The 57671-nt window shown below is 67.1% G+C and carries 46 protein-coding genes and 1 riboswitch (1 of these 47 running past the window's edge); of the genes, 14 read left to right on the top strand and 32 right to left on the bottom strand.

All coding sequences use genetic code 11. From position 1 onward, the window contains the following. Nucleotides 1-105: 105 nt before the first annotated feature. Together AC07M7_RS19500 and polA are read right to left on the bottom strand one after the other, a co-directional pair. On the bottom strand, nt 106-585 hold the full coding sequence (locus tag AC07M7_RS19500) for a DUF421 domain-containing protein (RefSeq protein WP_495208089.1): 480 nt from the start codon (nt 583-585) through the stop codon (nt 106-108). 328 nt (nt 586-913) lie between these two features. Then, a complete protein-coding gene (polA, locus tag AC07M7_RS19505; RefSeq protein ID WP_495208090.1) occupies nt 914-3688 on the bottom strand; it encodes a DNA polymerase I in 2775 nt (924 codons plus the stop codon). A gap of 98 nt (nt 3689-3786) precedes the next feature. Here polA and AC07M7_RS19510 point away from each other — a divergent pair, with 98 nt between their 5' ends. Then, complete coding sequence (locus AC07M7_RS19510; RefSeq protein ID WP_046983456.1) at nt 3787-4071, top strand: DUF2782 domain-containing protein; 285 nt, start codon at nt 3787-3789, stop codon at nt 4069-4071. Nucleotides 4072-4207: 136 nt separating this feature from the next. Here the strand turns inward: AC07M7_RS19510 and AC07M7_RS19515 are convergent, their stop codons facing one another. Beyond that, nucleotides 4208-4654 carry a universal stress protein gene (locus AC07M7_RS19515; RefSeq protein WP_005411629.1) on the bottom strand — a complete coding sequence of 149 codons (447 nt, stop codon included), beginning with the start codon at nt 4652-4654 and terminating at the stop codon, nt 4208-4210. 185 nt (nt 4655-4839) lie between these two features. Between AC07M7_RS19515 and AC07M7_RS19520 the strand changes: the two genes are divergently transcribed. After that, nucleotides 4840-4986 (top strand): hypothetical protein, encoded by a 147-nt coding sequence (locus AC07M7_RS19520; RefSeq protein WP_253078564.1) that lies wholly within the window; start codon nt 4840-4842, stop codon nt 4984-4986. Nucleotides 4987-5113: 127 nt separating this feature from the next. Here the strand turns inward: AC07M7_RS19520 and AC07M7_RS19525 are convergent, their stop codons facing one another. The 9 genes from AC07M7_RS19525 to AC07M7_RS19565 all read right to left on the bottom strand — a co-directional run bounded on the left by AC07M7_RS19525 (nt 5114) and on the right by AC07M7_RS19565 (nt 13759). Next, complete coding sequence (locus AC07M7_RS19525; protein WP_046983455.1) at nt 5114-5668, bottom strand: hypothetical protein; 555 nt, start codon at nt 5666-5668, stop codon at nt 5114-5116. Between the two features lie 107 nt (nt 5669-5775). Beyond that, entirely contained in the window at nt 5776-6102 is a 327-nt protein-coding gene (locus AC07M7_RS19530) for a low molecular weight protein tyrosine phosphatase family protein (RefSeq protein WP_046983454.1), read from the bottom strand. A 136-nt stretch (nt 6103-6238) separates the two neighbouring features. Next, nucleotides 6239-8431: a DNA helicase II gene (gene uvrD, locus AC07M7_RS19535; protein ID WP_006402493.1), complete on the bottom strand. Its 2193-nt coding sequence runs from the start codon at nt 8429-8431 to the stop codon at nt 6239-6241. A gap of 9 nt (nt 8432-8440) precedes the next feature. After that, a complete protein-coding gene (locus AC07M7_RS19540) occupies nt 8441-9862 on the bottom strand; it encodes an FAD/NAD(P)-binding protein (RefSeq protein WP_495208091.1) in 1422 nt (473 codons plus the stop codon). Between the two features lie 45 nt (nt 9863-9907). Beyond that, on the bottom strand, nt 9908-11326 hold the full coding sequence (gene cls, locus AC07M7_RS19545) for a cardiolipin synthase (protein WP_430766699.1): 1419 nt from the start codon (nt 11324-11326) through the stop codon (nt 9908-9910). A gap of 190 nt (nt 11327-11516) precedes the next feature. Beyond that, a complete protein-coding gene (gene rpmG, locus AC07M7_RS19550; RefSeq protein WP_170272460.1) occupies nt 11517-11684 on the bottom strand; it encodes a 50S ribosomal protein L33 in 168 nt (55 codons plus the stop codon). Between the two features lie 10 nt (nt 11685-11694). Then, nucleotides 11695-11931, bottom strand: coding sequence for a 50S ribosomal protein L28 (rpmB, locus tag AC07M7_RS19555; RefSeq protein ID WP_005411638.1), 237 nt, complete (start codon nt 11929-11931; stop codon nt 11695-11697). A 259-nt stretch (nt 11932-12190) separates the two neighbouring features. Next, nucleotides 12191-12700 carry a DNA polymerase III subunit epsilon gene (dnaQ, locus tag AC07M7_RS19560; RefSeq protein WP_495208092.1) on the bottom strand — a complete coding sequence of 170 codons (510 nt, stop codon included), beginning with the start codon at nt 12698-12700 and terminating at the stop codon, nt 12191-12193. Between the two features lie 165 nt (nt 12701-12865). Next, nucleotides 12866-13759, bottom strand: coding sequence for a LysR family transcriptional regulator (locus tag AC07M7_RS19565; RefSeq protein WP_495208093.1), 894 nt, complete (start codon nt 13757-13759; stop codon nt 12866-12868). Nucleotides 13760-13867: 108 nt separating this feature from the next. Here AC07M7_RS19565 and AC07M7_RS19570 point away from each other — a divergent pair, with 108 nt between their 5' ends. The 5 genes from AC07M7_RS19570 (at nt 13868) to AC07M7_RS19590 (ending at nt 20638) form a co-directional block, all read left to right on the top strand. Next, nucleotides 13868-14266, top strand: a complete 399-nt coding sequence (locus AC07M7_RS19570; RefSeq protein ID WP_495208094.1) for a RidA family protein — start codon at nt 13868-13870, stop codon at nt 14264-14266. 304 nt (nt 14267-14570) lie between these two features. Next, entirely contained in the window at nt 14571-14906 is a 336-nt protein-coding gene (locus tag AC07M7_RS19575; RefSeq protein WP_495208095.1) for a hypothetical protein, read from the top strand. Between the two features lie 56 nt (nt 14907-14962). Beyond that, nucleotides 14963-16216: a TolC family protein gene (locus AC07M7_RS19580; protein WP_337302391.1), complete on the top strand. Its 1254-nt coding sequence runs from the start codon at nt 14963-14965 to the stop codon at nt 16214-16216. Beyond that, the gene (locus AC07M7_RS19585; protein ID WP_495208096.1) at nt 16213-17418 is read left to right on the top strand and encodes an efflux RND transporter periplasmic adaptor subunit; all 1206 of its coding nucleotides are present in this window, start codon (nt 16213-16215) and stop codon (nt 17416-17418) included. Before AC07M7_RS19580 ends, AC07M7_RS19585 begins: the two co-directional genes overlap by 4 nt. 10 nt (nt 17419-17428) lie before the next feature. Next, the gene (locus AC07M7_RS19590; protein ID WP_495208097.1) at nt 17429-20638 is read left to right on the top strand and encodes an efflux RND transporter permease subunit; all 3210 of its coding nucleotides are present in this window, start codon (nt 17429-17431) and stop codon (nt 20636-20638) included. 102 nt (nt 20639-20740) lie between these two features. Here AC07M7_RS19590 and AC07M7_RS19595 read toward each other — a convergent pair whose 3' ends face one another. From AC07M7_RS19595 to AC07M7_RS19635, 9 genes are all read right to left on the bottom strand, one after another. Continuing rightward, the gene (locus tag AC07M7_RS19595) at nt 20741-22513 is read right to left on the bottom strand and encodes a DUF885 domain-containing protein (RefSeq protein ID WP_495208098.1); all 1773 of its coding nucleotides are present in this window, start codon (nt 22511-22513) and stop codon (nt 20741-20743) included. A 158-nt stretch (nt 22514-22671) separates the two neighbouring features. Next, entirely contained in the window at nt 22672-23019 is a 348-nt protein-coding gene (locus tag AC07M7_RS19600) for a lipid-A-disaccharide synthase N-terminal domain-containing protein (protein WP_032973852.1), read from the bottom strand. Continuing rightward, complete coding sequence (locus AC07M7_RS19605) at nt 23019-23741, bottom strand: glycosyltransferase family 2 protein (protein ID WP_495208099.1); 723 nt, start codon at nt 23739-23741, stop codon at nt 23019-23021. The genes AC07M7_RS19600 and AC07M7_RS19605 overlap by 1 nt, the downstream gene beginning before the upstream one ends. A gap of 89 nt (nt 23742-23830) precedes the next feature. Continuing rightward, nucleotides 23831-24796 carry an NAD-dependent epimerase/dehydratase family protein gene (locus tag AC07M7_RS19610; protein ID WP_495208100.1) on the bottom strand — a complete coding sequence of 322 codons (966 nt, stop codon included), beginning with the start codon at nt 24794-24796 and terminating at the stop codon, nt 23831-23833. Between the two features lie 46 nt (nt 24797-24842). Continuing rightward, entirely contained in the window at nt 24843-25574 is a 732-nt protein-coding gene (locus tag AC07M7_RS19615; RefSeq protein WP_046983443.1) for a suppressor of fused domain protein, read from the bottom strand. Nucleotides 25575-25705: 131 nt separating this feature from the next. Beyond that, entirely contained in the window at nt 25706-26629 is a 924-nt protein-coding gene (locus AC07M7_RS19620; protein WP_046983442.1) for a ParB/RepB/Spo0J family partition protein, read from the bottom strand. Next, complete coding sequence (locus AC07M7_RS19625) at nt 26629-27426, bottom strand: ParA family protein (protein ID WP_046983441.1); 798 nt, start codon at nt 27424-27426, stop codon at nt 26629-26631. The genes AC07M7_RS19620 and AC07M7_RS19625 overlap by 1 nt, the downstream gene beginning before the upstream one ends. A gap of 112 nt (nt 27427-27538) precedes the next feature. Further along, a complete protein-coding gene (rsmG, locus tag AC07M7_RS19630; protein ID WP_012512505.1) occupies nt 27539-28177 on the bottom strand; it encodes a 16S rRNA (guanine(527)-N(7))-methyltransferase RsmG in 639 nt (212 codons plus the stop codon). 39 nt (nt 28178-28216) lie between these two features. Beyond that, nucleotides 28217-28816: a 4'-phosphopantetheinyl transferase family protein gene (locus AC07M7_RS19635; protein ID WP_046983440.1), complete on the bottom strand. Its 600-nt coding sequence runs from the start codon at nt 28814-28816 to the stop codon at nt 28217-28219. 84 nt (nt 28817-28900) lie between these two features. Between AC07M7_RS19635 and AC07M7_RS19640 the strand changes: the two genes are divergently transcribed. Beyond that, on the top strand, nt 28901-29152 hold the full coding sequence (locus tag AC07M7_RS19640) for a GlsB/YeaQ/YmgE family stress response membrane protein (protein ID WP_012512507.1): 252 nt from the start codon (nt 28901-28903) through the stop codon (nt 29150-29152). Between the two features lie 72 nt (nt 29153-29224). Here the strand turns inward: AC07M7_RS19640 and xth are convergent, their stop codons facing one another. From xth to AC07M7_RS19660, 4 genes are all read right to left on the bottom strand, one after another. Then, nucleotides 29225-29992 carry an exodeoxyribonuclease III gene (xth, locus tag AC07M7_RS19645; RefSeq protein WP_253078555.1) on the bottom strand — a complete coding sequence of 256 codons (768 nt, stop codon included), beginning with the start codon at nt 29990-29992 and terminating at the stop codon, nt 29225-29227. A 268-nt stretch (nt 29993-30260) separates the two neighbouring features. Then, the gene (locus AC07M7_RS19650) at nt 30261-31670 is read right to left on the bottom strand and encodes a coniferyl aldehyde dehydrogenase (protein ID WP_495208101.1); all 1410 of its coding nucleotides are present in this window, start codon (nt 31668-31670) and stop codon (nt 30261-30263) included. A 154-nt stretch (nt 31671-31824) separates the two neighbouring features. Continuing rightward, on the bottom strand, nt 31825-33486 hold the full coding sequence (locus AC07M7_RS19655) for an MFS transporter (protein ID WP_253078553.1): 1662 nt from the start codon (nt 33484-33486) through the stop codon (nt 31825-31827). A 98-nt stretch (nt 33487-33584) separates the two neighbouring features. After that, complete coding sequence (locus AC07M7_RS19660; protein WP_495208102.1) at nt 33585-35012, bottom strand: DcaP family trimeric outer membrane transporter; 1428 nt, start codon at nt 35010-35012, stop codon at nt 33585-33587. Between the two features lie 245 nt (nt 35013-35257). On the opposite strand from AC07M7_RS19660, the gene acs reads away from it, so the two are divergent. The 3 genes from acs (at nt 35258) to AC07M7_RS19675 (ending at nt 38924) form a co-directional block, all read left to right on the top strand. Continuing rightward, complete coding sequence (acs, locus tag AC07M7_RS19665) at nt 35258-37201, top strand: acetate--CoA ligase (protein ID WP_495208103.1); 1944 nt, start codon at nt 35258-35260, stop codon at nt 37199-37201. Nucleotides 37202-37281: 80 nt separating this feature from the next. Next, nucleotides 37282-37947, top strand: coding sequence for a response regulator transcription factor (locus tag AC07M7_RS19670; RefSeq protein ID WP_046982592.1), 666 nt, complete (start codon nt 37282-37284; stop codon nt 37945-37947). Nucleotides 37948-38170: 223 nt separating this feature from the next. Then, a riboswitch (yybP-ykoY riboswitch) is annotated at nt 38171-38260 on the top strand. A gap of 88 nt (nt 38261-38348) precedes the next feature. Then, nucleotides 38349-38924, top strand: a complete 576-nt coding sequence (locus AC07M7_RS19675) for a manganese efflux pump MntP (RefSeq protein WP_046982591.1) — start codon at nt 38349-38351, stop codon at nt 38922-38924. A 156-nt stretch (nt 38925-39080) separates the two neighbouring features. On the opposite strand, the gene AC07M7_RS19680 is transcribed toward AC07M7_RS19675, so the two are convergent. The 6 genes from AC07M7_RS19680 to glyQ all read right to left on the bottom strand — a co-directional run bounded on the left by AC07M7_RS19680 (nt 39081) and on the right by glyQ (nt 53946). Further along, nucleotides 39081-42527, bottom strand: a complete 3447-nt coding sequence (locus AC07M7_RS19680) for a hybrid sensor histidine kinase/response regulator (RefSeq protein WP_046982590.1) — start codon at nt 42525-42527, stop codon at nt 39081-39083. A gap of 135 nt (nt 42528-42662) precedes the next feature. After that, nucleotides 42663-44810: a S46 family peptidase gene (locus AC07M7_RS19685; RefSeq protein ID WP_337302395.1), complete on the bottom strand. Its 2148-nt coding sequence runs from the start codon at nt 44808-44810 to the stop codon at nt 42663-42665. A 170-nt stretch (nt 44811-44980) separates the two neighbouring features. Beyond that, a complete protein-coding gene (locus AC07M7_RS19690; RefSeq protein WP_495208104.1) occupies nt 44981-48838 on the bottom strand; it encodes a translocation/assembly module TamB domain-containing protein in 3858 nt (1285 codons plus the stop codon). Beyond that, the gene (locus AC07M7_RS19695) at nt 48835-50631 is read right to left on the bottom strand and encodes an autotransporter assembly complex protein TamA (protein ID WP_136639445.1); all 1797 of its coding nucleotides are present in this window, start codon (nt 50629-50631) and stop codon (nt 48835-48837) included. Before AC07M7_RS19695 ends, AC07M7_RS19690 begins: the two co-directional genes overlap by 4 nt. Before the next feature lie 256 nt (nt 50632-50887). Next, nucleotides 50888-52963: a glycine--tRNA ligase subunit beta gene (gene glyS / locus AC07M7_RS19700; RefSeq protein ID WP_136639437.1), complete on the bottom strand. Its 2076-nt coding sequence runs from the start codon at nt 52961-52963 to the stop codon at nt 50888-50890. Between the two features lie 71 nt (nt 52964-53034). Beyond that, nucleotides 53035-53946, bottom strand: a complete 912-nt coding sequence (glyQ, locus tag AC07M7_RS19705; protein WP_006403404.1) for a glycine--tRNA ligase subunit alpha — start codon at nt 53944-53946, stop codon at nt 53035-53037. Nucleotides 53947-54029: 83 nt separating this feature from the next. On the opposite strand from glyQ, the gene AC07M7_RS19710 reads away from it, so the two are divergent. Genes AC07M7_RS19710 through AC07M7_RS19720 form a run of 3 tightly spaced genes read left to right on the top strand, consistent with a single transcriptional unit; the run spans nt 54030 to nt 57546 of the window. Further along, the gene (locus AC07M7_RS19710) at nt 54030-55865 is read left to right on the top strand and encodes a GspE/PulE family protein (protein ID WP_482998102.1); all 1836 of its coding nucleotides are present in this window, start codon (nt 54030-54032) and stop codon (nt 55863-55865) included. Continuing rightward, the gene (locus AC07M7_RS19715; protein ID WP_046982584.1) at nt 55837-56583 is read left to right on the top strand and encodes a glutamine amidotransferase; all 747 of its coding nucleotides are present in this window, start codon (nt 55837-55839) and stop codon (nt 56581-56583) included. The genes AC07M7_RS19710 and AC07M7_RS19715 overlap by 29 nt, the downstream gene beginning before the upstream one ends. Nucleotides 56584-56634: 51 nt before the next feature. Then, on the top strand, nt 56635-57546 hold the full coding sequence (locus AC07M7_RS19720; protein WP_046982583.1) for a BPSS1780 family membrane protein: 912 nt from the start codon (nt 56635-56637) through the stop codon (nt 57544-57546). 90 nt (nt 57547-57636) lie between these two features. Here the strand turns inward: AC07M7_RS19720 and tatC are convergent, their stop codons facing one another. Beyond that, a protein-coding gene (gene tatC / locus AC07M7_RS19725; RefSeq protein ID WP_006403544.1) for a twin-arginine translocase subunit TatC crosses the window boundary here: on the bottom strand, nt 57637-57671 show its final stretch. Its footprint extends 715 nt past the window's final position; the window shows 35 of its 750 coding nt (coding positions 716-750); its start codon lies beyond the right edge, outside the window; its stop codon occupies nt 57637-57639.

Below are 57671 nucleotides of genomic sequence, written 5' to 3' on the forward strand. Positions count from 1 at the left end.
TGGCTTTGGTCGCGGTGATGCGCAAGATGCTGGTGATCCTCAACGCCCGCAAAAGGGATGCGGAGGCCCAGATGGCCTCCGCCTGACAAGACAGTTGCTACAGGGTCAGGTGCTCTTCCTGGGGATGATGGTGATGTGCCCGTTGATCTCCAGCAGGGCCAGCTCCACATCCTCCACGCCCAGGCAGCCCTGCTGGCGCATGGCGGCCTCGAAATCGGCACGGGTGACCTGCTCACGGCGCAGAACGGCTTCGAACAGATGCCCATCGCGTGCGATCACCACCGGTTCTCCTTCAACCAGGCGCTCGATCCGCCGGCTGCGGGTACTCACCCAGCCTACGCCGCAGTTGAGCAGGATCAGGGTCGCCGCCAGCAGCAGGCCGCCGCCCAGCGAGGTATCGGTACCCAGCAGCGCGTTCTGCACCGCGTTGCCCAGCAGCACCACCAGCAGTACGTCGAACGGGGTGATCTGCCCCAGCGGGCGCTTGCCGCTGAGCCGGACCATGCCCAGCACCACGACATAGACCACCACCGCGCGCAGGATGAACTCCCACCACGGCATGGCCAGTGCGAACAGGTCGGGCATTGTCTTCCCCTGCGGAGCGGTGGCCCAGCGTGGCGCAGGCCACGGCATCTGGCAACGGCACAAATAAAAAGCCCCGCTGACCAGGGGGAGGTCAACGGGGCCGGGGAACGGGCACTTGGGGAGGAGTCCCCGTTCCGAGATCTGCTCCAGGGGATGGGAGAGATCCACAACAGGCGTTGCGCCTGTCGAGAGTTATAGAAGCACTCCGAACACTAACGGTTCGTGAAGGGGCCCAATTTAATGAACCTCCATCAGGGCAACATTCATGATCGAGTCAGAAACCTCTGACCAATGAACGAATTCACGTCGTTTTCGGCCTGAAACACCCTCAGTGCGCTTCGTCCCAGTTGTTGCCGATGCCGGTATCGACCACCAGCGGCACCCGCAGTTTGGCCGCTTGCGACATGCGCTCGACCACCTGCAAACGCAACTCTTCAACGAAACTGCTTTCGGTTTCGAACACCAGTTCATCGTGCACCTGCAGGATCATCCTTGCCGGCGCGCCGCTGTCACGCAGCCACTGGTCCACGTCCACCATCGCGCGCTTGATGATGTCGGCGGCGGTGCCCTGCATCGGTGCGTTGATCGCGGCACGCTCGGCACCGGCGCGCAGGCCCTGGTTACGTGCATGAATGTCGTTCAGGTACAGGCGGCGGCCAAACAGGGTCTCCACATAGCCCTGGTCCCGGGCCTGCTGCCGCATCCGCTCCATGAAGTCTCGCACGCCCGGGTAGCGGCTGAAGTACAGCGCCACGTAATCCTGCGCCTGGCCACGGTCGATGCCCAGGTTGCGGGCCAGGCCGAAGGCGCTCATGCCGTACATCAGGCCGAAGTTGATCGCCTTGGCAGCGCGGCGCTCGTTCGGGGTCACTTCCTCCAGCGTACGCCCGAACACCTCGGCAGCGGTGGCACGGTGCACGTCGGCGCCCTGCTCGAAGGCACGCACCAGGCCCGGGTCCTCGGACAGGTGAGCCATGATCCGCAACTCGATCTGCGAGTAGTCGGCCGCCAGCAGCTGGAAGCCCTCCGGAGCGATGAATGCGCGTCGGATACGGCGGCCATCCTCGGTGCGGATCGGGATGTTCTGCAGGTTCGGGTCCGATGAGGACAGGCGGCCGGTAGCGGCACCGGACTGGTGGTAGCTGGTATGCACGCGGCCGGTATCCGGGTTGACCATCTCCGGCAGCTTGTCGGTGTAGGTGCTGCGCAGCTTGGCCAGCCCGCGATACTCCAGGATCACCCGCGGCAGCTCGTGCTGGTCGGCAATCGCCTCCAGTGCCTCTTCGTTGGTGCTGGGCTGGCCCTTCGGGGTCTTCACCACCGCCGGAAGCTTCAGCTCATCGAACAGCACCGCCTGCAACTGCTTGGGCGAATCCAGGTTGAAGCTGCGCCCGGCCAGTTCGGTGGCCTTCTGCTGCGCGGCCAGCATGCGCGAGGACAGGTCCTGGCTCTGCCGGCGCAGCTCGACGGTATCGATCCGCACGCCATTGGCTTCGATGCTCGTCAGCACCGGCACCAGCGGCATCTCGATGTCGCGGTACACGCTGTCCAGCGCCGGCTCGGCCAGCAACTGCGGTTGCAGCGCGCGGTGCAGGCGCAGGGTGATGTCGGCGTCCTCGGCCGCATAGCGGCTGGCTTCGTCGATGCCCACCTGCGAGAATGGAATCTGCTTGGCGCCCTTGCCGGCCACGTCCTCGAACTTGATGGTGTTGTAGCCCAGATAACGCAGGGCCAGCGAATCCATGTCGTGGCGGGTGGCGGTGGAATTGAGCACGAAGCTCTCGAGCATGGTGTCGTCGTGGTAGCCCTGCACGTCCACGCCGTGGCGGCGCAGCACATGCAGGTCGTACTTGCCGTGCTGGCCCAGCTTCTTCCTCGCCGGGTCCTGCAGCACCGGGCGCAGCGCATCCAGCACCTGCTGCATCGGCAGCTGGGCCGGCGCACCCGGGTAATCGTGGCCGACCGGAATGTAGGCGGCCTTGCCCGGCTCGACCGCCAGGCTGATACCCACCAGGCGCGCACGCATCGCGTCCAGCGCATCGGTTTCGGTATCGAAACTGATCAGGTCCGCCTGCTGCAGGCGCTCGACCCAGGCCTGCAGCTGCTCGGCGGTCAGCACGGTCTCGTATTCACCCGGCGCTGCCAGGGCCGGATCCAGCGTGCCGGCGGCCGGTGCCTCGGCGCTGCCACGGGCGAACCCGGCGGCGGTGCCACGCAGGCTCGGCGTTGCTTCGCTGGCGGCCGTCGGCGCCGGCAGCGGCGCACCCAGCTCCTTCAGCGCCTGGGTGAAGCCATAGCGCGCATACAGCTCGGTCAGCTCCGGCACGTCCTGCTCGCGCAGGGCAAGCGTGGTCGGGCGGGCGTCCAGCTCGACGTCGGTGCGGATGGTCACCAGTTCGCGGTTCAGCGGCAGGCGCTCCAGCGCCGCGCGCAGGTTCTCGCCGATCTTGCCCTTCATGGTCGGCGCGGCCGCCATCACCCCATCCAGGTGCTGGTACTCGGCCAGCCACTTGGCGGCGGTCTTCGGCCCGCACTTCTCCACGCCCGGCACGTTGTCGACGGTGTCGCCCATCAACGCCAGCAGATCGACGATCTGGTCGGCGCGCACGCCGAACTTCTCCATCACCGCGGCATCGGAATCCATGCGGCTGCCGGTCATGGTGTTGACCAGTTCGATGCCTGGCCGCACCAGCTGGGCGAAGTCCTTGTCGCCGGTGGAAATGGTCACCTTCAGGTCCTGCGCCACGCCCTGCAGGGCCAGCGTGCCGATCACATCGTCGGCTTCCACGCCGGGGATGCGCAGGATGCTGATGCCCAGCGCTTCAACGATGCGGCACATCGGTTCAACCTGGCTGCGCAGCTCGTCGGGCATCGGCGGGCGGTTGGCCTTGTACTGCTCGTACAGGTCATCGCGGAAGGTCTTGCCGGGCGCATCGACCACGAACGCCACGTAGGCCGGGCGCTCCTTCAGCGTCGAGCGCAGCATGTTGACCACGCCGAACAGCGCGCCGGTGGGTTCGCCCTGTGCATTGGACAGGGGCGGCAGCGCGTGGAACGCGCGGTACAGGTAACTGGACCCGTCGATCAGGACTAATCTGCTCATGGGTCGATTCTACGCGCCCGTGCCTGCACTGCGACGACACGGCACAGCCCCGGCGATGGGGCATAATCAAGGCTCTTTCCAGGCAAAGGCCCCCGCCGATGAAGACCCTGATGCTGGCTTCCGTGCTCCTGCTTGCTGGCTGCGCCAGCATGGGTGGTGCCGGCGCTCCCCCGGTGGACGTCAAGGGCGCGGACATTTCCAAGCGCACCATGGACAACGGCGACACCATCGAGGAATACCGCGTGTCCGGCCAGCTGCGCATGGTCAAGGTGACCCCGTCGCGCGGCGCACCGTTCTACATGTACGACAAGAACGGCGATGGCCGTTTCGACAACGACAAGGACGGCGTGTCGCCGGTGTACTGGAAGCTGTACAGCTGGTGATGTGGCCGGGGGGGTCAGAGCCCTTTCCTGCGGAAAGGGATCCGACCCCAACAAGGCAATCGCCACGGCCCACAAAAGATGACGCCGGCGCGCATCCTGCGGCCGGCGTCGGGTCCCCTCCCCGGGAACGCTTGTATCAGCGGATGACCAGCACCGGCAGCGTGCTGCGTGCCAGCACTTCGGCGGTCTGGCTGCCCAGCAGCACACGGGTCACGCCACGGCGGCCATGCGAGGTCATCACGATCAGGTCGCTGTTGCGCTCACCCGCCGTCTCGATGATGCCGTCAGCCGCGTAGCGGTCCAATACGTGCACCGGGTTGGCGGTGATGCCCTGCTCGGCCGCCTTGGCCAGCGCCGGCTGCAGCACCTTCTGTGCGCCTTCCTCGCGGTCGGCCTTGTACTCGGGGCTGTTCATGTAGCCCACGCTCCAGCCCATGGCGTCGTACATACCGACGGCCCACGGCTCGGAAACGGTCACGATATCGACCTCGGCATTGAGGTCCTTGGCCAGCTCCAGGCCCTTGGCCAGGCCCTTGTCGGCCAGCTCGGATCCGTCGGTGGCAATCAGGATGCGCTTGTACATGGTGGGGCTCCGTAACGATCTGCCAGATGGGAACAACACCATTGCACACCGGATGTGCAGGCCGCGCCTTGAGCAGGATCAATCCGGCGCCGCGCAGCGGCCTGTGCGCACCGCCGGCTTGCGTACCCGGACACTGCAGCGCAAGCTTGGTGTGCGGCGCACCGCCGCGCCCAAGGACGTCCGACATGCAGGACAACAAGCCGCCCGTCTGGAGTTCACAGAAATCCATCCTGGTCGCCGTGATCGTCGCCTTGGCGGTGCTTTTCGGCGGCTACCAGGTCGGCAAGGATATGGCCTTGCGTGACAATGCCCGCCAAGCAGCGGGCAAATAACACGCCCCTCTTCTGTAGAGCCGAGCATGGGCTATGCCGGTCGTCCTGACCGTTACCCCACGGGCCGTCGCAGGAGACGTTGGCAGCGGCTCCTGCCGCTACCTTCGGCTCTACATCAAGCCTGCCCTCAGGCGATCTGCACCACGCGCGCGTTCTGGCACAACGGATAACTGCCGACGAATTCAGCGATCGCATCACGCATCGCCTCGAACGATTCGCCGTACATGTACAGCGCGGTCTCCGTCGGGCCCTGCCACCAGCTGCAGATCTCGCCGAGGCCATCGATGCGCTCGGACAGCTGCTCAAACACGTGGTTGGAATCGCACTGCTCGTAGACCTCGTCCGGCAGGGTCAGGCCATCCAGGTAAATGCCCAGGCCCTCGGTCACGCCGAAGCTGCGATCAGCCTCACCCGCACCCTGCAGCTGCGAGCCCTTCGGCGCGCCCAGCTGCTCCAGCAGGTCGATCAGCTTCGGCACGCCCGCAGCGTCCACCAGCGCCACTTCGATGTCGCCGTATTCGACCTCGCCCTCGTCGGACATCGCGGTGCCACCGCCAGTGATCCCGCCGACCTCGGCCGCCTGCAGCAGCGCGTCAAGCGGATCTTCGAACAGCTCATGGCGATGCTCGGGCTGCAGCTTGGCGTTCAACTTCACGGTGACGTGCAGCGTGGGTTCGGTCATCGGGGCGTTCCTGGAAGAAGTGCCGCCTATTGTAGAGCCGAGCCCATGCCCGGCTGCTCTTTCCCACCAGAAGCAGCCGAGCATTGGCTCGGCTCCACAACAGCCCGTCAACGCAGGAACGGCGCCACCTTGCGCTTGAGCAACTCCACCAGCACCGGGTCCATGTAGTCGTAGTCATCCGGGATATCCAGGCAGATCACCCGCTTGCCCTTCAGCCCTGCCTTATAGCGGCTGGACAGCCGATTGCGGTGGGTCTTCTCCATCACGAACACCAGGTCGGCCCACTGCAGCAGCTCGGGGCTGAGCACTTCCTCGGCGTCGGCCAGCAGCCCGGCCGAGGCTGTTTCGATGCCCGGCCAATCGGCAAACACCTGCTCGGCCGTCGGGCTGCGCAGGCGGTTCTGACTGCAGAGGAAGAGCACGTTGCGGGTCATGAGCGCAGCGTATCGGGGTCGGATCCCTTTTCCAACGGAGGCCGCGATTGCTGTAGAGCCGAGCCCATGCTCGGCTGGGTTTTCCCGCAATGGCGTCAGAGCCCTCCCCGCGGGAGGGATCCGACCCCGGCAGTGATCAGATCACCGTCAGGTTGGCGTAGGCCATCACCAGCCACTTGCTGCCGGCGTCGGCGAACTCGACCTGCACGCGGGCGTGGGCGCCGTTGCCTTCATAGTCGGTCACCATGCCTTCGCCGAACTTGGGATGGGTGACCAACGCGCCGAGCTTCAGCGGCGGCGCCTCGATCGAGGCATGGCCCATTACCCGGCTCGCGCCCATCGAGGCCGGCCGCGAGACCTGCACCTTCGGGCGCACTTCGTGCAGCAGCTCGCGCGGGATCTCGCGCAGGAAGCGCGACGGCAGGCTGTAGTTGTCCTGGCCGTGGATGCGGCGCGACTCGGCGTAGCTCAGCACCAGCTTCTGGCGCGCGCGGGTGATGCCCACGTAGGCCAGGCGGCGCTCTTCTTCCAGCCGCCCGCTTTCCTCCAGCGAACGTGCGCTGGGGAACAGGCCTTCTTCCAGGCCGGCCAGGAACACCAGCGGGAATTCCAGGCCCTTGGCCGAGTGCAGGGTCATCAGCTGCACGCCTTCCTCGCCGGCCTGCGCCTGGCCCTCACCGGCCTCCAGCGCGGCATAGGCCAGGAACGCGACCAGCTCGTCCATGTCCTCGCCCACTTCCTCGATGTCGTCGGCACGGCGCACGAAGCGCGAGGCCACCGACACCAGTTCGTCGAGGTTGTCGGTGCGCGATTCCGAATCCAGCGCGTTGCGGCTTTCCTTGCTCCAGTGCTCGCGCAGCTGCGAGCGGGCCAGCACGTGGTCCACGCGCTCGGCCAAGGTCATGTGCAGGGTCTGCGCCTGCAGCTCGTTGACCAGCACCAGGAAGCCGGCCAGCGCGTTGCGCGCGCGTGCGGCCAGCGCGCTGCCCTGGGTGACCAGCATGGTCGCTTCCCACAGCGAGATACCCTGCGCGCGCGCCTCGCGGCGCACTTCGTCCAGCGTACGGTCGCCGATGCCACGGGTGGGCGTGTTGACCGCGCGTTCGAAGGCGGCGTCATCGTTGCGGTTGGACAGCAGGCGCAGGTAGGCCAGCGCGTCCTTGATTTCGGCACGCTCGAAGAAGCGCATGCCGCCATACACGCGGTACGGCACCTGCTCGCTCAGCAGTGCTTCTTCCAGCGCGCGCGACTGCGCGTTGCTGCGGTAGAGCACGGCCACTTCGGTGTAGCTGCCACCATCGCGCACCCACTGGCGGGCACGCTCGACGATGTAGCGCGCTTCGTCCATCTCGTTGTACGCCGCGTACAGGTCGATCGGCTCGCCGTCGCCGCTGTCGGTCCACAGTTCCTTGCCGATGCGGTCCGGGTTGTGCGCGATCACCGCGTTGGCGGCGCCTAGGATGTTGGCGGTGGAGCGGTAGTTCTGTTCCAGGCGGATGGTCTGCGCGCCTGGGAAATCGCGCAGGAAGCCCTGCACGTTCTCGACCTTGGCACCGCGCCAGCCGTAGATGGCCTGGTCATCGTCGCCGACCACGAACACGTGGCCGGAATCGCCGGCCAGCACGCGCACGAAGGCGTACTGGATGGCGTTGGTGTCCTGGAACTCGTCCACCAGGATCTCGCGGAAGCGCGCGCGGTAGTGCGACAGCAACGCCGGGTTGTCACGCAGCAGTTCGTGCGCGCGCAGCAGTAGTTCGGCGAAGTCGACCAGGCCGGCGCGGTCGCAACGCGCCTGGTACTCGATGTAGGCCTGACGCATGGTTTCCAGCCACGCATCGTGCGGTTCCGGCTGGATGTGCTGTGGGCGGCGGCCTTCGTCCTTCTGCGCGTTGATCCACCACGCGATCTGCTTGGCCGGGTACTTGCCGTCATCCAGTTCCAGCGCCTGCACCACGCGCTTGACCAGCCGCAGCTGGTCGTCCGAATCCATCACCTGGAAGCCTTCCGGCAGCTTCGCGTCCTGCCAGTGCAGGCGCAGCAGGCGGTTGGCCAGGCCGTGGAAGGTGCCGATCCACATGCCGCGGCTGCCGTTGGGCAACTGTGCGTCGATGCGGTGGCGCATTTCGCCGGCCGCCTTGTTGGTGAAGGTCACCGCGAAGATGCCGTGGGTCGGCACGCCATCGACTTCATGCAGCCAGGCGATGCGGTGGGTAAGTACGCGGGTCTTGCCGGAACCGGCACCGGCCAGCACCAGGTGGTGGCCGGGGGGAGCGGAGACGGCTTCGCGCTGGGCCGGGTTCAGGCCATCAAGCAGGTGGGAGACATCCATGCCCCCATTTTACGGCATCGCCGTCGCGGCTCCTGCGACCACCTGGGTTGCAAGTGCGTGTGCCTGCTGACGCAGTTCAGGCACCGCCAGGCTTTCCCACAGGCTGCCGATGCGCAGGCTGCCGAGCACGCCCAGCCGTGCCTGCGGCTGGCCACCGGCGGCACGCAGGCGGTCGCCCGGGACCGTGCTGTCCAGGCCCAGCCCATGCGGTCCGGGGCGTGCCAGTCCATCGGCCTGCAGCTGCTGCAGCAACGGATTGCGCAGTGCGCTGGCGCGGGTCTCCACGCCGGTGGCGTTGATCACCCCGCTGATCGTCCACTGTTGTTCATTGCCCGAGGCATCGCGGCCGGACAGCTGCAGCGCATCGCCGTCGCGCCAGACGCGTTGCAGGCGGGACCGGTGGATACGCAGCTGGCCGCTGTCCTGTAGCGCCTGCAGCTGCGCATCCACTTCTTCGGCGATGCGGTGGCGATGCACGTCCCAATAGCGCACCACATGGCGCAGGAAGCGACGCTGGTCGGCCTCATCGAGGCTGCACCACAGCGCCTGCCCGTGCGGACGGATGCGGTCCATCACGCCCTGCCACGGCAGACCGTCGGTCTGTGCCTGGCGTGCGAACCCGCGCAACGCGCGCATGCGCTGGCGCAGGTTCATCGGCAGCAGTAAAGCCGGATCAAACGTGGGCAGACCCCCGTGCGCATGCGGCAACGGCAGCAGGCCATGGCGCGAGATCACATGCAGCGGACCAGTGTGGCCGGCAGCGACCAGCGCCAGCACGGTGTCGGCCATGCTCAGGCCGGACCCGACAATGGCGACAGTCTGCTCGCCGGCCAGGGTGCGTACGCCGTCGTAGTCCCAGGCCTCGATCACGTCATCGGCGGGCAACGCCTCGGCACCGGCCACCGGCAGCGGGCGCATGCTGTTGCCGAGGGCCAGTACCGCCTGCGCGGCGTGCAGCGCAGCGCCATCACCCAGCTGCAGCCGGTAACCATGGTCATCCGGCTGCAGGCCCAGCACCGGCTGCGCGATCACCTGCAGCTGCGCGGGGCTGGCTGCGGCAGCTTCCTGCAGCCGCTGCTGCAGGTAGGCGGCAAAGAAGTGGCGGCACACATAGCGCTCGCCCAGCACCTCGCGCGCCTCGCCCGGGTAGGCGTTGGCAGCCATCAGGTAATCGAGGAAATCACCGGGCTGGTCGGCAAATGCACTCATCTTCGCCGCCGGCACGTTCAGCAGATGCTCCGGCCATGGCGTGGCATAGGCGATGCCCTGGGCCAGCTGCGAGGCCGGTTCGATAATGGCCAGCGCCAGCGGCGCGTGGGCCTGGCGCAATACCTGGATCGCCACCAGCACCCCGGCCGCACCACCACCGATGATTGCCAGGTCCAGTTCGCCATTACGCGGTGAATCAGTCATGTGCCGATTGTAGGCCATCGGCGATGACAGGCCGGATTGCCGAAATGGGCGGCCGGCATTGCCTTACATCAACGCATCGGCCAGCCGTGCGATACCTTCGCGGCTGCGCCGCCACGTGGGGCGACTGCGCCATTGCTGCAGATCCAGCTGCCGCGATTCACGCAGGTAGCTGTCCTCGATCTCGCACAGCTGCTGCACCAGCGCGCGGTCGTAGCAGATCAGGCCGATTTCGGCGTTCAGCGCGAACGAGCGGATATCCATGTTGATCGAGCCGAGCACGGCGATGTCCTCGTCCACGCTCATGTGCTTGGCGTGCAGGAACTGTGGTTCGTACAGGGCGATGCGCACGCCACAGCGCAGCAGTTCGTCGTAGTACGCCTCCTGCGCCCATGAGGTCAGCCGCTGGTTGTTGCTGGCCGAGAGGATCAGCTGCACCTGCACGCCGGACAATGCGGCGATGCGCAGTGCGCTCAGCGTGGCTTCGTCGGGCACGAAGTACGGCGTGACCATCACCAGCCGGCGCCGCGCCAGGTGGATCAGCGCGGCCACCGCATCACGCGCGTTGCTGTACGGGTATGCCGGGCCGCTGGGCAGCAGCTGGGTGGCGATGTCGTCGCTGCATTCGGGCACATCGGCGATCACGTCCAGGCGCTGGCCGGTTTCCATGTACCAGTCGCTGGCGAACACGGCTTCCAGATGCGCCACCGCCGGGCCGCGCACGCGCGCCACCAGCTCGCGGTTCGGGTGGCCGGGTACGAACCCGGGGCCGGCCAGGTTCTGCGAACCGACGTAGGCCACTTCGTTGTCGATCACCGCGATCTTGCGGTGGTTGCGCAGGTCCATGCGCCCGCTGCGCCGCCAGCGCAGGCCGCCGGGCAGCATCGCGCGCACCTCGATGTCACGCGCTTCCAGGCGCTTGCGATAGGCGCGCAGACCGCGCTTGGCACCCACCGCGTCGAGCAGCACGCGGCATTGCACGCCACGTGCTGCGGCACGCTGCAGTGCCTCGACCACCGCCTCGCCCACCGCGTCGTCAAACATCAGGTAGTACAGCAGGTGCACGCGGTCTTCAGCCTGGTCGATGTCTGCGATCAGCGTGTGCAGTGATTCGTCGTAGTCGGTCAGCAGGTCGACCGCGTTGCCGTGCACCGGCATGAAGTCGCCCTGGCGCTGCACCAGCGGTACGATCTCGGCACAGGCGGTATCCGGCCGCGGCGTCCAGCGCAGGCGATGCTGCAGCGCCTGTTCCTCGCGGATGACCTGCGAGGCCTCGGCCTGGCGGCGGATGCGCTCGCGCGACAGCCACGGGTGGCCGAACAGCAGGTACAGCGGCAGGCCCAGCAGCGGCACGAAGCCGACCAGCAGCAGCCAGCTGCGCGCCGCACCCGGCGTGGTGCGGGTGGGGATCCAGCACAGCGCGACCAGCCGGATGAGCCAGTCGATCAACAGCAGGTAGGAACCCAGCAGCCACTCGAACAGCATCGCGTCGCCCGTCGGGAGGTGATGGGTCATTCTGCCCAGCCTTCCGCCAACGTGCCAACCAAGGTTGGCACCTACCGTGTGTTGGAAGAGCGTGCCGACCAACGGTCGGCACCCACCACAGGAACACCGGGCATGAAAAAACCCGCCACGAGGGCGGGTTTCTTCGGAGGCGATCAGCAATCCTTGCGGATTACTTGATCTTGCCTTCCTTGTACGGGACGTGCTTGCGCACGACCGGATCGTACTTGGAAAATTCCATCTTCCCCGGGGTGTTCTTCTTGTTCTTGTCGGTCGTGTAGAAGTGACCGGTACCAGCGGTCGAAATCATACGGACCTTATCGCGCTTGCCTGCCATGATCGTCTACTCCTCAGACCTTTTCGCCGCGCGCACGCAGCTCAGCCAGAACGGAATCGATACCGTTCTTGTCGATGGTGCGCAGTGCATGCGCGGAAACACGAAGCTTCACCCAGCGGTTTTCGCTGGCAACCCAGAAGCGGCGCTCGTGCAGATTCGGCAGGAAACGACGACGGGTCTTGTTGTTGGCGTGCGAGACGTTGTTACCCGTCTGCACTCGCTTGCCGGAAACCTGGCATACGCGGGACATGGCGCACCTCGATAGTAAGTTGTGTCTCCCCGTAGCCCGGGGGACGGCGGCCTCGATGGTTGCCCACCACACGTCAAGAGAATCAAAGGGTTACGCTGGCGTTGGGCGGCCGGGGACGTGCTCCCGGGGGCGCCGCCCGGTAGAAAACCGGACACAGCGAGCCGCGCATTATGCACGGGTTCAAGCACTTGCGCAAGTTACCCACAGGCTGGGGCTGGACGCGACGGCCGCTCCCCCTGTAAAGCCGGGCCGGGCCGGCTCAGCGCAGGTGCGGAACCACCTGGGCAAGCAGGTGCGCGTCCTTCAACGCGCCATGCAGGCCCCGGTTGTTTGGGATGCGCAGGCGCACAAGCAGGTCGTCCAGCTTGTTGGGCATGCCGGGCCAACGACTACGCGCCAGCTTCAGGCTGCAGGTAATGCGGCAATGCTGGGCCAGACTGGCGGAGATGCCGGCCAGGCGCAGCTCGTTGTCCAGGAAGCCCACATCGAAGGTGGCGTTGTGCGCGACCATCTCGCTGCCGCGCAGGAAATCCAGCAGTTCGGCGGCCTTGCTGGAGAACAGCGGCTTGCCCACCAGCATTGCGTCGCTGATGCCGTGCACGCGCTGCGCGCCCCAGTCCACCTTGCGCTGCGGCTGCAGATAGGTGTGGAACTGACGACCGGTCAGCTGGCCATCGATCAGTTCGACGGCACCGATTTCGATGACCCGGTGCCCCAGGCGGTGGGAGATGCCGGTGGTTTCGGTATCCAGTGCGACGATGCGACTCATGAGTAGCGATGTTTCCTGTTGCGTGCCGTGATGATTTTCGCATGCCTGCAGCAGGAAGCCCCCTAAAGAGCCGAGCCCGCGCTCGGCTCACGCGCGAAGCGCGGGCCCTGAACGTTGCAGCCAGAAGCAGCCGAGCGTGGGCTCGGCTCTACAGATAAGCGGATTTCACCCCAATACCTCCACCACCCAATCGATGAACACCCGGATCCGCTGGCTCATGTGCCGGTTCGGCGGGAACATCACGTGCATCGGCATCGGCGGCAGCTGCCAGTCCTGCAACACCGGCATCAACTCGCCACGCGCCACGTGCGGATCGGCCATGTAGCTGGGCAGCGCGACCACGCCCAGCCCTGCCAATGCAGCCGCCAGATACGCATTGCCGTCGTCGAAACCGACCGTGTAGCGGCCCTGCACCTCGATGCGCTCATCGCCACGCTGGGCGTTGAACACCCGGGCGCGGCCACTGCGCGGGCTGAGGAAACCGACCATGTGGTGATCCGGGCCTTCCAGCGCGCGCGGATCGGTTGGCAGCCCGAAGCGCTGCACGTAGCCGGGGCTGGCATGAAAACCGATCGGCAGTGCAGCCAACGGCCGCGCCACCAGCGCCGGATCGGCCGGCGTGCCACCACGAATCACGCAATCGACGTTGTCGGCGATGACATCCACCTCGCGGTCACTCACGCCGATGTCCAGCTGGATCTCCGGGTAGCGTGCCTGGAAGTCCGGCAGCGCCGGCACCAGCCGCAGCCGCGCGTAGGGTCCAGGCACGTCCACGCGCAGGCGCCCACGCGGCCGCGTGGCGGCATCGCCCAGCCCGCCCTCCACCTCTTCCAGCTCGGCCAGCAGGCGAGCGATGCGCGGGTAGTAGGCCGCGCCATCGGCGGTGACGCTGACCCGGCGCGTGGTGCGGTTGAGCAGGCGCAGCCGCAGATGCGCCTCCAGCTGCTGCACCAGCTGGGTGACCGTGGTGCGGCTGACCTGCAGGGTATGCGCGGCACGGGTGAAGCTGCCGGTTTCCACTACCCGGGCAAACGCCCGCATCGCCTCGAAGCGGTCCATGGTGGGTCATGATTGTTTGGAATTGACAATCAATCTAGGCCGATCATCGCCGTTTATCCAGACAGCGCTGGCGCGGAGGATGGCATCCTCTCCCACGGGATCTTCTCCATGTCACAGCGTGATGTCGTTTTCCCCGCCGGCCGCCAGGCCCTGTACGAGCGCAACCGCTACTCGCCGGCGATCCGATCCAACGGCTTCCTGTTCGTCTCCGGCCAGGTGGGTAGCCGCGAGGACGGCTCGCCCGAGCCGGACTTCGAAGCGCAGGTGCGCCGCGCCTTCGACAACCTCAACGCGGTGTTGGCTGCCGCCGGCTGCACGTTCGATGACGTGGTCGACGTGACCGTGTTCCTGGTCGATCCGGAAACCAACTTCGAGAAGGCATGGGCGATCGTGCCCGAGTATTGGGGCGAGGCGCCGCACCCGACCCTGACCGGCATCGGCGTGAACTGGCTGTACGGTTTCCAGTTCGAGATCAAGGTGATCGCGAAGCTGCCTGCAGACCGGTAGTGCCGGCCGCTGGCCGCCAATGTGTCGGAGGCCGAAAAGGGTGTCGACCAAGGTCGACACCTACCAGGGCAGTCGGCGTGACCTGGCTGTATGGGTTCCAGTTCGAGATCAAGGTGATCGCGAAGCTGCCTGCAGACCGGTAGTGCCGGCCGCTGGCCGGCAGCAATGTGCCGGGGTCAGAGCCCGTTTCAGAGGAACGGGATCCGACCCCACGCCCGGCCCACCTGAACGGGAGGTTCCGACGAATTCCCGAGGTGGCCATTGATATTGTATCCGGCGAAAACCGCTTGCTAGCCTCCCCTCCATGCGCCGGATCACCCGCCAACTGCGTACGTACCTGATGATGCTGCTGATGGCGGCATTCGTGGTCGTGCCGGTGGCCGACGCACTGGTGTGTGCGGTGGAACCGCATGCCAGCAGCGCCCATGTCGAATCCCTCGCGGACGACGCAGGCGGTGACAGCGACAGCAAGCACACCGGTGCCTGCACGCATAACCACTGCCACCACTCCACGCTGAGCCTGCCAGCGAACGATTTCGCCGCCTTCGGTACGCCGCTGCCGGCGCGCTGGATGAATGCCAGCGACGTGGCGACCTATGCGGTCGCCCAGGATGAATTGACGCGTCCCCCCCGGGCGTGAGTTGAGCGCGTCCCGCAATCGCGGGCTCCCGTTTCACTCACAACCGGAATCCCCCTATGTCGATCCTGACACCTCGGTCGCCGCGCGCGGCCGGGCTGGTCGTCGCTGTGTTGCTGGGCCTCGCCCCGGCGGCATCGGTGATGGCGCAAGCCGCCCCTTCCTACGACACCCTGCTTGAACGCCTCGACCAGCTGCCCGGCACCCGTGTCGGCGCGGCGCTGGCCGAAGCCGCCGACGCCCGTGCCGACCAGGCCCGTGCGTTGCCCAATCCTTCCCTCTCCTACTCCGCCGAGAACGCGTGGGGCACCGGCTCCTATGGCGGCATGGGCAAGGCCGACACCGTGCTCACCCTGTCTCAGCCCCTGGAGGTATGGGGCCAGCGTGGCGCGCGCGTCCGTGCCGCCCGCGCCGAGGCACAGGCGGCCAACCTGCGTGGCGCCCAAAGCCGCAGCGATGTGGCCAGCCAGTTGGCGGTGGTCTATGCACAGGCGGAAAGTGCACTGCGCCGCTACAGCCTGGCCGAAGAAGCGCTGACGCTCACCCGCGACGACGCCAACGCGGTCAATGCGATGGTCAAGCAGGGCCGCGAACCGCAGTTGCGCGCGGTGCAGGCGCAGAGCGAAGTGGCCAACGCCAGCGCCGCGCTGGATGAGGCGCAGGCGTTCCGCGACGCCGCGCTGGCCCGCCTGGCAGGTGCCGCGCTGCTGGATGCACCGGTGCAGTCGATCAACGACAGCCTGCTCGACCGTGCTCCGCCGCTGCCGCGTGGCACCACCGATGCTGCGCTGGCGGTGCGCATCGCCGAGGCCGAAGCCGATGCAGCAGGCAAGCTTGTCGACGTTGAGCGCAAGCGCGCCCTGCCCGACCTCAGCGTCACTGCCGCACAGACACGCTTCCGCGAAGGCGGCGAGCGCGCCTACAACCTCGGCGTCAGCCTCAGCATCCCGCTGTTCGACCGCAACCGCGGTGGCATCCGCGCCGCCAATGCCGACCAGCGCGCGGCCGAAGCCCGTCTGGACCAGCAACGCCGCGACAGCGAGGCCGCGCGCCTCTCCGCCGTGGCCGGATTGAAGGCGGCCGGCAGCCGCACCCGTGCCTCCGACGAAAGCGTGGTCGCCGCCGAGGAGGCCTATCGGCTTGCCCGGGTCGGCTTCGACGCAGGACGCATCTCGCAGCTGGAACTGCGCAGCACCCGCAGCGCCCTCATCGCCGCCCGCGGCACCGCCGTAGACGCGCGCCTCTCGCGCGTCGGCGCCGAAATCGATCTTGCGCGCCTTGAAGGACGCGCCCCCTTTGTGGAGGCCCCATGACTCTCTCTCGTACTTTTCCGCTGATCGGCGGTGTCCTGCTGGCCGTGTTCCTGGCCGGCTGCGCCGGCAACGCGCAGACGCCGGAAACGGCCGATGCGACCACCGCCAAGGCCGGCACCGACGATGGCCACGGCCATGCTGCCGACAGCAAGGAAGCCAAGGCCGAAACCGCCAAGGCTCCCGCCGACGCCGATGAAGGCGTGGTGCAGCTGACCCCGGAACAGATCAAGGCGTCCGGTATCGAGGTGGTCGCCATCGGCCGTGGTGGTGGTGGCTCCACGCGCCTGTCCGGCCGGGTCGAACCATCGGTGGGCGCACGCGCCTCGGTTGCCTCCACGGTGACCGGCCGGGTCGAGCGCGTGCTGGTGGCACCGGGCACGGCAGTGAAGAAGAACCAGGCGCTGGCCATCGTGGTCAGTGGCGAGGCGGCAGTGTTCCGCGCCAATGCGCTGGCCGCATCGGCCGAAGCCGAGGCCGCACGCCTGGCCTACGGCCGCGACAAGGCGCTGGTCGACCAGGGTGTGGTTGCGCGCCAGGAGCTGGAAGCCTCACGCGCACGTTCGCTGGCGGCCCAGGCGCAGGCGGCTGCCGCGCAGGCCCAGGCCGCCGCCAACGGTGCGCCCGATGCCAGTGGCCGCGTGCGCATCACCAGTCCGGTGGCCGGCATCGTCGGCAACGTGCAGGTCACCCCGGGCGGCGTGGTCGCCGCCGGTAGTGCCGTGGCCGACGTCGCCGATCCGAGCATGAACGAACTGGTGTTCACCGCGCCGCCGGCGCTGGCCGCGCAGGTCACGCCCGGCATGAAGCTGGAAGTGAGCGTGCCGGGTGGCAGCTTCACCGCCACCGTCACCGGTTCGGCCGCCGATGTCCGCCAGCAGGGCGGCGTAGCAGTGATCCGTGCCACGCCGGTGGACGCCTCCTTGCCGCCGGCCGGTTCAGCGGTATCCGCCGTGGTGGTCACCGAAGGCCAGGACGGTTCGCTCAGCGTGCCGGCCGATGCGGTGCAGAACGTCGATGGCAGCAGTGCGGTGTTCATCGCCGTCGAAGGCGGCTTCAAGGCGCAGCCGGTCCTGGCCGGACGCCGTGCCGGTGACCGCATCGAGATCCTCGGTGGGCTGACCGGCAGCGAGCGCATCGTTGGCAGCAACGCCTTCCTGCTCAAGGCCGAACTGGCCAAGGGCGAAGCCGAGCACGGCCACTGAGGAGGCGACCATGTTCAAGCTGATCATTGAAACAGCGGTTCGGCACCGCTGGCTGGTGGTGTTCATGGCGGCGCTGATCGCCGCGGTGGGCCTGTTCCAGCTGGGCAAGCTGCCGATCGACGCGGTGCCGGACATCACCAACCGCCAGGTGCAGATCAACACGGTGGCACCGGCGCTGACGCCGGAGCAGATCGAGCGGCAGGTGACCTACCCGCTGGAAACCGCGCTGGCCGGCATTCCCGGCCTGACCACCACTCGTTCGCTTTCGCGCAATGGCTTCTCGCAGGTCACCGCGATCTTCACCGATGCCACCGACATCTACTTCGCCCGCCAGCAGGTGGCCGAACGCATGCGCGAAGCATCGGAAGACCTGCCCGACGGTGCGTCGCCGATGCTGTCGCCGGTCACCACAGGCCTCGGCGAAGTGCTGATGTGGACGGTGGACTTCACCGCGTTCGATCCGGCCAAGCTGGCCAAGCCAGGTGAAGCCGGCTGGCAGGCCGGTGAGGTCTACCGCACGCCCGAAGGCAACCTGCTGCGCACGCCGGAAGAACGTGCGACCTACCTGCGCACCGTGCAGGACTGGATCATCGCGCCGCAGATGCGCTCCAGCCCCGGTCTGGCCGGCGTCGATACAGTCGGCGGCTACGTCAAGGAATACGGCGTACATCCGGACAGTGCAAGGCTGGCCGCGCACGGGCTCGGCCTGGCCGACCTGGTCACTGCCCTGCAACGTTCCAACGTGCAGGCCGGTGCCGGTTTCGTACAGCGTGCCGGCGAAGGCCTGGTGGTACGTGCCGATGGCCTGGCGCTGACCACCGACGATCTGGCGCAGGCCCCGGTGGCCACCCGCAATGGCGTGGTGGTGCGCGTGTCCGATGTGGCCGACGTTGACCTGAGCCGCGCACCACGCCTGGGTGCGGCCAGCCGCAACGGCCACGAAGCCGTGCTCGGCACCGCGCTGATGATCGCCGGCGGCAACAGCCGCACCGTGGCGCAGGCAGCTGCGGCGCGCCTGGAACAGGTCAACAAGTCGCTGCCGGCGGACATCGTGGCAGCACCGGTGCTGGACCGCAGCGTGCTGGTCAATTCCACCATCAAGACCGTGGCCAAGAACCTCACCGAGGGTGCGCTGCTGGTGGTGGTGGTGCTGTTCCTGCTGCTGGGCAACCTGCGTGCAGCGACGATCACTGCGCTGGTGATTCCGCTGTCGTTCCTGTTCGCCGTGATCGGCATGAACCGCTTCGGCATCAGCGGCAACCTGATGAGCCTGGGTGCGCTGGACTTCGGCATCCTGGTGGACGGTGCGGTGATCGTGATCGAATCGACACTGCTGATGCTGGGCCAACGCCGCGCCGAACTGGGCCGTGCGTTGACCGCGATGGAACGCCTGCGCGTGGCCGCCGATTCGGCGCGCAAGATGGCACGCCCGGCCGCATTCGGCCAGCTGATCATCCTGCTGGTGTTCGCACCGATCCTTACCCTGGAAGGCGTGGAGGGTAAGACGTTCCACCCGATGGCGGCCACCTTCATGCTGGCCCTGATCGGTGCCTTCATCTTCTCCTTCACCTTCGTGCCGGCGATGGCCGCGCTGCTTGTGCGGGAACCGAAGCTGAAGGACGGCGATGCGCATGCCGATGATGGCGAGCACGAGACCAAGCTGATCCGCGTGCTGCGCGCGCGCATCGAACCGGTGATCCGCAAGGCCGTGGACCATCCGCGCACGGTGGCGGTAGGCGCGGTGATGATGGTGGTGGTGGGCATCGGTTCGTTCTCGCTGCTGGGCCGCGAGTTCATGCCGACGCTGGACGAAGGCAACGTGGCGATGCAGGCCCTGCGCGTGCCGTCGACGTCGCTGGAGCAGTCGCTGGCGATGCAGCTGGCGCTGGAAAAGGCGATTGCCAAGCAACCGGAAGTGGAAACCGTGTTCTCGCGCACCGGTACCGCCGAGGCGGCGATCGATCCGATGCCGACCAACATCTCCGACAGCGTGATCGTGCTCAAGCCACGCAAGGACTGGCCGGATCCGAAACTGGGCAAGGATGCACTGGTGGCACGCTTCGAAAAGCTGGCCGGGCAGCAGCTGGGCAACAGCTTCGAGTTCAGCCAGCCGATCGAGCTGCGCTTCAACGAGCTGATCTCCGGCGTGCGTACCGACCTGGCGGTGATGATCTTCGGCGATGACTTCAGCCAGCTGCAGAAGGTGGCCGACCAGGTGGCACTGAAGCTGCGTGCGGTGAACGGCGCGGCCGACGTGCGGGTGGAACAGATCTCCGGCCTGCCCACGCTCAACGTGGCCATCGACCACGTGGCGGCGGCGCAGTACGGCCTGACCGCGGCCGATGTGAGTGACGCGCTGGCCACCGGCATCGGTGGTACCGCCGCCGGCAAGATCTTCGAAGGCGATCGTCGTTTCAACGTGGTGGTGCGCCTGGACGATGCCTCGCGCAACGATCCAGACCAGCTGGCCTCGCTGCCGATCGCCACGCCCGCGGGGCTGGTGATTCCGCTGTCGTCGGTCGCGCGCATCACAGTCAGCGAAGGACCCAACCAGATCAGCCGCAACAACGGCAGCCGCCGCGTGGTGGTGCAGGCCAACGTGCGTGGGCGTGACCTCGGCGGCTTCGTCGGCGAGGCGCAGGCAGCAGTGGCCGACGTGGCGCTGCCACCGGGTGCCTACCTGACCTGGGGTGGCCAATTCGAGAACCTGCAGCGCGCGGAGAAGCGGCTGGCAACGGTGGTGCCGGTGGTGTTCCTGCTGATCGGCAGCCTGCTGTTCATGGCCCTGCGCAGCGGCAAGGAAGCCGCGCTGGTGTTCAGCTGCGTACCGTTGGCGCTGGTCGGCGGCATTCTCGCGCTGCTGCTGCGGGGCATGCCGTTCTCGGTGTCGGCGGCGGTCGGCTTCATCGCCGTCTCCGGCGTGGCCACGTTGAACGGCCTGGTGCTGATGCAGGCGATCCGCGAGCGCCTGGATGCCGGTGACCTACCGATGATGGCGGCGATCAACGGTGCGTCCAGCCGCATCCGCGCGGTGCTGACCACCGCGCTGGTGGCGATCGTCGGCTTCATTCCGATGGCGATCGCCAGTGGTTCCGGTGCGGAAGTGCAGAAGCCGCTGGCAACGGTGGTGATCGGTGGCCTGATCACCGCCACGGTGCTGACCCTGCTGGTGCTGCCGACCTTCGCCGCGCGCGTGGCGAAGGTGCGCGTGGCAGGGTGAGATGAGAGGGGGTCGGAGCCCTTTCCAGCGGAAAGGGCTCCGACCCGCAGCAGGGTCGGATCCCCGCCGCTCTGGCGGGGCTCTGACCCGGTCACACCGCGATCAGGCCTTCTTGCGTTCGGCGATGTAGGCCTGGATCTGCTGTTCCAGCACCGGCAGCGGCACCGAGCCCTGCTTGAGCAGGGTGTCGTGGAAGCCCTTGATGTCGAACTTGTCGCCCAGTTCCTTCTCGGCCTGCGCGCGTAGGCGCACGATGGCGATCTCACCCAGCTTGTAGCTCAGCGCCTGGCCCGGCCAGGAGATGTAGCGGTCCACTTCGGTGGTCACTTCATGCTCGCTCAGCGCGGTGTGGTCGCGCAGGTAGGCCAGCGCCTGCTCGCGGGTCCAGCCCTTGCTGTGCACGCCGGTGTCGATCACCAGACGCGTGGCGCGCCACATTTCGTAGGTCAAGCGGCCGAAATCCTCGTACGGGGTTTCGTAGATACCCATCTCCACGCCCAGCTTCTCGCAGTACAGCGCCCAGCCTTCGCCGTAGGCGGAGATGTAGGCGTTGCGGCGGAACTCGGGCAGGTTCTTCTGCTCGGCGGCGATGGCACCTTGCAGCGCGTGGCCCGGATCGGATTCATGCAGGGTCAGCGCCGGCAGGTTGTACAGCGGGCGCGACGGCAGGTTGTAGGTGTTGAGCCAGTAGGTGCCCATGCCACCGCGGCCGGCGGTCCAGAACGGTGCGATGTCCGGCGGCACCGGCACGATGGTGAAGCGCGCGCGCGGTAGGGTCATGTACTTGCCCAGCTGACCGTCTGCCCGCTTGGAGATCCATGCGGCGCGCGACAGCAGTTCTTCCGGGGTCTTGGCGTAGAACTGCGGATCGGTACGCAGGAAGGTCAGGAACTCGGCGAAGCTGCCCTTGAACTTCACCTGCTTGATGATGTCGTTCATTTCCTTCTGGATGCGTGCGACTTCATCCAGACCGATGCGATGGATCTCGTCCGGCGACAGGTCCAGCGTGGTGTATTCGTGGATCTGCTGCTTGTAGTACGCCTTGCCGCCCGGCATCGCTTCGGCGGCCAGCGTGGTGCGCGCCTGCGGCACGTACTCGTTGACGAAGAAGGTGCGCAGCTGCTGGAACGCCGGCACTACCTTGGCACTGATCGCTTCACGCGCCTGCGCCTGCAGCCTGGCCTGCTCGGTGGCCGGGATGCTGTTGGGCAGCTTCTTGAACGGCGCGTACAGCGGCGATTCGGTCGGGTCTTTCAGCTCGGCGACGGTGGCGATGGACACTTCGCGGCCATCGAGCACCGCGCGCGGCACGCTGAAACCGCGCTTCAGGCCGACGCGCATGTTTTCGGTCTGCTGGCCGAAGTAACGCGGCACATCGTTCAGGCGTGCGATGTAGTTCTGGTAGTCCTGCACGGTCTTCATCTCGCGCCGGGCCATGAAGGACAGATTGGACCAGAACGACGAGTCGGCGTTGAACGGCATCTCGTAGCCACGCAGACGCGTCTCTTCGGCCAGGTTGAACACCTGGTCGCGGTAGATCGCGTAGTTGACCTGGTTGTCGGCCGACAGGGTCTTCGGGTCGATTTTCTTCAGCGCAGCGAGGGTTTCATCCCACACCTTCAGGCGCGCCTGCTGCGCGGCCGGGCCGACGTCGGGCATGCGGGTGGCGTTGGCCGGGGCGTCTTCGTCCTCGCTGGCCTCACCACCGCCCTGCTGGCGCCACTTCCATTCCTTTTCGTACAACGCGCGGAAGGCCGCGTCAGCGGGCGATTCAGCGGCCACGCTGGCCGGAGCCGTAGTGGCGGGAGGTGCGGCCAAGGCCACGGCGGGGGCGGACAGAGCGAGCAGCAGGGCGACGGCAAGACGGGTTTTCACGAGCACAGGTTCCCGGGAAGGCAGACCCCGATCATCGCACCGCCCATCGCCCCTGGCATGGGACGAAGGTCCTGCCTGGGCCTAGCCCTGGTAGCTGCCAACCTTGGTTGGCACCCGGAGAATCCCAGCGCCAACCAAGGTTGGCATCTACCGAAGACCTAATGGCTGGCCTTGTCCCGCTTCCAGCCGCGGTGCTTGATGTCCAGCTGCAGGCTGTACAGCGCGGTGAACGCCGGAAACAGGTTCTGCAGCACGCCCACCGAGTCCTGCTTGGCCGAGAACAGGAAGTAGCTCAGCGTCATCAGGCTGCCAACCACGCTCATGTACCAGAACAGGCGCGGGATGACCGGCTTGCCGGCGCGCTTGGAGGCCACGAACTGGACCAGCCAGCGCCCACCGAACATCAGCGCACCGGTGTAGCCGATCAGTTTCCAGCCGGTCACATGCAGGCCGGTCCAGTACAGCCAGGTCAGCGGCTGGTCGAGCCAGTGCAGGGCCAGGCCCATCATCGCTCTTCCACCGCGGTGCGCTTGCTGCGGGTGATCAGCCAGGCCACGCCGCACAGGTCACGGATGCCGACCAGCGCACGCCCCAGGTTGTTGTACTTGGAGACGCCGGTGGTACGGTGGCGATGGTTGACCGGCACGCTGGTGGTCTTCCAGCCGGCGCGCTGCATCAGCGCCGGCAGGTAGCGGTGCATGTGGTCGAAGTACGGCAGGTCGAGGAACGCGCTGCGCTCGAACAGCTTGATACCACAGCCGGTGTCGGGGGTGTCGTCGCGCAGCATGCGCGCGCGGATGGCATTGGCCCACTTGCTGGCCCAGCGCTTGCTGCCGCTGTCCTGGCGGTTGACGCGCCAGCCGGCGAACAGCTTTACCTGCGCCGCTGCGGCGTCACGGGCAGCCAGCAGCTTGGGAATGTCGGCCGGATCATTCTGGCCATCGCCATCGAGGGTGGCGATCCACGGCGCACGAGCGTGCTTGACGCCGGTGCGCACAGCCGTGCTCTGCCCACTCTGGTTCACGTGGTGCAGCACCCGCAGTTCCGGGGTGCTGGCCTTCAGACCCTGCAGCACCGCCAGGGTGTCATCGCGCGAGTGGTCATCGATGTAGACGATTTCGAACGGCAAGCGGCCACGCAGGGCAGCGGTGATCTCGGCCACCAGCGGTGCGACGTTGTCGCGCTCGTTGAACACCGGGACGACGACGGAAAGCTCGGGTTGGCTCATGGGGGACTCGGCCAAGAGGGAACAAAGACCGCGCATTCTCCGAAGCCAAGGTTATCCGAAGATGAATCCGGCTGTGTGAGGATCCCTCCTCAGGCGCGGTCGCCAAAATACTCGCGGCACCACTGCACGACGGGCGGCAGCCCCGCTTCGATCGGGGTCACCGCGTCGAAGCCGAATGCGTCATGTGCACGCCGGGTATCCGCCATCGTGCGCACCATGTCGCCCGGCTGCATCGGCTTGTAGACCTTCTGCGCAGGGCGGCCGGCAGCCTGCTCGATCACGCTGATGAAGCGCTCCAGCTCGACCGGCGTATGGTTGCCGAGGTTGAACACCCGGTGCGGCACCGGACCATCGGCCGGATGCGCGAGCGCGCCGAGGATACCGGCCACGATGTCGGAGACATGTGTGAAGTCGCGCTGCATGCGGCCTTCGTTGAACACATCGATCGGCCGCCCGGCCAGCACCGCGCGCGAGAACAGCAGCGGAGCCATGTCCGGCCGGCCCCACGGCCCGTACACGGTGAAGAAGCGCAGGCCGGTGGCATGCAGGCCGTACAGCTGCGCGTAGGTGTAGGCCATCAGCTCGTTGGCCGCCTTGGTCGCCGCGTACAGCGAGCGCGGCTGGTCCACGCGCTGGTCTTCGGAAAACGGCGGCGTGGCCGAATCACCGTAGACCGAGCTGCTCGACGCATACACCAGGTGCTGCACGCCACGGTGGCGGCACAGCTCGAGGATGTTGACGAAGCCGACCAGATTGCTGTCGACGTAGGCCTGCGGGGTTTCCAGCGAATAGCGCACGCCCGCCTGTGCAGCCAGATGGATCACCGCCGTCGGCTTCACCTCGTCGAACAGCGCGGCCAGGCCCTGCTGGTCGGTCAGGTCGAGGGTGCGCAGGTCCAGCGTCGGGCACAGTGCGGCCACGCGGTCGCGCTTGATCTGCGGGTCGTAGTAGTCGTTGAAGTTGTCCAGGCCGACCACGGGCCGACCCGCCTCCAGCAGCGCGCGGGCGGTGTAGGCACCGATGAAGCCGGCAGCGCCGGTAAGCAGGATGGTCATGGCAGGGGCCCGGAAGCAGAAATTCAGACCCCTGATGTTACCGGTCTCAGAACAAACCGAAACGCTTCCTGGCCACGTTGACGCGCCCGGGCTCGATCACGTCCTGGATGTTCTTCGCATCGAAGCGGTCGAGCAGCGCTTCGGCGCCCTTCTTCAGCTTCAGGTCCATTTCTTCCGGATACAGCGGGATGATGGTCATGAAACTGATGACCTTGCCGTCCTCCAGCGCCAGCTCGGCGAAGTCTTCCGGGGGGGTTACCGGCGGCAGCACGATGGCGCCATCGAAACCCACGCCCGGTGCGTAGGGCTCGCTGGGATGGCCATTGGGAATGGTGTGGCCGAAACCCAGCCAGGTGTCGTACTCGTGCGGCAGCCGTGCCAGTCCCTTCAACAGGCGCACCGGCCAGTAGTTGCGCTCATCCTCGAAGGCGTCCTGCGAGATCGGCCAGTCGGCCGGCAGGGTCACCATCAGTTCCATGTAGCGCGGCACGTCCGCGTCCACCTCGTCGGGCACGGTCATCGGCAGGTCGCTCATGCCCGAGGTCACCAGCCGCAGATACGGAAACTGCTCAGTGGCCGGCACCACGTGCACGTCGATGTGCACCAGGTCGGAGATGATTTCGTGGAAGACACCGGACACCGGGCCGAGATGGCGCTCGATGTGCGCGCCGATCGCCTCGATGTGCTCTTCGCCCTGCGGCGGAGTGAAGTCCTTCTCGCGGCTGTGCACCATGATCGGGCTGCCGCCCGGGCTGACGTCGTCGAATGCGTTGCTCATGTCCTGCTCCCTGGATGAGACCACGGGCCGGAGAGCAGTGCATCCCACGGCGCGCGCGGCGGTGCGTTCCCTGTCAATTGCAGGACGCGGCAGGAACAGGCCGCGCCCCCCCCCCCGTCGCGACGCCGGACTCAGGCCTGGCGGGCGCGCAGCTTTTCCAGCACGCCGTCCAGGGTATCCAGGTCGGTGTAATGGATGATCAGCTTGCCCTTGCCACCGCGGCCGTGGCTGATCGCCACCTTGGCACCCAGCGATTCGGACAGCTCGGTTTCCAGCGAAGCGATATCGGCCTGCTGCACCTTCGGCGTGGCCACCGGACGGTTGCTCGGCACCTTGCCGGCGGCGAAGGCCTGCGCACGGCGCTCGACCTCACGCACCGACCAGCCTTCATCGGCCGCTTCCTGCGCCAGCTTGCCGGCCAGTTCGGGGGCCAGGGTCAGCAGTGCACGGGCGTGGCCCATTTCCAGGCGGCGGGTTTCCAGCAGCAGGCGGATCGCCACCGGCAGCTCCAGCAGGCGCAGCAGGTTGGACACCGCCGCGCGCGAGCGGCCGACGGCCTCGGCGGCCTCGGCATGGGTCAGGGTGAATTCGCTGATCAGGCGCTGCAGCGCCTCGGCTTCTTCCAGCGGGTTGAGGTCTTCGCGCTGGATGTTCTCGATCAGCGCCATCGCGATGACGGTGCGGTCTTCCAGCTCGCGCACCACCACCGGCACTTCGTCCAGGCCGGCCAGCTGCGATGCACGCCAGCGGCGTTCACCGGCGACGATTTCGTAGTTGCCTGCCGGCAGCTGGCGCACCAGGATCGGCTGGATCACGCCCTGCGACTTGATCGAGTCGGCCAGCTCGGACAGCTTGCCCTCGTCCATCTCGCGGCGCGGCTGGTACTTGCCCGGCTGCAACTGGCCCACGGCCAGCTTGCGCAGCACTTCACCCGGCAACGGTTCGATCACCGCGGTGCTGGCCTGCACCTGGCTGACCGCACCCTTGGGACCCAGCAGGGCATCCAGGCCACGGCCGAGGCCTCGCTTCTTGGCTGCCGGCTTGCTGCTGGTCATCAGACGATCTCCACGGCCTTGCCGGCCTTGTTGCGTTCGTTGTTGCGGCGGATGATCTCGCCGGCCAGGCCCAGGTAGGCGACGCCACCGCGCGAGGCGCGGTCGTAGCCGACGATGCTCTGGCCATGGCTGGGCGCCTCGGCCAGGCGCACGTTGCGCGGCACGATGGTGCGGAACACGCGGTCGCCGAAGTGCTCGGTCAGCTCGGCCGAGACCGCGTTGGCCAGGTTGTTGCGCACATCGAACATGGTGCGCAGCACGCCTTCGATCTCCAGCGCCGGGTTGAGGTTGGCACGCAGCGCCTCGATGGTTTCCACCAGCGCGCTCAGGCCTTCCAGTGCGTAGTACTCGCACTGCATCGGCACGATCACCGAGTCGGCGGCGGCCAGCGCGTTGAGCGTCAGCAGCGACAGCGCCGGCGGGCAGTCGATCAGGATGTAGTCGTACTCGTCGCGGATCGGCGCCAGCGCACGCTTCAGGCGCTGCTCGCGCTCGCTCTGCGCCATCAGCTGGATCTCGGCCGCAGTCAGGTCGATGTTGCCCGGCAGCAGGTCGTAGCCTTCGGCAGTCTGCACGCGCACATCGGCGGCGCTGGACTCGCCCAGCAGCAGATCGTAGGTGGAGGAGACCAGCTCGCGCTTGTCCACGCCACTGCCCATGGTCGCGTTGCCCTGCGAATCCAGGTCGACCAAGAGCACGCGCTTGGGTGCGTTGGCCAGGGAAGCGGCCAGGTTGACGGCGGTCGTGGTCTTGCCGACGCCACCCTTCTGGTTGGCGATGGCGATGATGCGGGCCATGCGGGTGTGCCTCGTCGACGTGTGCTGGGACCGGTCATTATGCGTACAACCGGCCCCTTGCGGAAATCGTGAATCGCCAACCCGTTGTTCCACAAGGGGCTGGCGACGGGAATCAGGGACCTGTAACGGTGACCAGGTGGCGTTCGCCGGCCAGGCCGGGCACGCTCAGCGGGGTCACCTCGCGCACCTGCCAGCCAGCCGGCAGCTCCGCGATCTCTTCATGCGGGTAGACGCCCTTCATGGCCAGCAGCACGCCACCGGGGCGCAGCAGGTGGCCACCAACGCGGACGATGCCGGCCAGGGTGTCCATCGCGCGCGCGGTCAGCTGGTCGTAGTGGCCAGCTTCGTCCAGCGCCTCGGCGCGCGATTCGGCCACGCGGGCATTGCCCAGACCGAGCTGGCGCACGGCCTCGCGCATGAAGCGCGCCTTCTTGCCGTTGCTCTCCACCAGGGTGACCTGCAGGCCCGGGCAGGCGATCGCCAGCGGGATGCCGGGCAAGCCGGGACCGGTACCGAGGTCGGCCAGGCTGCCATCAGCCACGAACGGCTGCATCGCCAGCGAGTCGAGCAGGTGGCGGGTGACCATCTCCTGCGGGTCGCGGATGGCGGTGAGGTTGTAGGTGCCGTTCCAGCGGTGCAGCAGGGCCAGGTATCGCAGCAGCGGCGGCGCCAGCGCGGCGTCCAGGCCCATGCTGGCCAGGCCCTGTTCCAGCGTGGCAGCCACGCTGGCGGGAAGTGGGTGTTCGCTCATGCCGACATTATCGCCGGTTTTGCGCGCTGATTCCCCGCTTCAGTGCGGATACCAGGCCAGAGCAGCGCGGAATTGCCCGGTGGCCTGCCATTCGTGCAGATGCCAGCGCGCGGCCACGCCCAGTTCCGGGTCACACCAGCGCAGGTGCAGGGCGCCATCGGCCCCCGGGGCCAGCTGCAGGCGGTGCAGGCCGAACGAGATGCCCTGCCCGTGTGCCTTCAGCATGGCTTCCTTGGCGCACCACACGCGGAAGAACCAGTGCTCGCGCCCGGCCTCGTCCAGGCTTTCCAGCCAGGCCACTTCCTCGGGGTGGAAGAAGCGCTGCACGATCTCCAGCAGGCGGGCCCGCGGCCGCAGCAGCTCCAGGTCGACGCCCAACCGCACGCCCTCGCCCAGTGCCACAAGCAGCACCTCGCCACTGTGGCTCCAGCCAGTGCCGTAGTGGGCCAGCGCGCCGCTCAGCTCCGGCCGGCCCTTGTCATCGCGAACCAGTGGCAGCGTCTCCGGGTCGGTGCCCAGCGCCTGCGCCAGTACCTGTCGCGCCTGCGGTTCGCCGCGGTGGCCCGGCACGTGCGGGCGCCGCCAGACCGTTACCGGGCCGAAGCGCCACGGGCCGTCGAGGGTGGCTGGCAGGCTCATCCGCACGCGCCCATCACGCAATTGCACGACGGGTTCACAGCCATGCGCGTCAACTGGTCACAGTTCCCCACCGGAGGTTCGATCATGGGCATCATCGTTTGGCTGATCGTCGGCGGCATCGTAGGCTGGCTGGCCAGCATCATCATGAAGCGCGATGCCCAGCAGGGCATCATCCTCAACATCGTAGTCGGCATCGTCGGCGCGCTGATTTCCGGCTGGCTGTTCGGCGGCGGCATCAACGAAGCGATCACCATCCGCACCTTCCTGTTCTCGCTGATCGGTGCGGTGATCCTGCTGGCGATCGTCAACCTGTTCACCCGCAAGAGCATACGCTGACGCGGCAGTCGTGCCGGCCGCTGGCCGGCAGACGCATCACAACGGGCCCGGCATTTGTCGGGCCCCGTTCGTTCAACCGATCTGCACCCACGCTGGCGCATGATCGCTGGGGCGTTCCCAGGTACGCGGCTCGCGGTCGATGCCCGAGGCCACCGCACTGCCCTTCAGCGCGTCGGAGACCAGGGTCAGGTCGATGCGCAGGCCCAGGTCGCGGCGGAAACCGGCGGCACGGTAATCCCACCAGCTGAACACACCGGCCTCGTCGTTGTGCAGGCGGAAGCCATCGTGCAGGCCCAGCTGCAGCAGCTTGTTCAATGCACCGCGCTCGGCGGTGGAGGTGAGGATGTGGTTTTCGTTCCACACCTCCGGGTCGTGCACATCGCGCGCATCCGGGGCGATGTTGAAGTCGCCCATCACGATCAGCTTCGGGTGCCGCTGCAGTTCTTCGGCGATCCACGCATGCACCGCTTCCAGCCAGCGCAGCTTGTAGTCGTACTTGTCGGTGCCGATGTCCTGGCCGTTGACCACGTACAGGTTGATCACCCGCAAGTCGCCGAAGGTACCGGCGATGACGCGCTTCTGCTCGTCCTCGAAGCCGGGAATGCCGATCTGCACGTCCTGCGCCGGCTCACGCGACACCAGCGCGACGCCGTTGTAGGTCTTCTGCCCGGCGAACACGCTGCGGTAGCCCGCGGCGATCAGCGCCGAATCGGGGAACTTGTGGTCCTCCAGCTTGGTTTCCTGGATACCGACGATGTCCGGGCCGAAGTCCTTGAGCCACTGCTCCAGGTGCGGCAGGCGGACATTGAGCGAATTGACGTTCCACGAGGCGATCTTCATGCGGGCATTCTACCCGGGTGGGCTTTGGTAGAGGCCGACCTTGGTCGGCACCATGCTTCCCGCTGTTGCCTTGGTAGAGGCCGACCTTGGTCGGCGCTTGGGGTTCACGCGTGCCAACCAAGGTTGGCACCTACCGGAACGGGCCGCGCGGGTTGGCCCCTACCGGTAGTGGCGGCCGCTGGCCGGCAACCCGATGACCCTTCCGGCAAGACCCTGCACCTGCCGGCCAGCGGCCGGCACTACCACTGGATGCACGCCCTGCCTGGATTCACCGCAGCAGCAACTTCAACAACCCCGCAATCTTCGAATACGGCGGCCGCAGCCGGTCGCTGGCCGCCCAGCGCGACTGCCACAGCACCGGCAGCCGCTTGCTCATGGCATCGAACCCGGCCCGGCCGTGGTACGCGCCCATGCCGCTGGCCCCTACCCCGCCAAACGGCAATCCATCGGCGGCGAAGTGCAGCAGGGTGTCATTGACCGTCACCCCGCCGGCCACCACCTGGCCGAGGATGCGCTCCACCGTCGCCCTGTCGTGGCTGAAGGGATACAGCGCCAGCGGCCGGTCGCGGGACAGCACGTCGGCCAGCGCAGCATCCAGATCCGGGTACGCCCGCACCGGGAGGATCGGGCCGAAGATCTCATCGCGCATCAGGTCCAGGTCATCCGGCGGGTCCAGCACCAAGGTCGGCACCAGCAGGCGCTCGCGATCAGCGCGCGCCTCGTCCACCTGCGCCAGCGGGATCACCGGCACGCCGCGCTCGCGCGCCTGCGCCAGATAACCCTGAAGGCGCCGGTACTGGCCTTCGTTGATGATGCGGGTGTAGTCGTCGGCATCGCTGAAATCGCCGTAGCGTTCGCGCACCTGCTGCTGCAGCGTCTGCACGAACTCGCGCTGGCGCGCGGTATCGATCAGCACGTAATCCGGCGCGATGCAGGTCTGCCCGGCGTTGAACCACTTGCCGGTAGCCAGCCGTGCAGCGGCCTTGTCCAGCGGGAAATCGCGGCAGACGATGGCCGGCGACTTTCCGCCCAGTTCCAGCGTGACCGGCACCAGATGCTCGGCGGCGGCAGCCATCACTTTGCGGCCAACAGCCGTCGAGCCAGTGAACAGCAGATGGTCCAGCGGCAGCGATGACACCGCCGCGGCCACGTCCGCCCCACCCTGCACCACCGCCACCCGATCGGGCGGGAACACGCTGGCCAGCAGATCGGCCAGGAATGCACTGGTGCGCGGCGTGTGTTCGGAGGGCTTGAGCAACACGTGGTTGCCGGCGGCGATGGCGGTGGCCAGCGGCACCAATGCCAGCGTGACCGGGTAGTTCCAGGGCGAGATCACCCCGACCACGCCCAGCGGCGTCGGCCGCAGCTGCGCGCGCGCCGGCCACAGCCGCCAACCGGCGCCCACCCGCTGCGGCTTCGACCAGCGCCGCAGGTGACGGCGCAGGTGGTCGATGGCCGACAGCACGCTCATGCCATCGGCCAGCTTGGATTCGACGTGGGCGCGATGGCCGAAGTCCTCGGCGATGGCCTGGGCCATTTCGTCCAGACGCGGCTTCAACGCCTCGCGCAGGCGGCGCAGGTCAGCTTCGCGCTGATCGAGCGTGGGCCGCTGCGACTGCCAGGCGCTGCGCAGGGTGTGCAGGATGGCGGGAAGGTCGGCTGGGACGGTGGTGGTCATGGGCCGACTATACGGGTGCGACACGTCTCGATGGGGTCAGATCCCTTTCGCAAGCGAAAAGGATCTGACCCCAAAAACAGGGAAACAAAAAGGCCGCGGTCTGCACCGCGGCCCCTGAAACCCGGTGGGTGCCGACCGTTGGGCGGCACGCCGGTTATTTGGTGATATCCACGTCCTTGGTTTCGCGCAGGAACAGGCCGCCGATCACCACCGACATCAGCGCGATGATGATGGGGTACCACAGGCCGTAGTACAGGTTGCCGGTGCCGGCCACCAGCGCGAACGAGATCGCCGGCAGGAAGCCACCGAACCAGCCGTTGCCGATGTGGTACGGCAGCGACATCGAGGTGTAGCGGATGCGGGTCGGGAACAGTTCGACCAGGTAGGCGGCGATCGGGCCGTAGACCATGGTCACGTACAGCACCAGCAGCCACAGCATGAAGATGGTGCCGGCGATGTTGATGCGTGCGCCGTCGGCCTTGGCCGGGTAACCAGCAGTGGCCAGGGCGGTCTTCAGCTCCGCACCGAACGCATCGGCCTTGGCTTTGCCGTCTTCCTTGGTCAGGCCGGCGGCTTCGTACGAGGTCACGCTGGCGCTGCCCACGTTCACCATCGCCAGCGAACCAGCGGCGGCGGGCTGCACGTCGTACGGCACACCGGCCTTGGTCAGCGCGGCGGTGGCCACGTCGCAGGAGCTGGTGAACTTGCGCAGGCCGACCGGATCGAACTGGAACGAACAGGTGTTCGGATCGGCAACCACCAGCGCCGGCGAATTGGTGCGGGCTTCTTCGATGGCCGGGTTGGCGAAGTGGGTCAGGCCCTTGAAGATCGGGATGTAGGTGACGGCGGCCAGCAGGCAGCCGGCCAGGATGATCTTCTTGCGGCCGATACGGTCGGACAGCCAGCCGAAGAAGATGAAGAACGGCACGCCCAGCGCCAGCGCGGCGGCGATCAGCAGGTAGGAAGTCGTGGCATCTACCTTCAGCATGCTGCTGAGGAAGAACAGCGCGTAGAACTGACCGCCGTACCACACCACCGCCTGACCGGCCGCAGCACCCAGCAGAACCAGCAGCATCAGCTTCAGGTTGCCGCCCTTCAGGCTGTCACGGAACGGCGTCTTGGAACCCTTGCCCTCCGACTTCATCTGCTGGAACAGCGGCGACTCGCTCAGCTGCAGGCGGATCCACACCGACACGCCCAGCAGCACGATCGAGACCAGGAACGGAATGCGCCAGCCCCAGGCTTCGAACGCTTCGTTGCCGAGGAAATAGCGGCAGGCCAGGATGATCAGCAGCGACATGAACAGGCCGAGGGTGGCCGTGCACTGGATGAAGCTGGTGTACAGGCCACGCTTGTCGTCCGGCGCGTGTTCGGCCACGTAGGTGGCGGCACCGCCGTACTCGCCGCCCATCGCCAGGCCCTGGGCCAGGCGCAGGATGATCAGGATCACCGGTGCGGCGAAACCGATCGAAGCGTAGTTGGGCAGCACGCCGACCAGGAAGGTCGAGATGCCCATGATCAGGATGGTGACCAGGAAGGTGTACTTGCGGCCGATGCGGTCGCCAAGGCTGCCGAAGAAGGCCGCGCCGAACGGGCGCACGAAGAAGCCGGCCGCGAAGGCCAGCAGGGCAAAGATCATGCCCGTGGTTTCATTGACGCCACTGAAGAACTGCTTGGCGATGATCGCCGCAAGCGAGCCGTACAGGAAGAAGTCATACCACTCGAACACCGTGCCGAGGCTCGACGCGAAAATGACCTTCTTGTGGCCCTGGGTCAGGGTGCCCGCTTTGTGTGCGGTGCTGGGTGTGCTGGACATGGGACGCTTTCCCTCTGTAGATGCCGACCTGGGTCGGTGGGTGCCGATCGTTGGTCGACACGCAATTCGGTAGGTGCCGGCCGTTGGCCGGCACGCTCTTAGAAGCTGTACTTCGTGGTGAACTGCAACCGGGTGATGTCACCCTTGTTGCCGTTCTCCACTTCGCGACGGCCATACATCAGCTCTGCACCGATATCGACCTTGGGCAGCGGCGAGTAGAAGATGTTGCCGCGGATGCTCTGCACGCTCTTGGTCACCAGCGGGCCGAGGATGCTGTCGTTGTCGTAGTCGCTGCGCGCGTAGATCAGGTTGGTGCGAAGCTTCGACGAGAACGCGTGCCGCCAGCCCACGTAGCCGGCAAGCACGCCGGTCGGGTTGAGCTCGTCGCGGGCCACGTCGTAGGCACTATCGGCGGTGATGCCCAGGCCGATGTAGCGGGCGATGCCTTCGCCGCCGGTCAGCTGGTAGTGCAGCGAATCGCTGTCACCCATCACCCACTTGCCGCCCAGGGTCAGGCCGCCGGCCACCTTGTCGGCCTTGGCGCCGGTGGCCTGGTTGTCGACCTTCAGCTGACGGACGATGCCGCCGACGCCGAAGGTGCCCCAGTTGCCCTTCCAGCCATAGCGCATCGTCAGATCAGGCAGGCTGCCACGATCGGAGTTGGCGCTGGCGTTGGTCCAGGCGCCGGTAACCGGGTTACGGGTACCGGTGAGCGTGGTGGTTTCCGGGTTTTCCAGCGCGACGCTGAAGCCACCCTGGGTGTAGCGCACCTGGGCCTGGCGCACGAAGATCACGCCGTCGGTGGGTCCGACGAAGTCGACCGCTTCCGGCAGTGCGGCCGCGTCCATGAAGTTGGACCAGGTCTGGCCCGCCATCCAGTTGTTCCAGTACATGTAGGCGTGGCGCAGGGTCACACCGTAGGTATTGGTCGCGGTCTGGTTGCCCAGCGAATTGCCGAAGAAGTCCATCTCGAAGAACGCACCGGCCTTGTTGCCCGATTCGCTCACGTTGTCGATGCCCAGGTTGAAGCGCGAGAACTTGGCGTGGGCGTTGAAGTCGGTGCCCGAACGCTTGCCGCTGCCGCCGGCGCCTTCCACCGGCGTCTGGCCCGGCAGGTACAGCGAGCGGCCGGTGGCGTCGTCGGCCAGCTGGCCATCGCTGGTCTGGGTGGCCAGGAAGTCGGCCTTGATGAAACCGCCGATCTTGACCGTGGTGCCCGGCGCGGCGCCCGGGGTGATGGTGGTGACCTGGATCGGCTGCTTGCCGGTCGGCACCGATGCGACCGGCTTCTGCTCGGCCTGCACGGTGCGGACTTCGGTTACCGCCTGCTGGGTCTGGCTGATCTGGTTCTGCTGTTGCTGTTGCGAAGACAGCAGCGCTTGGACCTGGCGTTCCAGTTCGGCAACGCGTGCTTCCAGCGCTTTCTCTTTGGCGGTCTCTGCGAACGCCATGCCCGGTGCGACCAAGGCGACCAACAGGCAGGCCGCCAAAGGTTTGCGCACGGCTTTCAACGTACGGTGGCTCATGTTGCCCTCTCTCCCAAGTGGCAAGGTGATGCCGCGCGTGGGGCACGGTCGAGCCGAGACTGCGGGGCGTTCACGCACACCGGCTATTCGCCATTGGTCGAACCCGGCCCTGCAGGACGCTCACTTTCGACCATGGTCTAAGCAAGGTGGTGACGCGGGCGGGGGTGGATGGGGCAAACTGAGGGGGATCGGTCGCTGCGATGCTGCGACCGCACATACAAAGTCAACGTGCAAGTGAGGGTGCCATGGCTGATATCTACCCCGTCGATCCGCAGTTCGCCGCCAAGGCACGCATCGACAAGACGTCCTATGAACAGCAGTACCAGGCTTCGGTGACCGACCCGGATGGTTTCTGGGGCAAGGCCGCCGAGCGCCTGGAGTGGATGCGCAAGCCGACGAAGATCAAGAACGTCAACTACGACCTGTCCGACTTCCACATCAAGTGGTTCGAGGATGGCGAGCTCAATGCCAGCGTGAACTGCCTGGACCGCCAGCTGGAGAAGCGTGGCGACAAGACCGCCCTGCTGTTCGAGCCGGACGGTTCGGACGCACCGGCACAGCACGTGACCTATCGCGAGCTGTACGAGCGCACCTGCCGCCTCGGCAACGCGCTGCGCAACCTCGGCGTCAAGAAGGGCGACAGGGTCACCATCTACCTGCCGATGATCGTCGACGCCGCCGTGGCCATGCTGGCCTGCGCGCGCATCGGTGCAATCCACTCGGTGGTGTTCGGTGGCTTCGCACCGAACTCGATCGCCGACCGCGTCAGCGACTGCCAGAGCAAGCTGATCATCACTGCCGACGAGGGCCTGCGCGGTGGTCGCAGGATTCCGCTGAAGGCCAATGTTGATGCCGCGCTGAAGCTGCCCGGCACCAATACCGTCGAAACCGTGCTGGTGGTGCGTCACACCGGCGGCGCGGTGGACATGCAGGCACCGCGCGACCGCTGGTTCCACGACGTGGTGGACAGCCAGCCGGCCAGCTGCGAGCCGGAACGCATGAACGCGGAAGACCCGCTGTTCATCCTCTACACCTCCGGTTCCACCGGCAAGCCGAAGGGCGTTCTGCACACCACCGGTGGCTACCTGCTGTATGCGGCCTACACCCATGAAGCGGTGTTCGACCTGCGCGAGGACGACATCTACTGGTGCACCGCCGACGTCGGCTGGGTCACCGGCCACAGCTACATCGTGTACGGCCCGCTGGCCAACGGCGCGACCTCGCTGATGTTCGAAGGCGTGCCGAACTATCCGGATACCTCGCGCTTCTGGAACGTGATCGACAAGCACAAGGTGTCGATCTTCTACACCGCGCCGACCGCCATCCGTGCACTGATGCGCGAAGGCGAGGAGCCGGTGAAGAAGACTTCGCGTGCCTCGCTCCGCCTGCTGGGCAGCGTCGGCGAGCCGATCAACCCGGAAGCCTGGCGCTGGTACTACGAAGTGGTCGGCGACAGCCGCTGCCCGATCGTCGATACCTGGTGGCAGACCGAGACCGGCGGCATCCTGATTTCGCCGCTGGCCGGCGCGATGGACCTCAAGCCGGGTTCGGCCACCCTGCCCTTCTTCGGCGTGCAGCCGGCGCTGGTCAATGCCGATGGCGAGATCAAGGACGGCCCGACCGAGGGCAACCTGATCATCCGTGATTCCTGGCCGGGCCAGATGCGCACGGTGTACGGCGACCACCAGCGTTTCATCGATACGTATTTCCGCACCTACCCGGGCAGCTACTTCACCGGTGACGGTTGCCGCCGCGATGAAGACGGCTACTACTGGATCACTGGCCGCGTGGACGATGTGATCAACGTCTCCGGCCACCGCATCGGTACTGCCGAAGTGGAAAGCGCGCTGGTCTCGCACCCGAAGGTGGCCGAAGCCGCCGTGGTCGGGTTCCCCCACGACGTGAAGGGCCAGGGCATCTATGCGTACGTGACGCTGGTGGCCGAAGAGGCGCCAACCGATGAGCTGCACAAGGAGCTGATTGCGTGGGTGCGCAAGGAAATCGGCCCGATCGCCACGCCGGACCACCTGCAGTGGGCGCCGGGCCTGCCCAAGACCCGCTCGGGCAAGATCATGCGCCGCATCCTGCGCAAGATCGCCGAGAACGCACCGGACCAGCTCGGCGACACCTCGACCCTGGCCGATCCGTCGGTGGTGGCGTCGCTGGTGGACGAGCGCAAGGTGCGATGATGCATCACCCGGGGTCAGAGCCCTTTCCGCCGGGAAAGGGCTCTGGCCCCATGTAGCTTCCCCCACGGTTCCCCCCGACCATGACCACCCTCCTGATTGCCGATGACCACCCGCTGTTCCGCGAAGCCCTGCGGGGTGCCGTGCAGCGGGTCATTCCGGGCGTTCAACTGTTCGAGGCCGACAGCGTGGAAGCGCTGTACGCGCTGGCCGACCAGCACAACGATGCCGACCTGGTCCTGATGGACCTCAACATGCCCGGTGCACAGGGTTTCAACGCACTGGTGCACATGCGCTCGTTGCATCCCCACCTGCCGGTGGTGGTGGTGTCCGCGCGCGAAGAAGCGACGGTGATGCGCCGGGCGCTTGACCATGGTGCGCTGGGCTTCATTCCCAAATCGGCCGACTCGGACACCATCGGCCACGCGCTCGGCACCATCCTCGATGGTGAGACCTGGGCACCGCCGGAAGCGCACAACGTGCCGCCCACCGGCAGCGAGGAACGCGAAGTCGGCCACCGCCTGCGCGAACTGACCCCTCAGCAGTTCCGCGTGCTGCAGATGCTCGGCGCCGGTCGCTTGAACAAGCAGATTGCCTACGACCTCAACGTCTCCGAGGCGACGATCAAGGCACATGTCACCGCGATCCTGCGCAAACTGGGCGTGACCAACCGCACCCAGGCCGTGCTGATGGCCGGCAAGCTGGCGATCGACGACGACGCTATCGTGCTGCCGCCGGAAGAAGACTGAAGGTAGTGCCGGCCGCTGGCCGGCAATCGCCTGAAACGCGTGAAATCGCTCTGGTAGGTGCCAAGCTTGCTTGGCGCGCTCTCGGCGTTGCGCATGCCGGCCAGCGGCCGGCACTACCAGGCACCGCTGCGCTCTCGATATAGCCATCGCTATACAAACCAGCCCTGCCTGCGCGTTTCGCTGGAAATGTGCCACGCGCGAATCGCGATGCTAAGCTTCGCGTCCCCTTGGGGAGTAGCCGGATTCCTTCGCAGGAATCGTCCACGTCAACATACTCGGCCAGTGCGCCGTGGCGTGGACAACCATGATGGTTGGCGAGACCAGCGGCCCGCGCGCGCAACGTCAGGTTGGGCGCGAGCGCAGGCCGTGCGTCCGCCCTAGCCCGACCTCAGCCGCCGCCCATGTCCCCCATTTCGATCCTCCTGATCGGCTTTGCCATGTCCACCGATGCCTTCGCCGCGGCGATCGGCAAGGGTGCGGCCATGCGCAAGCCGGTGTTCCGCGACGCACTGCGTGCCGGCATCATCTTCGGCGTCATCGAGGCGATCACGCCCATCATCGGCTGGCTGCTCGGCCGCGCCGCGCTGCAGTACGTCGAAGCCTTCGACCACTGGATCGCCTTCGGCCTGCTCGGCGCGCTGGGCATCCACATGATCTACAACGGCCTTCGCCCGGACAATGCCGAGGATGACGAAGACCCCTCGCAGCACCACGGCTTCTGGAAGCTGGCGCTGACCGGTTTCGCCACCAGCATCGACGCAATGGCGGTGGGTATCGGCCTGGCTTTCATGGATGTGCATATCGGCGTGATGGCTGCGGTCATCGGCCTGTGCACGCTGACCATGGTCACCGTCGGCATCATGCTCGGCCGCGTGCTGGGCAGCATGGTCGGCAAGCGCGCCGAGATCATCGGCGGCGTGATCCTGGTGATCATCGGCGCGACGATCCTGTACGAACACCTGCATGGCGTGGGGTAACGCACCCGCGATTACGTGGTTGCCGGCCAGCGGCCGGCACTACCAGGCATCACATCCACGCATGGCGTGGATCTACTGCCAGGCCGATGAAGCTCTGGTAGATGCCAGGCTTGCCTGGCATGGTTTCACGTTACGGTTGCCGGCCAGCGGCCGGCATTACTGCGCATCGCGCAGCGCGCCCAGGAAGGCGCGCAGAGAGGCTGGCTTGATCGGCTTGGTCAGCACGCGGTATCCCCGTTCGCGTGCCATCCGCTTCAGCTCGTCGCGACCATCGGCAGTCAGCAGCGCGCCGGGCAGCGGGTAGCCGGCCGCCTCGCGCAGCGCCACCAGCGCATCCAAGCCATCCATGCGGTCGTGCAGGTGGTAATCGACCAGCATCACCTGCGGGCGCTCGGCGATCTTCTCCAGTGCCTGGTCGACGGTGGCGGCGGTGATCACCTGCACCTGCCAACGGCCCAGCAACGCGCGCATGCCGTCGAGGATCTCTTCGTCGTTGTCCACGCACAGCACGCGCAGGCCCGCCAGCGAATCGCTGCGCACTGGCGCGGCTACGGTCTGTGCAGGTGTGGCCAGCTCGGTATAGCCCGGCAGCGGTGCCACCCGCGGCAGGATGATCGAGAACATCGAACCACTACCCACGCGGCTGCGTGCGTTCAACCGATGATCAAGCAGGCGCGAGATGCGCTGGCAGATCGACAGGCCCAACCCCAGCCCCTGCTCACCCCAGTCGAACGGTTGCTGGTAGCGATGGAACTCGTCGAAGATCTGCCGCATGTGGTGCTCGGGAATACCCGGGCCGGTGTCCCACACCTGCAGTTCCACTTCGTCGCCGCGGTGACGCACCGCCAGCACGATGCGTCCCTGGCGCGTGTAGCGCAGCGCATTGGCGAGGAAGTTCTGCAGCACGCGGCGCAGCAGGCGCCGGTCACTACGAACCCACGCCGGGCGTGCGAACAGGTCCAGGCGCAGGCCGCGGCCAGCGGCGACCGGGGTGTACTGCGCGGCCAGCTCGCGCATCAGCGCGCTCACATCGAACTCGCCGATCACCGGGTGCAGGCCACCGGCATCCAGACGTGACACGTCCAGCAGGCCATCAAGCAGTTCCTCGGCCGCACGCAGCGAAGCATCCACGCGCTCGGCCAGATGCTTCTGCTCGTCACTCACATGGTCGCTGTCGCGTAGCGCCGACGCAAACAGCCGCGCGGCATTCAGCGGCTGCAGCACGTCATGGCTGATCGCGGCCAGGAAACGGGTCTTCGACTGCTGCGCGACCTCGGCTTCATGCGAACGCTCGGCCACGCGCTGTTCCAGCGTTTCATTGGCTTCCAGCAGCGCGCGCTCGGCGTGCTTGTAGTCGGTGATGTCGTTGTAGCTGGTCACGTAGCCGCCGCCGGGCAGCGCCTGGCCACGCATCTCGATCACCTTGCCGTCGCTGCGGGTGCGTTCGAACACGTGCGGTGAACCGGCCCGCATGTAGCCGATGCGGCGGTTGATCTGGATTTCGATATCGCCCTCGCCCAGCTCACCACGTTCGGCGTTGTAGCGGATCAGGTCAGCCACCGGCCGGCCGACGTAGAGCATGCCGTCGGGGTAGCCGAACATGTCCTGGTAACGGCGGTTCCATGCAGTCAGGCGCATGTCCGGGTCGACCACGCTGACCCCGGCGCTGATGTTCTCCAGTGTGGTCGAGAGGATCTCGCGGTTGAAGCGCAGCTCCTGCCCGGCTTCATCCAGCACCGCCACCACTTCGCCCAGGTCCATGCCCGAACCACGCAGCAGGCTGGTCAGCAACAGGCGTGCCGATGCCGCGCCGATCGAGGCAGCCAGCAGGCGCTCGGTGAACTGCACCCACGGCCGGTCGGCCGGTGCCGAGGATTGCAGCTCACGGCCCAGCGACTGCGCCTGTTCGAAGAACGAGCGCCGTGCATGGCGTTCACCCACGACGCGCGAGGCCAGCGCCAGCAGGTCGCCCACATGCACGTGACCGGGCCAGCCACCGGCCACCGACGGGCGTTCGGCATACGGGTCGAGGAACGGTGCAGCGCGCAGGCGCTCGTCCACGCCGGGACGCCAGCGCGCGGACACCAGCATCATCGTCGCCGCGTTGACCAGCAGCGACCAGAACGTGCCGTGGGTCAGCGGATCCCAGCCGGTCATGCCGAACAACTGCTGCGGGCGCAGCCAGGCAATACCGAACGGGCCGTTCTGCACCCAGCCGTCGTCCATCCAGCCGGCGATGGTCATCGCCGGCAGCAGCAGTGTGTAGAGCCAGGTAGCGAAGCCCAGCAGCATGCCGGTCTCGACACCGCGGCGGCTGGCACCGCGCCAGTACAGGCCACCGATCAGGCCCGGCGCGAACTGGGCCACCGCGGCGAAGGCCATCAGGCCGTACGAGGCCAGCGTGCTGTCGTTGCTGCTGCTGCGGTAGTAGCTGTAGGCCATCAACGCCAGCAGCAGGATCGCCAGGCGGCGGATCCACAACACCCGTGAAGCGACGTCGGCCGCTTCCTGGTGATCACCACTGCGGCGCAGCAGCACCGGCATCACCAGGTCGTTGCTGACCATGGTAGCCAGCGCGATCGAAGACACGATGACCATGCCGGTAGCGGCGGAGAATCCGCCTACGTAGGCGATCAGCGCCAGGGCGTTGCGCCCCTCGGCCAGCGGCAACGCCAGCACCATCGAATCATCTGCGACGCTGCTGCCGGTGCCGAACAGGCTGACACCCGCGGTAGCGATCGGCAGCACCATCGCCGAAATCAGTACCAGGTAACCACCAAACATCCAGCGCGCGCGGCGCACATCGCGCACGTCACCGCATTCAACCACGGCCACGTGGAACTGGCGCGGCAGGCAGATGATGGCGAGGAAACTGAGCAGGGTCTGCGAGATGAAGCCTACCGGCGGCAGCCCGGTGAACAGCGTATGCACCGATTCCACCACCGCCTCGTTGCGGTCGCTGAGCCACACATAGGCGAACACGCCCACCGCCACCATCGCCACCAGCTTGATCACCGATTCCAGCGCGATGGCCAGCATCATGCCGTGGTGGTGCTCGGTGGCATCGACCTGGCGGGTGCCGAACAGGGTGGCGAACAGCGCCATCAACAGCGCCACGTACAGCGCCGGATCGCTGAAGAACCCGGTCGGTCCTGTGTTGCCGGTCAGCACCTGCAGGCTCATTGCCACCGCTTTGTACTGCAGGGCCAGGTACGGAATGATGCCGATCAGCGCAATGATCGCCACCAGCGCCGCCAGCCGCCGTGAGCGGCCGAAACGCGAGGAGATGAAGTCGGCGATCGAGACCACGTTCTGGCTGCGCGCGATCAGCGCCAGGCGTTCGATGATGCGCCAGCCGAACAACAACAACAGCAACGGGCCGATATAGATCGGCAGATAACCCACGCCGTTGCGCACTGCGGTGCCGACTGCGCCGTAGAAGGTCCACGACGAGCAGTACACGGCCAGCGCAAGGCTGTAGACCACTGGCCGCAGCCAGGGTCTATCCGGATACATCGGCCGACGGTCGCCCCACCACGCCACGCCGAACAGCAGCGCAGCATAGGCAACCGAGACCAGCAGCAGGATCCAGCTGGAGACCACGCGCGCGTTTCCGTCGGAAGAACCCGCAGTGTAGGCCAGGCGTGGCCGGGTGTACGGGCTCGTTGGGGGCAACCACCCCCACCAAGGTGGGGGCTTACGCGGTGCGGGCCACAACCGTTGGTCGTGGCCGGCTTCTTATTGGGCCGGAACGCCCATTTCCTTCAGCAGTTCCGGCGCCGGGTAGACCTTGGCCAGCAGCCAGCGCAGGTAGCGCATGTCCACGTGCACGGCGCGCTTGTAGCGCGGGTCGAACCACCAGCTGGCGCTGACCGACTCCCAGTTGCTGTCGAAGTTCAGGCCGATCAGTTCGCCCTTGGCGTTGAGCACCGGCGAGCCGGAGTTGCCGCCGGTGGTGTCCAGGTTGGTCAGGAAATTGACGGTCTGGGTCTTCAGTGCCGGATCGGCGGTGCTGCCGAAGTCACCCTTGGCGATGGCCGCCAGCAGCGGCTTGGGTGCGTCGAACGGATAGGCGTTGGTGTTCTTCTCGACGATGCCGGCCACGGTGGTCACCGGCGAGTAGGTCACGCCATCGCGCGGGTGCAGCGCCTCGACCTTGCCGTAGCTGATGCGCAGGGTGCGGTTTGCATCCGGGTACACCGCGCGGCCCTGCTTGGCACGCCAGGCGAACAGCGCCTGCATGTAGGCCGGGCGCAGGCGCAGCTGCTCGCCTTCGCGGGTCTTGCTCTCGTTCTCGATGCGCAGCTGCGCGGCCACCAACGGGCCGGCCACGGCGATCAGCGGATCGGCGGCCAATGCCTTGCCTTCGCGCGCAGCAGCGAAGCGCGACAGGCGCTGCGCCTCGTCACCCAGCTGGGTGCCGGCGTACAGGGTGTCCAGTGCCTTGGCCAGCTGCTCCGGGGTACGGCCGAAAGCGGTGTCGAACTCTGCCACGCGCTGCGCGTCCGGCAGCTGCTGGTAGCGGGTCAGCAGGGTGGTCAGCAGCGCCTTCTCGACCTCGGGCGCGTAACGTCGCTGGACCTGCTTGAGCACGCCTTCGATCATCGCCTGGTCGCGCTGCTGGAAACCGCTCTCGCGCTGCGCGTCCGGCTTGGCCGATTCGATGCGCAGGCGTTCCAGCAGCAGCGCCGAGCGCAGCAGCTGGCTCTGTGCGGCCATCTGCTCCAGCAGCAGGTCACGCTCGCCCACCGCCGCGCCCTGCGACAGGTTGGTCAGCAGCGCCTTGATGTCGCCCTGGTACTTGCGGTCGGTGGCCGCCAGCATCGCCGTCTCGTCGGCGGCACGCTGGGCCTTGGCGTCGCTGCGCAGCAGGCCTTCCAGCTCACCCGCGGCGCGCTTGCGGTTGTTCTTCAGCGACTGCAGCTGCGAGGCGTAGCGGGTGCGCGCCTGCGCGTCCTTGGCGCTGGCGGCCTCGATGGTGTCGATCATCTGCTGGAACACCGACACGCGGCGCGGCAGCACGGTATCGATCTGGCCGGCGAATTCGGCGGCGGTGCGATGGCGATAGGTGATGCCCGGGTAACCGGCCAGCATCGCGTAGTCGCCCTCCTTCGGGCCTTCCACCGACATCTGCAGGTGCGCCGGGGCCTGGTAGGGCACGTTGTCCTTGCTGTAGGCGGCCGGCTTGCCGTCCTTGCCGACATAGGCGCGCAGCAGGGTGAAGTCGCCGGTGTGGCGCGGCCACATGAAGTTGTCGATCTCGTCGCCGTAGTTGCCGATCGCACGCGGCGGCGCGTAGACCAATCGCACGTCGCTCAGTTCAAGCTGGGCGATGCGGTAGAAGTCGGTACCGTAGTACATGTTGGCCACCGAGCAGCGCACGCTGCCATCCTTCTCGCACTCGGCCACGATCTGCTTGCTGGCCGCATCCACGGCATCGAAGTAGGCACGGCCGGTCTTGCCCTTGGCCTGTGCCAGCACCTGGTCGGTCACCTTGTCGAAGCCGACAGTGACCAGTACGCGGAAGTCCGGGTTGGCCGGGCGCTCGTCGGCGCGGCCCTTGGCGATGAAGCCGCCGTTGATCAGGTCGTGCTCGGGCGAGCTGTTGTACTGGATCACGCCCATCGCCACGTGGTGGTTGGTCAGCAGCAGGCCGTCAGCAGACACGAACGAACCGGTGCCGCCACCGGCACGCACCACGGCGCTCAGTGGCGGCGCGGTGACGTTGGCCAGATCGGCCGGATTGCCCTTGAAACCTGCTGCCTGCAGCGGCTTGGCCAGTTCCGGCAGCTGCGTCGGCATCCACATGCCTTCATCGGCGTGGGCGCCGGCGGCGAGGGTCAGGCCCAGGGCCAGGGCGGTGGGGAGGGCTTTGCGTGGCGACATGAGGCAATCCGGTACGACAGAACAGCCCGGGACCATAGCCGCTGGGGCCGGATGGGGCAACGGCCGATGGTTGGGTCGACGTGCACGGTAGTGCCGGCCGCTGGCCGGCAACCCACGCAACTCCGGAGATACGGTGCAGTTGCCGGCCAGCGACCGGCACTACCGCATCGTTACTTCTCCCGCCGCCAGTTGATCGATCCACGGTTTTCCACCGTGCTCGATTCCACTTCCACGTCGAAGCCACGACGCAGCAGGTACTTCAGCGTGATCACCGAGCCGGCACCCACCAGCGACACGCCGTAGCCGACATACAGCTTGGGCGAGATGTACTTGCCGACGCCGATCACCGAGCCACCCAGCGCGCGCGACTGGCTCACGCCGGCATCGTCCAGGCCCAGTTTGGCACCGAGCTGCGACGCCAACAGGCCACTGCCTGCCGACAGCGCCGCCGAGGCGGCGTTGACCTGCTGCGTCTGGTCACTGCTGGCGCCGGTCAGGCTGCGCCCCAGCACCAGGTAACCCAGTGCCTCGGACTGCGACATCGCCGGCTCGGACCACACATCCGCACGCGGCTGCTGCGCCCGCCCGGTCACGTCGATGCCCGCGGTGACATCACCGATCCGGCGCTCGGCGCGGATGTTGATGCGCGGGTCGGACACCGCGTTGTAGTTCCAGGTGAGGTTGCCGCGGGTGATGGTCAGATCCTGGCCATAGGCCTTGTAGCGACCGCTCACTTCCAGCCCGCCATTGGCGGTCATCTCGCGGCCGGGCTTGGCCCAGACCTGCATCTTGCCGGTCAGCGCGCCCTTCAGGCCGAAGCCCGTCATCTTCACCTTGTCGCCGAGGCTGACGGTCAGGTCCATGTCCAGCGGCGAGGTGCGCGACTCTTCCGGATCGGCCGGATCCAGCACCACCACGTCTTCGGACACCGAGGTGCCGCGGTCCAGGCGCTCCAGATCGATGTCGGCCTCGGGTACATGCACCGTTCCGCGCAGTTCCATCGCGGCCTTGGCCAGGGTGAAGTCGAGATTGGGATTGGCGACGATGCGCAGCTCTCTGGTGTTGGACAGCAGCACGTTGTCGCCGTGGATCTTCAGCTGCAACGGCTGCGCATCGCCGAACCACGACAGGCCGCCATCGACATACAGCGTGCCCTTGCCCGAATTAGCCTGTGCGGTGATCTTGGCCGACCCATCGGGCTGGGCGACGAAGCTGCCCTTGCCCTGGTCGAAGGTCAGGCCCAGCGCCGGGAACTCGCCCTTGAAGTTGCTCAGCTGCGCATCACCGCCCAGCGACGGCTGGCCGCGCGTGCCACGCAGGCTCACGTGGCCTTCGATCAGGCCGGTCGGGCGCACGATGTCCGGCGAGAACAGCTCCAGCCAGTACAGCCGCGACATGTTGAGGTAGAGCTCGCCATTCAATGGCGCGCTGGCTTCCCAGCCGGTCTGCATCTTCGCATCGACGAAGCCGTTGCCCTGGAAGCCCATGCCCAGGTAGCCCTTGATGCTGGCCGGGGTCATGTCCAGCTTGAGCGAGAACTGGTCGTAGCGCACCAGTTCGCCACGCGTGGTGTCCCCCACCGTGTTGCGGTTCTCGCCCAGGCGCACGCCGCCTTCCTTCGAGCGCACTTCCACATGGCCTTCCCAGGCGTTGCCGCGCGGTCGGATCTGCGCGTCCAGGCTGACATCGCCGCGCAGGTAGATGCGACGGCCGGACTGCGGCGGCAGCCACGGCTGCACCAGCGCCAGCGGCAGCGCATCACTGCGCACCACCAGGCCCTCGCGCGGCCAGTTGGCCTGTGCGCACAGTGCGCCGCTGCTGACAGCAGCCAGACAGGCTTCGCCCAGCGTGTAGGTGCTGCCGTTGATCGCAAACGCCGCCGGTGCACGCAACGACCAGGCATCGCCCTTCACCGGTGCGATGCGCAGCGATGCCAGCTCGCCACGCCACTGCGCGCCCTGCTGGCGGACGCTGCCCTGCAGTTCGACCGCGCCCAGCTCGTTGCGGGTCTGCGCGGCCAGGCGCAGGTTGGAGACACTGCCCTGCGCGTCGATGTTCAGCCGCTCCAGCAGCATGCCGGCATTGACCTGCTGGCCCTGGATCGCCAGCGTGCCGCTGTCGCCGCGCCACGGCAGGCGGCCCTTGATGCTCACGCTCTCGGCGCCGTAGCCATCCCAGTTGAGGTTGTTGCCGACCAGGTCGGCGGTGATGTCCGGCGCATCGCGCGGGCCCTTCACCTGTACCTGGCCACGCAGGCCACCATCGGCGCCCGGCAGCAGGTCACTCAGCTGCAGCGGTTCGAAGCGCGCGTCGATGTCGAGGCGATCGCCAACCTTGCCCGAAGCGGTCACCCGGCTGCTGCCCAGCGACAGTTTCAGGTCGCCCTGGCCCTGCTCACCCTGCAGCGCGAACTTGCCCTGCGCATCGAGATTGCGCTGGCGCAGGATGCCCTTCAGCGACGGCAGATCCACCGTGGCTTCCAGCGTGCCGGCGGTGCCCGGCGGCGCATTGGCCGGCGCCGGCAGCTGGCGGCCCTTGGAAGCCAGATTGCCCGACAGGCGCCCGTCCCAGCCTGGCGCGAAGTAGCCGGGATCGAAATCCTTCAGCGTGGCCTTCGCATCCCAGTCCAGCTGCGGTGCCCAGGCCACCTTGCCTTCCACCTGCAGCTGCCCGCCCGGGGTCTGCGCCTGCAGTTCGCGGATCTCAGCGGCCTGGTCATTGCCACGCACGTCGAAGCGCAGCTGCGCTTTCTGCTTTTCGCGCTCGACATCGGCACGGCCGATCGCCGCCCACGCCTTCAGGGTACCGGCCAGGCCGAAGCGTGCTTCCTTCAGGGTCACCGGTACCGGCGCACTGCCGGCCGTGTTCGGATCCGCTGCCGGCACGTAGGTCAGGTCATGCGCGACCACCGAGAAGTTGAGCTTCTGCTGGTCTTCCTGGCTGAAATCGGCGGTGCCTTCCAGGCGCGCTTCGCCGCCGAAGCCCTTCACCAGCAGCGGCGAGACCTTCAGCACCTGGTCCTGCAGCGATACCACCGACGGCGCCAGCTCCAGTTCCTGGTCGCCCTGCTTCACCTTGCCGCGCAGGTTGGCATTGCCACCCTTGCCGGCGGCGGTGAAATCCAGCGCCAGCGGGACGATTGCCGAGCTCGCCAGTGCCGGTGACAACAGCGCCAGATCCAGCTCATCGCTGCGCACGCTGGCGCTCCAGCTCGGATCGGTGCGGCCATCGAACACCAGCATCGCGTGCAGCGGCTTCGGCGCACGCCCGGCCACCGCCACCTCCATGTGCGACAGGTCACCGCGCGCGACCAGGCCCAGGGTAGCGGCGGTGCGGCCACGTGGCGCCGGCAGCACCGCAGTGACGGTCACATCGGTGTCGTAGTCCTTGGCCGGGATGTAGCGGCCCTGGGCAGTGAAATTGCCCAAGTCGCTGTCCACTGCCAGCTTGCGCGCCTGGAACTCGCCATTGGCGATCTCGATGCCGCCGCGCACGCGGCTGATGTCGATCACCGGCTCATTGGCCTGGCTGATGCGGAAACCGTCGATGGCGATGGCATCGGCCTGGATCGCCAGCGGCATTTCGATCTGCGGCAGCGAATCGGGCCACGACGGCAGCTTGAACGGCTCATCGCTCTTGGCCAGGTTGAGCGTGGCGTTGGTCAGTTCCAGCTTGTCCAGCAGCAGCTTGCGGCCCAGCAGCGGGCGCAGGTCCGGCTCCAGGTGCGCGCGCTCGGCGTGGAAATGGATGTCGTCGTAGCGGAAGTCGACGTTGTACAGGGTCAGCGGTCCGGCCACCGGGCCGTCGACTTTGTCCCAGGTGAAGCTGGCACCCACCGGCAGGCGCGCCACCACCTGCGCCAGCAGCACATCGCGTCCGGCCACGGTCTGCAGCAGCCAGTACACCGCCAGCAGGGCCAGCAGCACCAGGCCGACCACGCCGGCGCCGGACCACGCCCAGAAGCGGCGGCGGCGATAGAAGCGCACGCGCGGCGGCGGCGTGTTCGGGGTCGGTGCGGGCGTGCTCACAGGTCCGCTCCGATGTTCAGGTACAGCTGGAACTGCGAATCCGGGTTGTTCAGGCCATGCGCGATATCCACGCGCACCGGCCCCACCGGCGACTTCCAGCGCACGCCGAAGCCAACGCCGGTATGCAGGTCAATGGTGTTGTCGAACGCGCTGCCGGTATCAACGAACACCGCCGCGCCCCACGGACCGCCATTGAAGTAGTGCTCGTACTCGGCCGAACCGATCACCAGGTTCTTGGCACCCAGCGCGTACTTGTCCGGCGCCGGGGTCCGCGGGCCGACCTCGCGATAGGCGTAGCCGCGGATGCTGCGGTCGCCACCGGCGAAGTAGCGCAGGCTGGGCGGCATCGCCACCAGATCGCTGGTCCAGGTGGTGCCGCCTTCGCCGCGCAGGATCAGGCGGTTGCTTTCACCCACCGGGATGTACCAGCGCAGCACGGCGTTGGCCTGCACGAAGCTGGTGTCCGAACCCACGCCTTCAATGCCGGTACGCATCGTCGCGGTGCCGCTGATGCCCTTGCGCGGGAACATCTCGTCGTCGACGTTGACGTAGTCGGCCACCAGCTGCGGGTAGACCAGCGTCGAGGTGTTGTAGACCGCGTCGGTGAACTCGGTACCCGAGGCATAGCGCCAGCGCTCACGCAGCGCGTTGATCGAGGCGATCGCGGTCCAGTGCTCGTTGATCTCGCCGCTGCGGCTGGCGATCAGCTTGAAGTTGCGCAGGTCGATGTAATCGGTCTGCTCGTCGTAGGCACTGGCGGCGAAGGTGTACCAGCCATCAAGCCACTTGAAGGCGGGAATACGGTAGCTGGTGACCAGGCTCTTGCGCCTCTGTGCATAGTCCAGCTGCGTGTTCATCTTGTGGCCGCGGTTGTTCAGCCACCGCCGCTCAATGCCACCGCGCACACCCGGGCCACTCTCGCTGCCGTAGCTCAGGCCGGCGGTGTAAATGGTGCGCTTGGCGCGGGTGAGCTTCACGTCCACCGGCACTTCGCCGTTCTCATCGGCCTGGTCCGGCCGCGGCTGGATGTCGATCACGCTGAAGTAATCCAGCTTGGTCAGCGACTCGCGCAGCCGGTCCAGCTTGCCCTCGTGGAAGTAGCTGCCCTGGTCCCAGTACACCAGCGGGTCGAACAGCTTGTCGACGAAGTAGTCCTGCTCGAAACGCACCGGGCCCATGTTGTAGCGGCGGCCGCTGTCCCAGGTCAGGTCGATGTCGGCAGCGTTGTCGGCGCGGGTGATCTGCACCTGGCGCTGGGTGTAGTCGGCGTCGAAGTAACCGCGCTCGGCCAGGCGGCGGGTGACGGTGATCTTGCTGGCCTCGTACTGGGTATGCACGAAGCGCTGGCCCTTGCGCGGCTTGAACTTGGCCAGGTCGTCCTGCAGGTACTGGTCGTACATCGCCGGGCCGGTGATGTCGATGTGCTCGCGGCGCACGGTCACCGGGGTGCCCTTGTCGACGTGGATCAGCACGCGCACGTGCTCGTCCTCGCGCGGCGCCTCGACCTTGATCACCGGGTTGTAGTACCCGAACGGCTCCAGCGCCTGGCGGGTCTGCCGCTCGGCCTGGGACAGCAGGTACTCCAGGCGCGATTCGCCCTGTTCCTTGCCGATCGTGTCGTACAGCGACAGCGATTCCTGGATGTTCTCGATGATTGCGGCGTCGTCGCCCTTGTCCAATCCCTTGATGTCCACCTTGTCGATGGTGCCGCGCGCATGGGCCACGGAGGTGGCGGCCAGCGTCAGGACCATCAGCGGCAGGGCGTATTTCTTTGGCTGCATGCGGCACAGCATACCGACCGGAGGCGACGATGCGAAATGCATCACGTCATTGGGGATCGGTTGTTAAGTGGCGGTCAAAATACGCGCCTTTGTGGCGATCATCGCAATTGAAGGCGAGGATGCCGGCATCGTGCGCGATGCCGGCAATGACCCCGATGGACATCCGCCGGCGATGTTCCAGTAGTGCCGGCCGCTGGCCGGCAACCCACACATCGATTCGAAACGCGGTGGCAACGCCGGCCAGCGGCCGGCACTACCGATACGGGCGTCAGCTCGACAGATGCTCGATCGCCGCGACCTTGCCCAGGCGCTCGCCCAGCATCGTCAGCAGCGCCAGGCGGTTGCCACGCAGGGCCGGATCTTCCGCATTGACCATCACGCCATCGAAGAAGGCATCGACCTGCGGGCGCAGGCGCGCCAGGCGCGCCAGCACGGCCACGTAGTCCTTCTGCTGCAGGCTGGTGCCGGTGTCGTCGATGGCCGCGGTGACCGCTTCGGCCAGCGCGCGCTCGGCGTCTTCCTGCAGCAGCGCCGGGTCGATCTGGCCCGGGATGTCGCCTTCTGCCTTGCGCAGGATGTTGCGGATGCGCTTGTTGGCCGCAGCCAGCGCCTCGGCTTCCGGCAGCGCGGCGAAGGTGCCGATCGCATCCAGTCGGCGGTCGAAGTCGTACAGCGAGGCCGGCTTCAGCTCGGCTACGGCGTTGAAGTGCGTGGCCGGCACGCCCTTGTCAGCGTAGTAGCCCTTCAGGCGGTCGAGGATGAAGTCGTACAGTTCGCCAACGTCGGCCTGCACGTTGCGCGCAGCCAGGCCGGCGTTGGCACTGGCCAGCAGCGCGCGCAGGTCCAGCTCGAAACCGCTTTCGATGATGGTACGGGCCAGGCCCAACGCGTTGCGGCGCAGGGCGAACGGGTCCTTGTTGCCGGTCGGCTTCAGACCCGCGGCGAAACCACCGGCCAGCGTGTCCACGCGTTCAGCAATGGCCAGCACCTTGCCCAGCGGCGACAGTGCGATGTCATCGCCACCGAAGCGCGGCTGGTAGGCCTCGTCGATGGCCAGCGCCACATCCTCCGCTTCGCCACCGGCCACGGCGTAGTGGCGGCCGGCGATGCCCTGCAGTTCCGGGAACTCGTTGACCATGCGCGACTGCAGGTCGTTCTTGGCCAGCTCGGCGGCACGCCGGGCCTGTGCGGCGTCGGCGCCGACCTGCGGTGCGATCACTTCGGCCAGGGCCGCCACGCGCGCCACCTTGTCGGCCACGCTGCCCAGCTTGGCCTGGTAGGTCACTGTCTTCAGGCCGTCACCCATCGACACCAGGCCCTGCTTCAGGTCCTCGTCGAAGAAGAACTTGGCATCGGCGAAGCGCGGGCGGATCACGCGCTCGTAGCCCTTGGCCACTTCAGCCACGTCCTTCGATTCGATGTTGGCGATGCCGATGAACTTCTCGGTCAGCGTGCCACTGTCATCCAGCACCGGGAAGAACTTCTGGTTGATCTCCATCGTTTCGATCAGCGCTTCCTGCGGTACCGCCAGGAACGCGCGCTCGAAGCTGCACAGCACCGCCGACGGCCACTCGACCAGGTTCACCACCTGCTCCAGGTTGTCTTCGGTGATGCGCGCACTGCCACCGGCCTTGGCCGCGGCGGCCTCGACCTCGGCGACGATGCGCGCGCGGCGCTCACTCGGGTCGACCAGCACGAAGGCGGCGCGCAGGGCTTCAACATAGTCCTGCGGCTGTGCCAGCGACACCGCCTGGTCGTGGTGGAAGCGATGGCCACGGCTGACGCGGCCGGCCTGCAGGCCGAACAGCTCGGCTTCAACCACGTTGGCACCGTGCAGCAGCACCAGCCAGTGGGCCGGGCGCGCGAAGCCCCAGGCGTGATCGCCCCAGCGCATCGGCTTGGGAATCGGCATCGCCGCAATTGCCTCGCGCAGGATCTCCGGCAGCAGGCTGGCGGTGCTCGCGCCCGGCGTCACCGCGCGGTGCACGAAACGCTCACCCTTGTTGTCGGTGGTCTTCTCCAGCGCAGTCCAGTCGATCCCGGCCTTGGCGGCGAAGCCCTGCAGGGCCTTGGTCGGCTGGCCTTCGGCGTCCAGCGCGATGTTCAGGTACGGGCCCAGCACTTCGCTGTGCTGTTCCGGCTGCTCCAGGCCGACGCCCGGCAGCAGCACGGCCAGGCGGCGCGGGGTCGACAGCGGGCGTGCATCGCCCAGTTCCAGCGCGACGCCGCGCTTGCGCAGGCCGTCGACAACGCCATCGAAGAAGGCCTGGGCCAAGCCCGGCAGCGCCTTGACCGGTAGCTCTTCGGTGCCCAGTTCGATCAGCAGGGGGGACAATTGGCTCATCGTTTCAATCCTGTGGTGGGGGCGCAGCGCGCGACGCGTCCGGCGCCCCGGAGTAAGGGGGAGAGCGGCCGTCAGGCCTTCTTCGCGCCCGGGAAGCCCAGCTTCTCGCGCTGCTCGTAGTACGCCTTGGCCACCGCCTGGGCCAGCGCGCGCACGCGCAGGATGTAGCGCTGGCGCTCGGTCACGCTGATCGCGCGGCGTGCATCGAGCAGGTTGAAGGTATGACTGGCCTTCATCACCTGTTCGTAGGCCGGCAGCGGCAGGTTCACTTCCACCAGCTTCTGCGCTTCACGCTCGCAGGCATCGAAGCGGTGGAACATTTCTTCCACGTCGGCGTATTCGAAGTTGTAGGTGCTCTGCTCAACTTCGTTCTGGTGGTACACATCGCCGTAGGTCACCGGCTGGCCGTCCGGGCCGTAGGTCCACACCAGGTCGTAGACGTTGTCGCAGTTCTGCAGGTACATGCACAGGCGTTCGAGACCATAGGTGATCTCGCCCAGCACCGGGCGGCACTCCAGGCCACCGGCCTGCTGGAAGTAGGTGAACTGGGTCACTTCCATGCCGTTGAGCCAGACTTCCCAGCCCAGGCCCCAGGCGCCCAGCGTCGGCGATTCCCAGTTGTCCTCGACGAAGCGCAGGTCGTGCACCAGCGGATCGATGCCCAGCGCCTTCAGCGAATCCAGGTACAGCTGCTGGATGTTGTCCGGCGCCGGCTTCATCGCCACCTGGTACTGGTAATAGCGCTGCAGGCGGTTCGGGTTCTCGCCGTAGCGGCCGTCGGTCGGGCGGCGCGAGGGCTGCACGTAGGCCGCGTTCCAGCTTTCCGGACCGATCGCACGCAGGAAGGTGGCCGGGTGGAAGGTACCGGCGCCCACCTCCAGGTCGAGCGGCTGGATGAGCACGCAGCCCTGCTGGGCCCAGAACTGGTTCAGGGTCTGGATCAGGCCCTGGAAAGTGATCGGAACGGTCGGGGTCGCGGACATGCGGACGAGTCTTGGCCGGCAAGGGGGTGCGCTAGTATAACGGCCGACCTGCGGGGCATTCCGTACCCGGGAGGAGCAGGCAGATGGAACATCGGCTGCCGGTGGGCACGCCCGGCGAGGCTGGCGGCGTACCGCTGCCGTGGGGTCGCCTGCAGTTCGAACAGGTGGGCGCGGCCCTGATCGCCGATGGCCTGGTGGCCGAGCAGGACCGGGAACGCATGCGGTTTTCCGCACAGGGCGCGCGCAATGCCAGCGAAGTGCACCCGCTGGTGCTGCTGTCCAACCTCAAGCTGGCGGCCAGTGGCGGCGGCGAGCTGACCCTGGAGCGCCTCACCGAGTGGCTGGCGCGGCGCACCAGCAGCCGCTACCTGCGTATCGATCCGACCCGGGTCGACGTTGCCGCCGTCACCGCACTGGTCTCCCACGCCTACGCCCGCCGCCACCGCTTCCTGCCGCTGGCGGTGGATGCCGAGCGCGTACTGGTGGCCACCAGCGAGCCGCTGGTGCAGGAATGGCGCCGTGACCTGCAGCACCTGACCCGGCGCCGGATCGAGCTGGCGGTAGTCAATCCGCTGGACCTGCACCGCTACACCATGGAGTTCTACGGGGTGACCCGCTCGGTGCGCGGGGCCGGTGGCGACGTGCGCGGCGAGGCCAACACCACCATGCCGAGCTTCGAGCAGCTGGTCGAGTTGGGCCGCACCGGCGACGTCAACGCCGACGACCAGCACATCGTGCATATCGTCGACTGGCTGCTGCAGTACGCCTACGAGCAGCGCGCGTCGGACATCCACCTGGAGCCGCGCCGCGAGATGGGGCGCATGCGCTTCCGCATCGACGGCGTGCTGCACAAGGTGTTCGAGGTGCCGCCGGCGGTGATGACCGCCGTGGTCAGCCGCATCAAGGTGCTTGGCCGCATGGATCTGGCCGAACGCCGGCGCCCGCAGGATGGTCGCATCAAGACCCGTTCGCCCGGCGGCCGCGAGGTCGAGATGCGCCTGTCGACCATGCCCACCGCCTTCGGCGAGAAGTGCGTGATGCGCATCTTCGACCCCGATGCCGCCTTCAAGAGCATCGACCAGCTCGGTTTCAGCCCGCAGGAGGCCGCTGGCTGGAATGCGCTGGTGGAGCGTCCGCACGGCATCGTGCTGGTGACCGGCCCGACCGGCTCGGGCAAGACCACCACCCTGTATTCGACGCTGAAGCGCCTGGCCACGCCGGACGTGAACGTGTGCACGGTGGAGGACCCGATCGAGATGATCGCGCCCGAGTTCAACCAGATGCAGGTGCAGACCAACATCGACCTGGACTTCGCCAGCGGCGTGCGCACCCTGCTGCGGCAGGACCCGGACATCATCATGATCGGTGAGATCCGCGACCTGGAAACCGCGCAGATGGCGGTGCAGGCTTCGTTGACCGGCCACCTGGTGCTGTCCACCCTGCACACCAACGACGCGCCCTCGGCGGTCACCCGCCTGCTCGACCTGGGCGTGCCGCACTACCTGCTGGCCAGCACCCTCAACGGCATCCTTGCCCAGCGCCTGGTACGCACGCTGTGCCCGCACTGCAAGCAGCCACACAGTCTCGGCGCGGCCGATTGGGCGGTTCTGGCTGATAGCCATGCTGCATATCCAGATGCCGCCACGCCCTGTCGGCCGGTCGGTTGCCTGGAGTGCCGGCGCACCGGATTCCTGGGCCGCATCGGCCTGTATGAGTTGCTGCCATTGGGCTCGCGGCTGCGCGGGCAGATCCGCGCCGACATGGATCTGGCCGGTTTCACCCGCGCCGCGCGGGCTGAAGGGCTGCGAACCCTGCGCCAGGCCGGGCTTGAAAAGGTGGCGCAGGGGCTGACTACAATCGAGGAAGTCCTGTCAGTCCTGCCGCCCCCGGATGAACCCAGCCCCATTCCTGATCCTTGAAACCGGCCGCCCGGTTCCGTCGCTGCGCCGCTACGGGCGCTTCCCGCACTGGATCCGCGTTGCCGCCGGGCTGGAGGATCACGAGACGGTGGTGGTCGATGTCGAACACGGTGGCGCCCTGCCCGACCCGCATGCCTTCGCCGGCGTGCTGGTGACCGGCTCGGCTGCCTTCGTCACCGACCATGCCGAATGGAGCGAACGCAGTGCGGCGTGGCTGCGCCAGACCGCCCACGACGACCTGCCGGTGTTCGGCATCTGCTACGGCCACCAGCTGCTGGCGCACGCGCTGGGTGGCGAGGTGGCCTACAACCCGGCCGGCCGTGAGTCCGGCACGATCGAGCTGGAACTGCAGCCGCAGGCCGCGCAGGACCCATTGTTCCAGGGCCTGCCGCAGCATTTCGCCGCCCATGCCACTCACCTGCAGACGGTGCTGCGCGCGCCGGACGGTGCCGAGGTGCTGGCGCGCTCTCCGCTGGACGGCTGCCACGCCTTCCGCTGGGGGCGCCAGGCCTGGGGCGTGCAGTTCCATCCCGAGTTCGCCACCCACCACATGCGCGGCTACGTACGTGCCCGCGCCGACTGCATCGGCCGCCACGGCGGCTGCGCCCGCAGCATCGAGCGTGCGGTCAGTGCCGCGCCGCTGGCCCGCCAGCTGTTGCGCCGCTTCGTCCGCCAGGCGCGGCTGTCTTCAGCCCAGCCGGCGACAAAACAGGGATAATCGGCGGCACGGGTGACTGCCCGGCCCCCTTTCTGTCCCTCCCGGATGTCCATGAAAGAGATTCGCAAGCTGCCGGCCTCGGCGGGTGCTCAATGGTTGCTGGATACGTTCTCCCTGTACCGGCGTGCGCCGCTGCAGCTGGCCCGGATCGGCCTGACCTGGCTGCTGGTGAGCTGGGTGGTGACCCTGCTGTCGACGCTGATTCCCGGTGCCGCCGGCATGGCCGTGCAGCTGATGACCCTGGCCATTTCGCCGATCATGTTCGGCGGCATGCTGTATGCCGTGGGCGAGATCGACGAAGGCCGCCCGGGCCTCGCCTCGCACCTGCTGCAGCCGATCCGCGACCACCGCGTCAGCCACCTGCTGGTGCCGCTGGCGATCCAGGTGCTGGCGGTGCTGCTGCTGGGCGCGCTGCTGTTCATGATGATCGGCCGCGAGGGCTTTACCGCCTTCAGCGAGGTCATGACCAAGATGGAAGAGATCAGCCGTAGCGGCCAGCAGATCAAGCCGGATGACGCAGCCGCACTGGTCGCCAACCTGCCGGCCAAGCGCATCGCGCTGTGGATGCTGCTGGTGTTCCTGAGCGCGGTGGCGCTGTCGCTGGCGATGTTCACCCAGCCGGCGCTGGTGGTGTTCGACAAGCAGAGCGGCATGCATGCGCTGCGCCTGAGTCTGCAGGGCTGCATCGAGAACATCGGCGCGATGATTGTGTTCGCCGTACTCGGGCTGATCGCCGCGTTCTGCATGTACATCCTGTTCGTGATCGTGATCCAGATCGCGATGCTGATCGGTGGCCCGCTGGCGGCGGCCTTCATCGCCCAGCTGGTACTGACCACGGTACTGATGCCGCTGTATGTCGGCGCGGTCTATGCCGCGTGGAAGCAGATGTTCGTGCACCGCGGCAGCCGCGCGGCCCCGCCGATTCCGAGCACGCCGACCTCGAGCGACGTGTTCCACGCCTGACCGGCGCTCAACGGTAGCGCCGGGCCATGCCCGGCGGCCGACATCGCATCGAGAACCAAGACACGCCGGGCATGGCCCGGCGCTACCGCATCATGCGGCGGGTTTCTTCACCACCGACGACGGCA

This window comes from Stenotrophomonas sp. GW821-FHT09E08 (assembly GCF_059416125.1).

Coding starts and splice junctions, on each gene's coding strand:
- AC07M7_RS19500 (WP_495208089.1), bottom strand. CDS start 585: ATGCCCGACCTGTTCGCACTGGCCATGCCGTGGTGGGAGTTCATCCTG.
- polA (WP_495208090.1), bottom strand. CDS start 3,688: ATGAGCAGATTAGTCCTGATCGACGGGTCCAGTTACCTGTACCGCGCG.
- AC07M7_RS19510 (WP_046983456.1), top strand. CDS start 3,787: ATGAAGACCCTGATGCTGGCTTCCGTGCTCCTGCTTGCTGGCTGCGCC.
- AC07M7_RS19515 (WP_005411629.1), bottom strand. CDS start 4,654: ATGTACAAGCGCATCCTGATTGCCACCGACGGATCCGAGCTGGCCGAC.
- AC07M7_RS19520 (WP_253078564.1), top strand. CDS start 4,840: ATGCAGGACAACAAGCCGCCCGTCTGGAGTTCACAGAAATCCATCCTG.
- AC07M7_RS19525 (WP_046983455.1), bottom strand. CDS start 5,668: ATGACCGAACCCACGCTGCACGTCACCGTGAAGTTGAACGCCAAGCTG.
- AC07M7_RS19530 (WP_046983454.1), bottom strand. CDS start 6,102: ATGACCCGCAACGTGCTCTTCCTCTGCAGTCAGAACCGCCTGCGCAGC.
- uvrD (WP_006402493.1), bottom strand. CDS start 8,431: ATGGATGTCTCCCACCTGCTTGATGGCCTGAACCCGGCCCAGCGCGAA.
- AC07M7_RS19540 (WP_495208091.1), bottom strand. CDS start 9,862: ATGGCCTACAATCGGCACATGACTGATTCACCGCGTAATGGCGAACTG.
- cls (WP_430766699.1), bottom strand. CDS start 11,326: ATGCTGTTCGAGTGGCTGCTGGGTTCCTACCTGCTGTTGATCGACTGG.
- rpmB (WP_005411638.1), bottom strand. CDS start 11,931: ATGTCCCGCGTATGCCAGGTTTCCGGCAAGCGAGTGCAGACGGGTAAC.
- dnaQ (WP_495208092.1), bottom strand. CDS start 12,700: ATGAGTCGCATCGTCGCACTGGATACCGAAACCACCGGCATCTCCCAC.
- AC07M7_RS19565 (WP_495208093.1), bottom strand. CDS start 13,759: ATGGACCGCTTCGAGGCGATGCGGGCGTTTGCCCGGGTAGTGGAAACC.
- AC07M7_RS19570 (WP_495208094.1), top strand. CDS start 13,868: ATGTCACAGCGTGATGTCGTTTTCCCCGCCGGCCGCCAGGCCCTGTAC.
- AC07M7_RS19575 (WP_495208095.1), top strand. CDS start 14,571: ATGCGCCGGATCACCCGCCAACTGCGTACGTACCTGATGATGCTGCTG.
- AC07M7_RS19580 (WP_337302391.1), top strand. CDS start 14,963: ATGTCGATCCTGACACCTCGGTCGCCGCGCGCGGCCGGGCTGGTCGTC.
- AC07M7_RS19585 (WP_495208096.1), top strand. CDS start 16,213: ATGACTCTCTCTCGTACTTTTCCGCTGATCGGCGGTGTCCTGCTGGCC.
- AC07M7_RS19590 (WP_495208097.1), top strand. CDS start 17,429: ATGTTCAAGCTGATCATTGAAACAGCGGTTCGGCACCGCTGGCTGGTG.
- AC07M7_RS19600 (WP_032973852.1), bottom strand. CDS start 23,019: ATGGGCCTGGCCCTGCACTGGCTCGACCAGCCGCTGACCTGGCTGTAC.
- AC07M7_RS19605 (WP_495208099.1), bottom strand. CDS start 23,741: ATGAGCCAACCCGAGCTTTCCGTCGTCGTCCCGGTGTTCAACGAGCGC.
- AC07M7_RS19610 (WP_495208100.1), bottom strand. CDS start 24,796: ATGACCATCCTGCTTACCGGCGCTGCCGGCTTCATCGGTGCCTACACC.
- AC07M7_RS19615 (WP_046983443.1), bottom strand. CDS start 25,574: ATGAGCAACGCATTCGACGACGTCAGCCCGGGCGGCAGCCCGATCATG.
- AC07M7_RS19620 (WP_046983442.1), bottom strand. CDS start 26,629: ATGACCAGCAGCAAGCCGGCAGCCAAGAAGCGAGGCCTCGGCCGTGGC.
- AC07M7_RS19625 (WP_046983441.1), bottom strand. CDS start 27,426: ATGGCCCGCATCATCGCCATCGCCAACCAGAAGGGTGGCGTCGGCAAG.
- rsmG (WP_012512505.1), bottom strand. CDS start 28,177: ATGAGCGAACACCCACTTCCCGCCAGCGTGGCTGCCACGCTGGAACAG.
- AC07M7_RS19635 (WP_046983440.1), bottom strand. CDS start 28,816: ATGAGCCTGCCAGCCACCCTCGACGGCCCGTGGCGCTTCGGCCCGGTA.
- AC07M7_RS19640 (WP_012512507.1), top strand. CDS start 28,901: ATGGGCATCATCGTTTGGCTGATCGTCGGCGGCATCGTAGGCTGGCTG.
- xth (WP_253078555.1), bottom strand. CDS start 29,992: ATGAAGATCGCCTCGTGGAACGTCAATTCGCTCAATGTCCGCCTGCCG.
- AC07M7_RS19650 (WP_495208101.1), bottom strand. CDS start 31,670: ATGACCACCACCGTCCCAGCCGACCTTCCCGCCATCCTGCACACCCTG.
- AC07M7_RS19655 (WP_253078553.1), bottom strand. CDS start 33,486: ATGTCCAGCACACCCAGCACCGCACACAAAGCGGGCACCCTGACCCAG.
- AC07M7_RS19660 (WP_495208102.1), bottom strand. CDS start 35,012: ATGAGCCACCGTACGTTGAAAGCCGTGCGCAAACCTTTGGCGGCCTGC.
- acs (WP_495208103.1), top strand. CDS start 35,258: ATGGCTGATATCTACCCCGTCGATCCGCAGTTCGCCGCCAAGGCACGC.
- AC07M7_RS19670 (WP_046982592.1), top strand. CDS start 37,282: ATGACCACCCTCCTGATTGCCGATGACCACCCGCTGTTCCGCGAAGCC.
- AC07M7_RS19675 (WP_046982591.1), top strand. CDS start 38,349: ATGTCCCCCATTTCGATCCTCCTGATCGGCTTTGCCATGTCCACCGAT.
- AC07M7_RS19685 (WP_337302395.1), bottom strand. CDS start 44,810: ATGTCGCCACGCAAAGCCCTCCCCACCGCCCTGGCCCTGGGCCTGACC.
- AC07M7_RS19695 (WP_136639445.1), bottom strand. CDS start 50,631: ATGCTGTGCCGCATGCAGCCAAAGAAATACGCCCTGCCGCTGATGGTC.
- glyS (WP_136639437.1), bottom strand. CDS start 52,963: ATGAGCCAATTGTCCCCCCTGCTGATCGAACTGGGCACCGAAGAGCTA.
- glyQ (WP_006403404.1), bottom strand. CDS start 53,946: ATGTCCGCGACCCCGACCGTTCCGATCACTTTCCAGGGCCTGATCCAG.
- AC07M7_RS19710 (WP_482998102.1), top strand. CDS start 54,030: ATGGAACATCGGCTGCCGGTGGGCACGCCCGGCGAGGCTGGCGGCGTA.
- AC07M7_RS19715 (WP_046982584.1), top strand. CDS start 55,837: ATGAACCCAGCCCCATTCCTGATCCTTGAAACCGGCCGCCCGGTTCCG.
- AC07M7_RS19720 (WP_046982583.1), top strand. CDS start 56,635: ATGAAAGAGATTCGCAAGCTGCCGGCCTCGGCGGGTGCTCAATGGTTG.